Raw genomic sequence first — 50,272 nt, 5'->3', positions numbered from 1 at the left:
CTGATCGATGATCTCTCCCGTCACAGGATCGATCATCGTCTCTGTTGCTTCGGTCGTGAAGTCGTTCACGGCCATCTCCTCTCGGATCAGGCCGGACCCTCACACACCGTTTTTCTTACAGTCCCGGTGGCCCCTGCTGATCGGGCACGATGCGTCCTGGGCACTGATGGAGGGGGTGGTGGTGTGCATGCTCGTCGCGCAGTCCCTGCTGTTCTTCCTCGGTGTCCGCTACCCAGTGAAGATGATCCCGATCCTGCTGTTCGAAATGACTTGGAAGCTCATCTGGCTGAGCACTGTGGCGCTGCCACTCTGGCTCGCCGGTGAACTCGACGACGCTACCACCCGTGTCGCGATCAGCTGCTCGCTTGTCGTGATCGTCCTCGTCATCCTTCCCTGGCCCTACCTGGTCCGCCAGTACGTGATTAAGCGCGGCGACCGCTGGCTGCCCACCGCCCGCTGACACCCGCATAGGCACCCGCGCCCGCCCCTCGCCTCAGGAGACAGATCATCATGATTTCCTCAGAACCCGGACCCACGAAGGTCCGCCTGGTTTCCCACCGGAAGACCGCGCTGGCAGCCGGCGTGCTTTACCTCCTCACGTTCGCGTCGATCCCGACCCTCTTCCTGTATGGCCGCGTAAGAACCGACCCTGAATACATCACCGGTCCCGGCCCCGACACCCCTGTCATCATCGGTGGGCTCCTGGAAGTCATCGTCGCCTTGGCCTGCATCGGAACCAGCGTCGCACTGTATCCAGTGGTGAAGCGACAGAACGAAGGCGTCGCGCTCGGATTCGTCGGAGCGCGGATCTTGGAGGCAGGTGCCATCTTCGCCGGGGTCGTCGCTCTCATGTCGATCGTCACCCTCCGCCAGGCCGGTGCCGGCGACGAAGCGCTTCTTACCGGGCAGGCACTGCTGGCCCAGCACGCCTGGACCACACTGCTCGGACAAGGACTGATGCCCGCGTTCAACGCCCTGCTGCTCGGCTCGCTCATGTACAAGTCCCGTCTGCTGCCCCGGGTGCTGCCGGTGTTCGGATTCATCGGGGCACCGCTGCTCATCGCCGGGGCCGTCGGCATGCTCTTTGGCCTGTGGGGTCCGGTGTCGCCGCTGGCCGGAGTCGGCGCCCTTTTCCTGGCCATCTGGGAGTTCGGGATGGGCATCTGGCTGATCGTCAGAGGATTCAACCCCGACGCGGTAGCCGAGCTCACCGCGCCGGGTACCGGCACGAGCGGCGAGACCGGACGATGAGGGCCGCCGTATACCGCCGGTTCGGCGGCCCGGACGTAGTCCGTATCGAGGAACGACCCAAGCCCACCCCTCGACGCGGCGACGTGCTGGTCAAGGTAGAGGCAACCACTGTCAGCGCCGCTGACTACCGGGCCCGGACCAAACACATTCCGAAAGGACTGAAGCTTCTCAGCTCGGCCACCCTCGGGTTCACTGCCCCGCGCATCCCGGTTCTCGGCATGGACATCGCCGGTGTCATCGAATCCGTTGGCCCTGACGTCACACGCTTCAAGCCCGGTGACGAGGTGATCGCCATGCTGGGCGGAACGTTCGGCGGGCACGCCGAATACGTCACTGTCCCGCAGAATGGGGCCATCACCGAAAAGCCCGCGAACCTGACGTCCGAGGAAGCCGCGGCGCTGGTCTTCGGCGGAATCACCGCCCACGCGTTCCTCGGCAGGACAAATCTTGGTCCGGGAACATCGGTGCTCGTCAACGGGGCCTCGGGCGCCGTCGGAACCGCGGCCGTGCAGCTCGCCACCCTCGCAGGCGCCCGCGTCGCGGCAGTGTGCAGCGGCGCCAACGCCGACCTGGTTCGTACCCTCGGCGCCGAGACGGTCATCGACTACACCAGGGAAGACTTCACCCAGATGATCGCGGCCTACGACGTGGTCGTGGACTGTGTCGGCAACGTACCATTCCGGCGATTGCGGCCATTGATCAAGCCCGGGGGGAGCGCTCCTGTCGATCATTGCCGGCCTCACCGGAATCCTGGCCGCAGGTCTGCGCTCACGCCGGACCCACACGCACATCATCGCCGGCAACGTACCGTTCACCGCCGCTGATCTCGCCCACATCGCACGACTCGCAGAGACAAACCAATTCCGCCCCGTCATCGACCGCACCTTTACCCTCACCGACATCGCCCAGGCGCACCGCTACGTCGATGCCGGTCGGAAACGAGGCAACGTCGTCGTGCAGGTCGTCGCCCCGTCCAAGCCCGAAGCCCCGCCCGAAACCAACTAACACTCCTCCAGTAGCCACTCCTGTTCGAATACCCAAACCACCTCGACGGGGCGAACCAACAAGCCCTTCCATCATGGAGGGTGTCCTCCCGACGCTTCCGCAACTGCCGCGACCTGCCAGGACTGCGCCCGTACGCGCTCACCTGGTTCCCGTCATACCCGCCGTCTCGTGCGCGGTACGACCAGCTGACAAACCTCCATCTGAGTATTGAAGGATCTGACCACTATGAAGCGTTCTCTTTCCCTTGCGTCCCTGTCCCTTGCCGCCCTTATCACCCTGTCCGCCTGCGGCTCGTCCTCCGGCGGAGACATAGAGGGCATGGAGGGCATGGAAGGCATGAGCGAAAGCTCAGCAACGGCGGCCCCCAGCGCCACTGCAGAAGCCACCACCGGAACCACCACTGATGCGACGTCGGGTGCGTCCGACGAGGCTATGGCCGAGCACAACGACGCGGACGTGATGTTCGCGCAGATGATGATTCCCCACCACAAGCAGGCCGTGGAAATGAGCGACATGATGCTCGCCAAGGAAGGCATCAGCCCGGAGATCACAGCCCTCGCGACGAAGATCAAGGACGCCCAGGGCCCCGAGATCGAGACCATGACCGGCTGGCTGGAGGCCTGGGGTGAGCCCATGGAGCCCGAAGGCGGCATGGAAAGCCACTCCATGAGCACTATGGGATCTGACATGGGCGGCTCTGGCTCGATGGAAGGCATAATGAGCGAGGACCAGATGGCCGAGCTCGAGTCCGCCGAGATGGAAGAGCTCCTCGCGGGCCTCTAATCCGCGCGAGCAACACCTCGCAATCCATCCCAGCCTCGGACGTCGCACGTTTGATCCACTGCGATGTGACCTGATCTGACGCGCTGTAGGGATGTGATTGCCCGATGACAGGTGCCGATGTGGGTGCCCCGTTCCATCCACATCGGCGCCGCCTTCATCACCAGCTCTTCATCACTAGTTCTGTCCGACTCTCGACTCCTCAAGGACGCCCATTGCTTTCGACCATGTCCCGCATCACACGCCTGGGCACGACCGCGGCTCTCGCCGTGCTGCTCAGCGCCTGCACCACCCCGACCTCCACGATCCAGAACTCACCGATGGAACCGGCGGCCTCGGCGGGTACCCATCCGGGCATATCCATGGAATGAGCGTGGACCCAGGAACCAACCGCATCTTGCTTGCCACCCACGACGGATTGTTCGACGTCACCCAGACCCCCGCCCAGCAGATCGGCCCGACGATCGACCTCATGGGCTTTACCAGCACCAGCGACGGAACCCTCTATGCATCCGGGCACCCTGGTGCCGGCACGGACCTGCCGGACCCGGTCGGGTTGATCACCAGCACCGACGGCGGGCACACGTGGGCGCCCGTCTCACGCCAGGGTGAAACGGACCTCCACGCCCTCGCTGCAACCAGTACCGGGCTGATAGGCCATGAAGGGCGAATCGTCACCAGTACTGATGGGCATCACTGGACCGTCACCGCCGACGACATCCCCGCGTACAACCTAGCCGGAGCCACCAACGGAACCGTCTTAGCCACCACGGAAGACGGCTTGTACCGGTCCGAGGACAGCGGATCCACCTGGACCACCGTCCCGAACGCCCCGCTTTTGGTGTTCACGACGTTCGCCGGCGACACCGCCATTGGCGTGACCCCCAACGGAACCGTGTATACCAGCGCTGACTCCGGACTCACCTGGCTCGAACGGGGCACCGTTCAGGGAGTACCTGCAGCCATCGCCGCAACATACGCAGCTGATAGCGCGCTCCGTATCTGGGTAGCCACCAACGAAGGTATCGAAGAGCTGGGGAAAGCGTGAGCGGCACAACTTCGGGCATGGTGAATTGCTCTGTTCTGCGTTGCCTGCGGGCCGCGTCGGGCTGGTTCGCGCTGATGCCGTACTCACCGCGTGAAGTGCCCGTATGCGTAGGACAAGACGAGCCTGGACAGCGGCGCCCTATGGATGGTCCACCCGAGCACAGACCTGGGAGTGCTCCGGGATGTTGTCACTGCCGCTGACATCACGATCATCATGGAAGAGGACATTCCTTCCCCGCCGCGCCTGATGAGCTTTGATCTCAGCCGAACGGTAGGTAACGAGATTGGCATCGCCGTGGACCTGACCATCGAAACCAGTGACGGCCCGCAGGAGGTCACGTTCTGGATGTCGCAGGAGGACGGTCAGCTGATCGGGTCCTGGCTCGCCACATCACCACCCCGGTAAGCGCACAGCCGGAAACGGTTTGACGGGTAACGAGCGTTGATCAGTTGTTCGCACCTCCGAGAAGCATTCAGCGATCATCTCTGCTAAGTGCTTGACGTCGCGCCAAACAGACGGATCCACTGAGACAGCACAGCACTCCCTATGTGGCGAATACGAACGTTTCCGCTACACACCGGGCCGACCCTCGTCGAAAGCTCCTCAAGACCCGTTTTCGCCCCACTACACGACGAAGTGGTCGGAGTTGCCCGTCGTCAGGGCCCGCTAGATGCTCGCGACGAGCGGCAGCGCCGTCCTCGTGCTACGCGGCGTCGAGGACGGGGAGGACGTCGTCGAGGTAGGCGCGGAGCGCGCGCGGGCTGAAGGGCTTCGCCATGAACTGGTCGGAACCCGCCGTCAGGCACTGCTCCTCGGTGAGCTGCGGGGGCCGCGCGGAGATCGTGAGGATGTGCGCGTCCGAATGGGCCCGAAGCCGAGGGCAGAGGTCGAGACCGTCCACGTCCGGCAGATTGAGGTCGAGCGTGATGAGATCGGGCTGGACCGCGTCGACGAGGCGTTGCCCCTCCGCTCCGGTGCCGGCCTCGTGAACCTCGAACTTCCGCCCGGACAGCACGATGACGAGCAACCGGCGGATGTCGGCGTCGTCCTCGATGACGACCGCGCTGCGCTGCAACATCCTGCCGGACCTCCCTCCCATGCCGTTCCCGAGTAATCATCAGCCACCTTACCGTTCCCTGGACCAGAGGGAGGCCCCGACGGACGGTCTCCCGGCGGCTTGACAAGCGATGCCACGTCCCGCGGCCGGGATCCGGCCCGGGGCCATCCCTCAGCCGCGACTCGGTGGGATGTTGTGGTTGCGGCGGAAGAGGTTGAGCGGATCGTACCGGTCCTTCAGCTCCACCAATCGGTCGAAGGCGCCCGGGCCGTAGGTCTGCAGTGCGGCCTCCCGCGCGTCGATCCCGGCCTCGGCGCCCATGAAATTGACGTACTGTCCGTGCTCGGCGAAGGGCTGCATCAGCGAATAGGCCCTGCGCGTGAAGGCTGTCAGCCTCGCGTCCTCGCCCGGATCCTGCCAGAAGCCGTAGATGTTGAACCAGTACCGGGCCGAGCGATTGGGGAAGGCCGTCGCGTCCTCGGGAACCCGGCCGAACGCCCCCTCCATCAGGTGGAGATCGATGCCGGTTCCCGTCCAGGCGATCTCGGAGAGGAAACCCACGAGGACGTCGATCACGTCGTCGTCCAGCCGGGAGAAGGACAGATTCTTGAAGTAGCCGCGGGAACCCCGAGGGAACACCCCGTCCATGGCCGCCTGCCACTCCAGCCACGTGGTGGCGCCCACCTCCTCCTCGTCCGGGGGCGCAGCGCCCCTCAGCTGCTCGACGAGGTCCAGGCCGGGCCGATGGTCCTCGCCGGCCCACGCGAACCCGACGACCATCCACGCCTCGTCCCCCAGGCCGAACTCCGGCGGGAACACCAGGAAGGAGATGATGGGAGTCATCTCCTCCGGCAGGCCCGTCGCCCACCCGTCGAAGGCGCCCAGCGCCTCCTTCCAGCGCGGACGCCGGTAGAAGAAGTTGCCGCCCAGGATGGCCGACGGCAGCCGCCGGGCGCGGAAGGTGAAAGCGGAGACCACGCCGAAGTTCCCGCCCCCACCGCGAAGCCCCCAGAACAGCTCCGGGTTCTCCTGCTCACTGGCGCGCACGTGCTCCCCTTCCGCTGTGACGATCTCGGCGGAGACGAGGGCGTCGAGGGACAGGCCACAGGAGCGGGTCAACCAGCCCACACCCCCGCCCAGCGTCAGCCCGGCCACCCCGGTGCCACTGATCACCCCGAGGGGGACGGCGAGACCGTGGCCCACAGTGGCCCGATCCACGTCCGCCAGGGTCGCCCCGGGCTCGACCGTCACCAGGAGCCGCCGGGCATCGACCGTGATGCCCCGGAGGCCGCCCAGGTCCAGCACGAGTCCGCCGTCCACGGTGCTGTGGCCCGCGATGTTGTGGCCGCCTCCTCGCAGGGCCAGGGGCAGCCCGGTGTCCCTGGCCGTGGCGAGGACGGCGTCGATGTCCGCCACCGAGCCCGCCCGGACGACGGCCCGGGGGTACAGATCGATCATTCCGTTCCAGATCTTCCGGGCGTCCTCGTAGAGCGGATCTTCCGGCTCGATGAGGGACCCGAGCAACTGGGCGCGCAGGGCGTTCAGGGCGTGGATGGTCCGCCGGCCCGCCTCGCTGTCATGGATCGTCGTCATCTCCGCACTACCTCCTTCGTGGGACTGCCCACAGGGTTCGGCGACACGTCGATGCGCTACCGGATCGGGCGCAGGGACGCGGGGCGTCCATGGTATTCCTCCACGGCGCGGACAGCATCAGCCTGGAGGGAATTCACCCGAGTATGACCCCGGCCTGGCCGGTCAGGCCGTGCCGCCCCCGGCCTCCCGGCGTGTGGCCTCGGTGCGGTCCGGTCCCGCGGGGTCACCCTCGGCGGCTCGCGCCACGACGTCGTCGAGCTCGTCGAGGGTGAGCAGGTCCCGCCGCAGGTGCCGCGTGCGGTAGCCGGCCCGGCCCACCATGTGCGCCGACACGGGGCTGGTGAGCAGCTGGAAGATCCAGCACAGCACCAGCACCGGCACGAGCGGCCAGCTCTCGAACTCGACGGCGAGGGCGAGGAGGAACAGCAGCAGTCCGAGGACCTGCGGCTTGGTCGCGGCGTGCATGCGGGAGAGCAGATCCGGGAAGCGCACGAGGCCGATCCCCGCTGCCAGGGACATGAGCGCCCCGCCGATCAGGAGGACCGACACGATCACATCGTTGACCATGGCGTCACTTCCTGTCGGTGACGAAGCGGGCGACGGTGACGGAGCCGATGAACCCGATGAGCGAGATGGTGACGAGCAGCACGAGGTTGTCGAGGTGGCCGCCCACCACCATGTTCAGGACCAGGCCCGCGCCCACGACCGCCAGGACGACGTCGAGCGCGAGGACGCGGTCGAGGATCGACGGCCCGCGGACGGCCCGGTACAGGGCCAGCAGGACGGCGATCGTTAGTATTCCACCGGCGACATAGACGACGGTCGTCATCGGCGTGCCTCCTCTGCTGTGAGGGCGTCGAGGTCCGTCCGGCTCCCCATGAGCCGGATGAGCCAGACCTCCGTGGCCCGGACGTCCCGGCGGATGGCCTCGGCGTCCTCGTCGGACCGGATGTGGAGGCAGTGGAGGTAGAGGGTCGAGGTGGAGCGGTCGACCTCCAGGACGAGGGACCCGGGGATCAGTGAGATCGCGTGGCCCGTGGCCGTGACGAGGAAGTCCGAGCGGCTGCGGAGCTGCACGGCCACCACGGCACTCCTGAGGGAAGGCCCCCGCGTGACGGCCAGCCAGAACACCTCGGCACTCGCCACCACCAGCCGGTACAGGAACCGTCCGAGGAACGGGACGACCCACAGCACGTTGAACCGACCCGTCAGCTCGACCGGCGGCAGGTAGAAGAAGTTCACGACGGCGTACGCGATGATCGCCCCGAACACGAGGTTGCCCGGGCTGAAGTCCTGCCACAGCGCCCCCCAGACGAGGACGAGCCAGATGACGAGCGGCAGCTCCGTGATGAGGGGGATGCGCTGGCGGCTCATCCGTCCGCCCCCGGCCCGAGGACGGCCTCGATGTAGGGGGTCCGGTCGAGCATCTCCTGGGCGGCGTCGTCGCTCAGGGCGAAGAGCGGCCCGGCGAGGACCATCAGGCCGAGCCCGAGGGCGACGAGGCCGATCGTCGGGCCCGTCATGGTGCGCGGCAGGAGCGTCACGGGATCCTTGCCCGCGAAGCGACCGGTGTCCTCGCCCGTGACATGGCGTGAGGTGCCCACGCTGGAGCCGTCGGCCTTGCTCGCGAGCAGGATGGGATCCGGGTCCTCGGCGTCGTCCGGGCTGCGCCAGAACGCCCGGTTCCAGACCCGGGCCATGACCAGGAGGGTCAGCAGGCTCGTCAGCACTCCCCCGGCGACCAGCGCGTAGGCGAGCGGTGTCCCGAGCTCCACGCCGGCCTGGATGAGCCCGAGCTTGCCGAGGAAGCCCGAGAACGGAGGGATGCCGGCGAGGTTCATGGCCGGCAGGAAGAACAGGATGCCGAGGAGGGGTGAGAGCTTCGCCAGTCCCCCGAGGCGGTCGACGTTCGCCGTCCCGCCCCGACGCTCGATCAGTCCGGTGACGAGGAAGAGGCTCGTCTGCACGGTGATGTGGTGGGCCACGTAGTAGACCGCGGCCCCGAGGCCGATCCGTGAGGAGATCGCCAGCCCGAAGACCATGTAGCCGATATGGCTGACGAGGGTGAAGGACAGGAGCCGCTTGATGTCGGACTGGGCGAGCGCCCCGAGGATGCCCACCACCATCGTGAGCAGCGCGACGATCATCAGGAGCGAATTGATGCGGTCCCCGGGGAAGAGGAGCGTCTCGACCCGGACCATCGCGTAGACGCCCACCTTGGTCAGCAGGCCGGCGAACACGGCGGTCACCGGGGCGGGCGCGGTCGGATACGAGTCCGGCAGCCAGAAGGAGAGCGGGAAGACCGCAGCCTTGATGCCGAAGGCGACGAGCAGCATGAGGTGGAGCACCAGCTGCGTCGCCGGGTCCACCGTCTCCAGCTTCACCGCGAGATCCGCCATGTTGACCGTTCCGGTCGCCCCGTAGATCATCGCGATACTGATCAGGAACAGCATGGAGGACACCACGCTGACGACGACGTAGGTCACCCCGGCCCGGATGCGCGGCGCGGTGCCGCCCAGGGTCATGAGGACGTAGCTCGCGGTCAGCAGGATCTCGAAGCCGACGTACAGGTTGAAGAGATCGCCCGTCAGGAAGGCGTTGGACACCCCGGCCACGAGGATCAGGTAGGTGGGGTGGAAGATCGAGACCGGCCCGTCCTCGTCGCCGTCGGCCATGCCCTGGCCTGCTGCGTAGATCAGCACCGCGAGGCTGATGGCGGAGGACACCACGAGCATCAGGGCGGAGAACTGGTCCACCACGAGCACGATGCCGAACGGCGGCTCCCACCCGCCGAGCCTCACTGCGTGGGTCCCCGTGGAGGGGGCGGCGAGCAGCATCAGCACCTCGATGATCAGGGTCACGGTGAGGGTCGAGATGCTGACGGCGCGCTGCGCCCGGGAGTGGCGGATGAGCAGGAAGGTGACCGCCGCTCCGAGGAACGGCAGGACGATCGCGAGGGGGGCCAGATCGGCGGCGATCACCGGGGATCCCCCGGTCGGCGCGTCCGGGGCGCGGGATCATGCTCGCCCCGAGCGGCGCCCACGTCGAGCGTCGCCGCGCCGTCGCGGGCGGTGGAGCCGCGACGGACGGTGGGGTCCGCATCGTCGTCGTCGAAGAACTCCGAGGTCTCCGCGACGACGTCGGCGTCGTCCTCCCAGTCGTAGCTGCTCTGGTCCGCGACGCGGCGATCCTCGGGATCGTCCTGGACGTCGTCCTCGCGGCCGAGGACCCACGAACGGTAGATGATGCCGAGCATGAAGGCGGTGACCGCGAACGTGATGACGATCGCCGTCAGGATCAGGGCCTGCGGCAGACTGTCCGTGTAGTCCTCCGCGGGGGTCCCCGCGACGTAGAGCGGCGACGTCCCGCCGCCCCCGCTCATGGCGAGCATCAGGATGTTCGCACCGTTGCCGAGGAGGATCAGGCCGAGCAGCACGCGGGTCAGGCTGCGTTCGAGCAGCAGGTAGATCCCGGCGGCGAAGAACGCCGCCATGAGCACGATCAGCGTGAGGTTGACGGTCACGGCTGGACTCCTTCGACGGCGGGCGGGACGGGCGCATCGGACCCGGAGGCCTCCCGGACGGGTTCCTCCGCCTCGCTGCGCTCGTCGATCTCCGAGCCGAGGCTGCGCAGGACGTCCAGGACCAGACCGACGACGATGATGTAGACCCCGATGTCGAAGATGGTGGACGTCACGAACTTCACGTCACCGAAGACCGGCAGCCAGAACTCGAGGATGTAGCTCTCCAGCACCGCGCCGCCGACCAGCAGGGGCGCGGCCGCCGTGAGGGAGACGATCGCGAGCCCGATCCCCAGCAGCGCACCGGCGCTGATCGGGCTGGCTTCGGCCAGCTCGAACCGGCCGCCCGCCAGGTAGCGGATGGCGAGGGCGAGCCCTGCGGTGAGCCCGCCGGCGAAGCCACCGCCCGGGAGGTTGTGGCCGGCGAGGAGCAGGTAGACGGACAGCACGATGATGGTGTGGAAGAGCAGCCGGGTGATGACCTCGAAGATGATGGACCGGCGCTCGGGCGCGAGGGTGCGGCCCGCCACGAGCCAGGGGTCGCGGGCGACGTCGGTGAACCGCGCCGCGAGCTCCCGGGCGGCGCCGGCCCGGCCGCCCGCGTCCAGCGGTTCCTGGCGCCGGTCCACCGAGCCGTCCTCGACGTCGTGGGCCCTGCGCCGGGTGTCGCCGCGCCCGCGGACGAAGATGAGGCTCGCGATCCCGGTCGCGGCGATCGCGAGGACGGTGATCTCGCCGAAGGTGTCCCACGCGCGGATGTCGACGAGCAGGACGTTGACCGCGTTGGCGCCACCGCCGTCGTCGTAGGCCATCTCCGGGTAGGCGAGGGAGATGGGCGCCGCGTTGCGCGACGCCATGGCGGACATCGCGATCACGGCCATGATGCCGCCGAAGGCCAGACCGAGCCCGGCCCGCAGCACGCGGTGCCGGCTCCCGGCGCGGTTCCAGAGCCGGGCCGGCAGGGAGCGCAGGGCGAGGACGAAGGCGACGAGCACGATCGTCTCGACGAGCATCTGGGTGAGGGCGAGATCGGGAGCGCCGTGCAGCGCGAAGATCGCCGCCATGCCGTACCCGGTGATCCCGACCATCAGGACGGCCATGAACCGCTTCGTGGACCGGAGCGCGGCGATGATGCCCACGATGATGACCGCCGCCACGACGACCTGCGCCGGCGACTCCGCGATCCTGACGTCCGAGGGCAGCGGGGCGTCGAACAGGATGAGGGCGGCGAGCGGGGTGACGACGGCGGTCGTCAGGATGACGAAGAGGTAGAAGGACAGCGAGCCGCGCTGCGTGCGCCCCGTGATCCACACGGCGACGTCGTCGAGGACACCGATCAGCCCGCGGTAGACCACCTCGGCCTCCCTGACCTCCGGGAGACGCCCCTGCAGCCGTTCGAACGGCGCGCGCAGCAGGTACAGCGCGGTGCCAGCCGCGATCGTGACGGCCGAGAGCAGCAGGGGCAGGTTGAAGCCGTGCCACAGGGCCAGATAGGGGGCCTCGCCGCCGGCCGGGAACAGGGTGGCATACGGCTGGATGACGGCGTCGAGCGGCGCGGGCCAGAGCCCGAACAGCACGGAGGCGACGGCGAGCACGGCGGGCGCCAGCAGGAAGGACGTGCGGACCCGCTTGAACGGGGTCCGCGGCTGGCCGTGCTTCAGCGCGAAGGCGCCCCACACGAAGCGCGCGCTGTAGGCGAAGGTGAGGATGGACCCGAGGACGATGCCGCCGAGCAGGAGGATGCCGGCGGTCCCGTCCCCGGCCCGGTGGACGAACGCCTCCAGGACCGACTCCTTGGCCACGAAGCCCAGCAGCGGCGGCACCCCGGCCATCGATCCGGCGGCAACGAGGGCGACGGCGAACAGGGCCGGCGAGGTGGCGCCCACCCCGGACAGGACCCGCAGGTCCCGCGTGCCGGACTGGTGGTCGATGATGCCGACCACCAGGAAGAGCGTGGCCTTGAAGAACCCGTGCGCCAGGAGCAGCGCGAGGCCGGCGACGGCGCCGTCGCGCCCTCCGAGGCCGACCACCATGGTCAGGAAGCCGAGCTGGCTCACCGTCCCGTAGGCCAGCACGAGCTTGAGGTCGAACTGCCGCAGTGCCCGCCAGCCCCCGAGCAGCATGGTGGCGATCCCGAGCCCGAAGATGACGGGGTACCAGAAGGCGGTCTCGGCGAACCCGGGCGCGAAGCGCGCCACGAGGAACACGCCGGCCTTGACCATGGCCGCCGCGTGCAGGTAGGCGCTGACGGGCGTGGGTGCGGCCATGGCCCCGGGCAGCCAGAAGTGGAAGGGGACGAGCGCCGACTTCGTGATGGCACCGACCAGCACGAGGCCGACCGCCACGTCGATGAGCAGGCCGCCGGCCGCGAGGGTCCCGGCATCGGCCAGGATCTCCGAGATGCGGTACGTCCCGGCCTCCTGTCCCAGGACGACCAGGCCCACCAGCATCGCCAGGCCGCCGAACGTCGTCACGATCAGCGCCTGCAGGGCGGAGCGCCGGGCGGAGAGCCGCTGCCGTGAGTACCCGATGAGCAGGTAGGACAGGATGGTGGTCAGTTCCCAGAAGATGAACATGAGGATCAGGTCATCGGCGGTGACCAGCCCGAACATCGCCGCGGCGAAGGCGAGGAGCTGGGCGCCGAACGCGCCGACGTCCGGATCGTCGTTCTTGAAGTAGCGCGCGCAGTAGAACAGGACGAGGGCCCCGACGCCCAGGATCAGGATGCACAGGACCGCCGCGAGGGCATCGAGGCGGAAGGACAGCTCGATCTGGAGGCTGGGGATCCAGGGGATGGTGAGCGACGGCGGCGCACCGGGAGTGCCGTTGGGCGCTTCCTGGTCGGAGGCCAGGACCTGCGGGAGCTCGGTCAGGAGCCAGGCGAAACCGGCGGCGGGCGCAGCCGCGAGGACGAAGAAGGCCGATCGTCCGAACCGGGAGAAGATCAGGGGCGCCACGAGTGCCAGCGCGAACATCGCGATCAGCACGGTGAGCATGGGGTCTCGATCTTCCGCTGGGGGCAGGTCGGGTTCCCAGCAGTCTATCGGGGGAAATGCTGCACCATTCCCGTATTACTCGGCTTGCGCCGTCCCCCGCAGGGCCAGAGCGCCTCGGCGTGACGGGGATCATACGGCGTTAGCATTTCCCGTATGAGTACCCATGAGCCGCTTCCGCTCCCGGCGGAGGCCCCTGCTGCCGCTCCCGCCCCCGCCCGCGGCTCCGGCCACATCTTCAGCCGGCCCGTCGTGGCGTGGGCGTCGTGGGACTGGGGGTCGGCCGCCTTCAACGCCGTGATGACCACTTTCGTGTTCACGGTGTATCTCACGTCGGACGCGTTCGGCGGGGAGGCGCGCGCGTCGCAGGTGCTCGGGTGGGGTCTGGCGGCGGCGGGCCTGCTCATCGCCCTGCTCGCCCCCGTCATCGGGCAGCGCTCCGACAGCGGTGGTCGCCGGAAGCTCTGGCTCGGGGTGAACAGCGCGATCGTCGCCGTCCTGACGGCCCTGTGCTACTTCGTCTTCCCCAGCCCGGAAATGCTCGTCCTCGGCGTCGCCCTCATCGCCGCGGCGAACATCTTCTTCGAGTTCGCGGGTGTCAACTACAACGCAATGCTGACGCAGGTCTCCACGCCGGCGACGATCGGGCGCGTCAGCGGGTTCGGCTGGGCCATGGGCTACGTGGGCGGCATCGTCGCGCTCGTGGTGGTCCTCGTGGTCTTCATCGAGCCCGTCGTCGACTGGCCGGGGGCCTCCGGCGAGGACGGACTGAACATCCGCCTCGTCGCCGTCTTCTCGGCGCTGTGGTTCGCGGCATTCGCCCTGCCCGTGATGTTCGCTGTGCCGGAGGTCCCCCGGAAGGCCGCGGCGGCCCAGGTGGCATTCTTCGCCTCCTACGGTCTGCTGGTGCGCCGCGTGAAGGCCATCTACCGCCAGAGCCCGCACACCATCTTCTTCCTGCTGGCCAGCGCCGTCTTCCGGGACGGGCTCGCGGCGGTCTTCACCTTCGGCGGCATCCTGGCGGCGGGGACCTTCGGCTTCTCGACGAGCATGGTGATCGTCTTCGCCATCGCAGCGAACGTGATCGCCGCGATCGGGGCGGTCGTCGGCGGGATCCTCGACGACCGCGTCGGGCCCAAGCGGGTCATCGTCGGCGCCCTGATCGGTCTGCTGGTGGCGGGGACGGCGATCCTCGTGCTCGGCACCGGATCGTATTCCTTCTTCGGCATGGAGTGGACCGCGGACACCACGTTCTGGGTCTTCGGCCTGCTGCTGACGCTCTTCGTCGGCCCGGCGCAGTCGTCCTCCCGCGGCTATCTCGCGCGCCTCGCCCCCGTCGGCGACGAAGGGGAGCTGTTCGGCCTCTATGCGACGACGGGCCGGGCCGTCAGCTTTCTGGCACCGGCGCTGTTCGCGCTGTGCATCGGGATCTTCGGTTCACAGCTCTACGGCGTGGTCGGGATCCTCGTGGTCCTCCTCGCGGGGCTCCTGCTCCTGCTCCCCGTCAGGCCCCCGGCGCAGGTGACGCGCGCCGTCGTGCCGGAGACCTGAGCCTCCGGGTCAGATGCGGGTCCGGTGGAAGTTCAGGTGGCTGCGCGACGCCGTCGGGCCCCGCTGGCCCTGGTAGCGGTTCCCGTACTCGCCCGAGCCGTAGGGGTGCTCGGCGGGGGACGTGAGCCTGAAGAAGCACAGCTGGCCGATCTTGGAGCCCGGCCACAGCTTGATCGGCAGGGTGGCCATGTTGGACAGCTCGAGGGTCACGTGGCCGGAGAAGCCGGGGTCGATGAACCCGGCGGTGGAGTGGGTGAGCAGCCCGAGACGGCCGAGCGAGGACTTGCCCTCCAGGCGTGCGGCGATGTCGTCGGGCAGCGTGACCGTCTCGTAGGTGGAGCCGAGGACGAATTCGCCCGGGTGCAGGATGAACGGTTCGTCGGGGGCCACCTCGACCAGCCGCGTGAGCTCCGGCTGGTCCTCGGCGGGGTCGATGTGCGCGTACTTGTGGTTGTCGAAGAGCCGGAAGTAGCGGTCGATGCGGACGTCCACGCTGGAGGGCTGCACCATCGCGGGATCGAGCGGTTCGAGGACGATCCGCTGGGCTGCCAGTTCTGCTCGGATGTCGCGGTCGGAGATCAGCACCGTCCAAAGTTACCAGTCCGGCGTGCGTCGTCCTCCGCTGCGGATCAGCGTCCGATCTCCGTTCGGACGGCGAAGAGTTCGGGGAAGAACGTGAGTTCGAGCGCGCGCTGCAGGAAGCCGACACGCGAGGAGCCACCCGTCCCCGCCTTGAACCCGATGGTCCGCGCGACGGTCTTGAGGTGCCGGAAGCGCCACAGCTGGAAGTTGTCCTCGAGGTCGACGAGTTCCTCGCACGCCTCGTAGACGTCCCAGTGGCCCGCGGCATCCTCGTAGACCTGCTTGTAGACCGCGACGAGCGCGGGCGTGAACTCGTGGGCGAGACTGACGTCGCGGGCGAGCAGGTCCGCCGGGACGGCGTAGCCCCGCCGGGCCAGGAGGGCGATGAACTCGTCGTACACGCTGCTCGTTACCAGGAGTTCCGAGAGCAGGGCACGCGCCACCGGATCGGCGTCGAACACCCCGATCATCGCGGCGTTCTTGTTGCCGAGCAGGAACTCGACGGCGCGGTACTGGTAGGACTGGAACCCGCTCGAGGACCCCAGGTCGCCGCGGAACTCGGCGTACTCGGACGGCGTGAGGGTCGCCAGGACGGACCACTGCTCGGTCAGCGACCGCTGGATGTGCTTGATGCGGGCGATGCCCTTCATCGCGGCCCGCAGGTCGTCGGCCCGCAGGTGCAGGCGGACGGCGCGCAGTTCGTGGAGCACGAGCTTCAGCCACAGCTCGGAGGTCTGGTGCTGGATGATGAACAGCATCTCGTCGTGGTGCTCCGGCGAGCTGACCGGGTGCTGCGCATCGAGCAGCCGGTCCAGCTCGAGGTACGAGCCGTAGCTCATCTTGTCCGAGAAGTCCCGCTCGATGCCCTGCTCCAGGTCCCGGGTGTTCCGCTCCACGCTCATGCGGCCCAGCCTACGTGCCGCGCGGTGCGGAATGTCGGCCCCCCGGTCTACTTTGGGGACCAGTCGAAGGAGGCTCCATGCCGAGAAGCCTGCAGCGCATCCCCTGCAGCATCGTCCCACCGCACCTTCTCACGCGCCTCGCCGCCCTGCGGGACGCACGGCATGCCGTCGCGGCCGAGGCAGCACGCCACGCCCTGCAGGAACTGGATCCGCTGAGGCACGCCCGCGCCGAGGCACTGCGGGCGCCGGTGCGCCGCCGGCCCGCCGTCGTCGGGACGCTGATACGCCGCATCCGTGACGCCGGCGGCCGGGAGGAGCTCCCCGGCTCCCTCGTCCGGGGCGAGGGAGCCCCGGCGACGGGCGATCCCGCCGCCGACGAGGCCTACGACGGACTGGGGTCCACCTACCGGCTGTTCAGCGAGGTGTACGGGCGCTCCTCGATCGACGGCGCCGGTATGGCCCTCGATGCCACGGTGCATTACGGGACCGGGTACGACAACGCCTTCTGGGACGGCGAGCGCATGGTCTTCGGTGACGGCGACGGCGAGATCTTCGGCCGCTTCACGGCGTCCCTCACGGTCATCAGCCATGAGCTCGCCCACGGGTTCACCCAGTACTCCACGAACCTCGAGTACCAGGGCCAGTCCGGCGCGCTGAACGAATCACTCTCGGACGTCTTCGGGGTGCTCGTGGAACAGCGGACGCTCGGCCAGGATGCGGCCTCGGCGTCCTGGCTCGTGGGCGCCGGCCTCTTCACCGCGGAGGTGCAGGGCGTCGCCCTGCGGTCGCTCAGGGCGCCGGGAACGGCGTACGACGACGACGTGCTGGGTGAGGACCCCCAGCCCGCGACGATGGCGGACTACGTCGAGACGGCGTCGGACAACGGCGGGGTGCACATCAACTCCGGGATCCCCAATCATGCCTTCTACCTCGCCGCCACCGCCGTGGGCGGCCCGGCCTGGGAGGGCGCCGGGCGGATCTGGTACGACGCCGTCCTCGGCGGGCACATCCCGCCGGACTGCGATTTCCGGACGTTCGCGGCCGCCACGACGGACGCCGCGAGCGCGCGGTTCGGGGCCGCCGGCCACGAGGCCGGTGCTGTCGCCGACGCGTGGTCCGCGGTGGGCGTCCTGCCGTGAGGATCCGGATCACCCGCTCGGGAGGCGTCGGCGGGCTCACGCGGACGTGGAGCCTGGAGGTCAGCCGGGCGGAGGCCGAGCAGCGCTGGCTCCCGCTCGCCGAGGCGGAAGCGGAAGCATCACCCGGGGAGGGCGTGCGGCAGCCGGACGCCGCACGGGACCGTTTCACCTACCGCATCACGGTCGGCTACACCGAGGTGTCGGTGCCCGAGAGCCGGCTGGCGGAGCCGTGGCGTGAACTGATCGACCGGGCCCGCGCGGCTGCGCGGACCCCGCCCGCACCGGGCCGGGACGAGGGAGGCCCACCGGTCCCCGACGGCCCCGGCGGGGCCGAGCACGGCAAGCCGGAAGAACTGTTGTAAGGTGATGGAGCGGTTTCAACTGCCGTGCGGGCGTAGCTCAATGGTAGAGCGCTAGCTTCCCAAGCTCGATACGCGGGTTCGATTCCCGTCGCCCGCTCCGTTCTCCCCCGGTGGGGCCTCCGAGGCCCACAGGGTGTGCCCAAGGACACCCGGTGGCCTGCTCGTGCCCGGCCGGATCGGCAGTATCCTTGAGGCGATGAATCGCACAATGTTCGCGTCCAAGATCCACCGCGCCACGGTCACGCATGCCGATCTGCACTACGTCGGTTCGGTCACCGTGGATCTCGACCTGCTCGAAGCCGCGGACATCCTGCCCGGTGAACTCGTGTCGATCGTCGACATCACGAACGGCGCCCGTCTCGAGACCTACACCATCGCGGGCGCTCGGGGATCCGGGGTGGTCGGCATCAACGGCGCCGCGGCGCACCTCGTGCAGCGCGGCGATCTGGTCATCCTGATCGCCTACGCGCAGATGACCACCGAGGAAGCCCGCGCGTTCACCCCCACCATCGTCCATGTGGATGCGGACAACCGCATCGTCGACCTGGGGTCCGATCCGGCCGAGGCCGTCACCGAGGGTCTCGAGCGGCCCCCGTTCGCCCTGGACAACACCACCGTCTCCCCCGTCTCCAGCTGAGCGGCTCTCCCGGGGCGCCGCCGCGGACACGGACCTGTAACACCAAGCAGGCTGCCTAGCGCATCCCGCCCGCAGGGCATAGGGTCGAAAAGCAAGCTTGCTTAGGCTGTCGATTCGCTTGAACCGTCAGCCGGGTTGTCTACGAGGATGTGGAGGCTCGGTACGAATGCCGACTAGTCGAAGAACGCGCAATGCCGTGAAGAGCCGACCGAGGGCCGCCGTCCTGGCGGGCCTGGTGATCGGAACGATGGTCATGAGCGGGTGCGGCCCCGCGGAGGCCGACAACAGCCTGACCTGGTACATCAACCCCGATGCCGGCGGTCAGGCCGCCATCGCCGAGAAATGCAGCGACGAGTCCGAGGGCCGCTACCGCATCGAGACCTCGCTCCTCCCGAACGATGCCGCGTCGCAGCGCGAACAGCTCGCCCGCCGCCTCGCTGCGGGAGACACGTCGCTGGACATCATGAGCCTCGATCCACCGTTCGTTCCCGAACTGGCCGAACCGGGATTCCTCGCGCCGGTGCCCGACGACGTCGCCGAGGCCACCACGGACAACGTCGTGGAGGGTGCCATCGCCGGGGCGACCTGGAAGGACGAGCTCGTCACGGTGCCCTTCTGGGCCAACACGCAGATCCTGTGGTACCGGAAGTCGGTCGCCGAGGCCGCGGGCCTCGACATGAGCGGACCCGTCACCTGGGAGCAGGTCATGGAGGCCGCCCGGAGCCAGGACAAGACCCTCGGAGTGCAGGGCCAGCAGGGGGAATCCATGACGGTGTGGGTCAACGCGCTCATCGAATCCGCCGGCGGATCGATCCTCGTCGACCCGGAGGCCACGGCGCAGACCATCGAACTGGGGCTGGACACCGACGCAGGCGTCGCAGCGGCCGACGTGATCTCCACCATCGGCGAGGACGGCCTGGGCGGTCCCGGCCTTCCCACGGCGGACGAGAACGCCTCCCTCATCGGTTTCCAGGGTGATTCGGGCTCCTTCATGGTCAATTGGCCCTTCGTCTGGCCCGCCACGGTCGCCGCGGTCGAGGCCGGCACGCTGGACCAGGCGGTCCTCGACGACATCGCGTGGGGCATCTACCCGCGCATGACGGAGGACGAGGAGGCCGCACCCCCGCTCGGCGGCATCAACCTCGGCGTCGGAGCGAAGAGCGACAACCCCGAGCTGGCCTTCGAGGCCATCGAATGCATCGTCTCGGTCGAGAACCAGGCCGAGTACTTCGTGACCAACGGCAACCCGCCGGCGAACACGGAGGCCTACGAGGATCCGCGCATCGCGGAGTCCTTCCCGATGTCGGAGACCATCAGGGACTCCCTGCGCGCAGCGGCGCCCCGTCCGCAGACCCCGTTCTACAACGAGGTCTCCACCGGCATCCAGCAGACCTGGGCGCCGCCCGCAGGCGTCGATCCCGAGACCACTCCGGAGACGTCGAGCGACTTCATCATCTCGGTCCTCAGAGGGGAGCAACTCCTGTGACCTCCGCCATTCCAGCGAAGACAGCGACGGCGTCGTCCACAGAGCCCGGCCCGCGGCTGGACGTCGGTAGCGGCAACCGCAACGGCAAGAAGCCGCGAATGCAGTACAGCGACCGGGCGCGGGCGGAACGGCGACTCGGCTGGATACTTGCCGGGCCGGCGTTCCTCGTGATGCTGGCCGTCACGCTGTACCCGATCCTTCAAGCGGTCTACGACTCCCTCTTCCAGTTCCGTCTCACGGCACCGGACGAGCGGGCGTTCATCGGCGTCGAGAACTACGCCGTGATCCTCACGGACCCGGTCTGGTGGATCGCACTCCGGACCACCGTGTTCATCACCGTGGTCACCGTGGTCGTCGAACTCGTGCTCGGCTTCGCGCTCGCACTCGTGATGCACAAGGCCCTGAAGTCCATCCGCGGACCGCTTCGCACGGCGATCCTCGTGCCGTACGGCATCATCACCGTCGTGTCGGCGTTCGCCTGGTTCTACGCGTTCGACATCAACTCCGGCTACGTGAACAACTGGTTCAGCTGGGTGCCCGGTATCGACGAGAACCTCAACTGGTTCGCCCAGGGCGGTACGGCCCTGTTCGTCATCATGGCGTCCGAGATCTGGAAGACCACGCCGTTCATCTCGCTGCTGCTCCTCGCCGGCCTCGCCCAGGTTCCGGACGAGCTCACCGAGGCGGCGAAGGTCGACGGCGCCACCTGGTGGGAGCAGATGCGCAAGGTCATCATCCCCAACATGAAGGCCGCGATCATGGTCGCGGTGCTCTTCCGGGCCCTGGATGCCTTCCGCATCTTCGACAACGTGTTCATCATGACCAACGGCGCCTACGGCACGGAAGTGCTGTCGCTGCTCGCCTACCGGCAATCGATCAGCAGGCTCGAGATCGGGCTGGGCTCCGCCGTGTCCGTGCTCCTGTTCGTGTGCGTCCTGCTGATCTGCTTCGTGGCGATCAAGCTGTTCAAGGTCGATCTCGCCGGATCGCAGGGAGGAAAGTAATGACGAACACCAGCACCAAGGGAAAAGTCCTGTGGGCGATCGTCTCGGTCCTCGTCCTCGTGTACGCGCTCTTCCCCGTCTTCTCGATCCTCGCCACGTCCTTCAAGACGCCCAGTGATCTGACGAGCGGTAAGTTCCTCCCGTCGTCGGGCACGGCGACGACGAGCAACTACGAGCAGATCCTCGTCGGTGACGCCCAGGGCCTGTTCCTCTCGGCGCTGCGCAACTCGGTCGGCATCGCCCTGATCGCGACGTTCATCGCCGTCGTCCTGGCGACGCTGTGCGCCTACGCGATCGCCCGCCTGGACTTCCCCGGGAAGAAGGTCATCCTGACGACGGCGCTGGCCGTCTCGATCTTCCCGGTGATCTCGATCGTGACGCCGCTGTTCAACCTGTGGCGCACCATCGGTCTCTACGACACCTGGCTCGGCCTGATCATCCCGTACCTCTCGCTCACCCTCCCCATCTCCATCTGGACCCTCGCCGCGTTCTTCCGGCAGATCCCGTGGGAGCTGGAGCAGGCGGCCCAGGTGGACGGGGCGACGACCTGGCAGGCGTTCCGCAAGGCGATCGTGCCGCTGGCCGCCCCGGGTGTCTTCACGACGGCGATCATCGCGTTCTTCATCGCGTGGAACGACTTCGTGTACGGCATCTCGCTCACCTCCACCGAAGCGGCTCGCACGGTTCCGGCGGCGCTCGCCTTCTTCACCGGAGCCTCGCAGTTCGAGTCACCCACGGGAGCCATCTCGGCGGCCGCGATCATCGTCACGATCCCGGTCGTCCTGCTGGTCCTGCTGTTCCAACGCCAGATCGTCTCAGGCCTGACCTCGGGCGCCGTCAAGGGCTAACGCCCGCGGTTCAAGTAAAGGATTCGCACCATGGCTTCAATCACCCTCAACCATCTGGTCAAGAAATACGGCGACGGGTTCCCCGCCGTCAACGACATCAGCATCGACATCGCGGACGGCGAGTTCATCATCCTCGTGGGTCCGTCCGGCTGTGGGAAGTCCACGCTGCTGCGCATGATCGTGGGCCTCGAGGACATCACGGAGGGCGACCTCCTGATCGACGGGCAGCGCGTGAACGACAAGGCGCCCCGCGACCGCAACCTGGCGATGGTGTTCCAGAACTACGCCCTGTACCCGCACCTCACCGTGTACGAGAACATCGCGTTCCCCCTGCGCCTGGCCAAGGGCAAGCACTCGGAGGAGCAGGTCGACAAGCTCGTCACCGAGGCCGCGGCGACCCTGGAACTCACCGACCACCTGCAGCGCAAGCCCGCGAACCTCTCCGGCGGCCAGCGGCAGCGCGTCGCGATGGGCCGCGCGATCGTGCGGCAGGCGGACGCGTTCCTCTTCGACGAGCCGCTGTCCAACCTCGACGCCAAGCTCCGCGGCCAGATGCGGTCCGAGATCTCCCAGATGCAGCGGCGCCTCGGCGTCACCTCCGTCTACGTCACCCACGACCAGACCGAGGCGATGACCCTGGGCGACCGCGTGGCCGTCCTGAAGAAGGGCGAGCTGCAGCAGATCGCCTCGCCGCGCGAGCTGTACGAGCAGCCGCGGAACCTCTTCGTCGCCGGCTTCATCGGCTCGCCGTCGATGAACTTCCTGCCGGCGACCCTGGAGGGCACCACCCTCAAGACCGCCATCGGGGACCTCGAGATCCCCCAGGAGAAGGCCCAGAAGGCGGCCGGCAAGAAGGTGGTCCTCGTCGGCGTCCGGCCCGAGTTCTTCGAGGACGCGAAGCTGGTGGAGGACAGCAAGAGGCCCCACGGCTCCACCTTCGCGGCCACCCTGACGCACACCGAATGGCTCGGCAACGAGCAGTACGGGTACATCAACTTCGATCCGGCCCCCGAGATGCGGGACCTGCTCAACGGTCTCGCGCGGGACATGGACGCCGACGAGCTCCGCCCGCAGGTCGTCGTCACCCTCGACGCCTCGAGCCGCATCAGGGGCGGGCGCGAGTCGGAGCTCTGGGTGGACACCCGGAAGCTCCATCTCTTCGATGCCGAGTCCGGGGAGAACCTGACGCGTGATGCCGAGGCCGGCGCCGCGCTGACGCGTGAGGCCGCCGAGGAGCGCGCCGAGGAGATCGCGACCGCCCAGCAGGCCGACCGCCGGGCGGACTCCGGTGGTTTCGGGAGCGGCAACGGCGCGACCGGCGGGAACACCACCGTCGACGCCGGCCGGACCGGTGGAGCGACGGCGGCCGGCGGCAAGCACGCCGCAGGCTGACAGGACCCGCATCCGCGCCCGGAGAGGCGCACCTGCTGATAGGACCGGCGCCCGGAAGGGTGCCGGTCCTGCTGTGTAGTCTGGCCCTATGGTCGAACACGACGGCGCCGCCCAGGTCACCGATATCAGCGCCGGCTACGTCTTCGAGGGGCCCACGCTGCACCTCGGCGCCGCCCTCGTGGACGGCACCCTCCACACCGACGCGCAGGTCCGCCTCCCCCTCGCGATGATGAACCGGCACGGCCTGATCGCGGGCGCCACGGGGACCGGCAAGACGGTGACCCTGCAGGTGCTCGCCGAGCAGCTGTCCGCCCAGGGCGTCCCCGTCTTCCTGTCCGACATCAAGGGGGACCTCACCGGCCTGTCCGCTCCCGGGACGGCGTCGGACCGGCTCGCGAAGCGCACGGCGAGCGTGGGCCAGGACTGGATGCCGAGGGCCTTCCCCGTCGAGTTCCTGTCCCTCGGCGGCGACGGCGACGGCGTCCCCGTCCGGGCCACCATCTCCGCCTTCGGGCCCCTGCTCCTCGGCCGGGTCATGGACCTGAACGAGACGCAGGAATCGAGCCTCCAGCTCGTGTTCCACTACGCCGACAGGAACGGCCTGGAACTGTACGACCTCGCGGATCTGCGCGCCGTCATCGGCTTCCTCACCTCGGAGGACGGCAAGGACGGCCTGGAGTCGCTCGGCGGGCTGTCGAAGGCGACGGCCGGCGTGATCCTCCGCGAGCTGGTCACCCTCGAGGCCCAGGGCCTGGGGTCCTTCTTCGGAGAGCCCGCGTTCGACACCGCCGATCTCCTCAGGACCGCTCCGGACGGCCGGGGCATCATCACGGCGCTGGAGCTCGTCACCGTCCAGCAGCAGCCGCGACTCTTCTCCACCTTCCTCATGTGGCTGCTCGCGGACCTGTTCGCCGAACTCCCCGAGGTGGGCGACGTCGACAAGCCCCGCCTCGTGTTCTTCCTCGACGAGGCGCACCTGCTCTTCGCCGGGTCGTCGAAGGCCTTCCGGGAAGCCATCCAGACGACGGTGCGGCTCATCCGGTCGAAGGGCGTGGGCATCTTCTTCGTCACCCAGACGCCGAAGGACATCCCGGGGGACGTCCTCGGCCAGCTGGCCAACCGGATCCAGCACGCCCAGCGCGCCTTCACGCCCGACGACGCCAAAGCACTCCGCGCCACCGTCTCGACGTTCCCCGTGAGTCCCTACGACCTCGAGGAGGTGCTCACCTCGGCGGGCATCGGGGAGGCCGTCGTCACGGTCATGGACGAGGAGGGCTCCCCGACCCCTGTCGCCTGGACGCGCCTGCGCTCCCCCGAATCGGTGATGGGCCGGGCACCGGAGGGCACCGTTGCCGCCGTCGTCGCCGCCTCCCCGCTCCTGCCCCGCTACCGGGAGGCGGTCGACAGCCACTCCGCGTCCGAGGAACTGGCCGCGCGCCGCCCATCCGGGACCGCGGCACCCCTGCCCGGCCGTCAGGCCCCGAGCGCCCCGCGCGAGGAGCGGGACGCGGAGGCGCGCCGCATCGAGGAGGACATCCTCGGTGTCCCGTCCCGTCCGAGGGAGGCACGCGGAGGGCGTGCGCAGGGTGACGTGCCGGGCGACGCGCAGGGCACCGGCCGGCCGGCCGGTGGCCGCAGCCCCGACCGGAGCGAGATGACCGACCTGGCGCTGAAGGCCGCCGGGGTCATCGGCAAGGAACTGGCGCGCGGGCTCTTCGGTACCAAGCACCGCACGCGGCGGTGGTACTGACCCGATGCGCCGCCGTCCGGACGGACCCCGATCATGCTGATCGAGATCGTCAGTTCCACCCTGACCGTGCTGGGGCTCGTGCTGCTCAGCGCCGCGCTCGTCATGCGGCTCGTGGACGGCTCGTGGAGCAGGACGCAGGCCATCACGTTCGAGCACGAAGGGCACCCCTACCTGCGCTGGCACGACCACCGGTTCCGCATCGTCGAGGCCCTGTGGTCCAGTGGCTCACGACGACGGCGGGACCGGACACCGGCACCTCCCCCGCTGCCGCCGGGGAAGGACGTCATCATCTTCTATCAGGCCCGGCACCCCGCGCACTGGTCGCTCGAGGAGCCCCATCGCGGCTCGCGCCGGATCGCGATCACCGGGCTCGTGTGCGCCGTCGTCGGGACCGTCCTGGGCTTCCTGCCCGGCTGATCCGGGCCAGCCGGTAACGTGGGATCGTGCACATCACCCCGGTCATGAAGGTCCTCGCAGCGTGGCTGCTCGGGCTCATGCTCCTGGGCGCGGCCTTCGTCGCCACGGTGTCCTTCATGAACGGACGGCTCTACAGCCCTGAACACCAGGTGGACCTGTACCTCGAGGCGCTGCGGGACGGCGACGGCGGGGCGGCCCTGGGGCTGCTCAACGCGTCGGTCCCGGAGGGGTCGAACCCAGCCCTGCTGGACGGCGACGCCCTCCGCCGGGCGAGTGCGGCCGTGGAGGACGTCGAGGTCGGCGATGCACGGGAGACGGATGACGACCGCGTCGAGGTACCTGTGACGTACACCCTCGACGGCGTGGAGACGACGACGGTCTTCCCGCTCCAGCGCATCGGCACCGAATGGGGCTTCTTCAACGTCTGGCGCTTCGAGCAGTCCGTCCTGCCCACCGTGCAGGTCACGGCCCTGAACAGCGTGGAGGCCGCGGTGAACGGCGTGGACGTCGGGCTCCCCGACGGCACGGCCGGTCTGGCCTCCTTCTACCCGGCCGCCATCACCGCGCAGTACGACGGGCAGTACGTCGCCGCCCCCGAGCAGCACGCCGTCGTCACGAGCCGGGAGGCGCCGCCTCCCCTGGCCCTGGCCACCGAGGCGACGCCGGAACTCGCCCGGGCGGTCGACGAGGACCTGCGGGCCTTCCTCGACGGGTGCGCGGAGCAGACCGTCTTCCAGCCCACGAACTGCCCCTTCAACTACGTGACGAACGAGCGCCTGGCCGGGGACATCGCCTGGTCCATCGAGGAGTACCCCGCCGTCAGCGTCACCCTGGACGGCGAGGAGTGGCTCCTCGGGCCGCTGCGCGGGTCCGCGCGGATCGACACGCAGCTGCGCGACTTCTTCTCCGGAGCGGTCCGGGACGTGTCCGAGACCGTCCCGTTCGAGTTCGAGGCCGATCTCACGGTGACCGAGGACGAGGTCACCGTGACGCCCGTCGTCCGCTACTAGGCCGTCCCGCGCCGTCGCACCGGGCAGGGCGTCAGGGGATGAGCTTCTCCGCGCGGTAGCGCTCGAACAGGGCCGTGAACGCGTCGAGGGTCCGCCGGTACCCGGTGAAGCCGGCGACCCGGCTCTTGCCCATGTCGGTGACCACCTCGATGCCCCGCCCGAGGTCGCTGTCCGTGTGCCACCAGGACGCCATGCGGTCCAGTCGGGGTTCCACCAGGCCATGGCGCCCTGCGAGGTCCGCCCAGTGGTCCTGCCGCCCGGCCATCGCCTGCTCCAGCGGCCGCGGCACGCCGTCGTAACCCTCCCAGTCCACCCCGAACCAGGCGGCGAGCTGCGGCCACATCCACCGCCACCGGAACACGTCGCCGTTCACGATGTTGAACGCCTCGTCGGCGGCTGCCGGGGTCGTCGACGCCCACACCATGTGTTCGGCGAGCAGGCCGGCGTCCGTCATGTCGGTCAGCCCGTTCCACTGCGTCTCCGACCCGGGGAACACGAACGGCTCGCCCGCATCCCTGCACAGTGCCGCCCGCGTGGCGAGCGTGAGCCCCATGTTCATGGCATTGCCGACGGCGTGGCCGATCACGGTGTGCGCGCGGTGCACCGACCAGGTGAAGCCCTGCTCCGCCGCCGCGGCGAACAGCTCGTCCTCCTGCGCGTAGTAGAAGTTGCGGACCGGCAGGCGCGGCTCCTCCTCGTGGAACGGCGTATCCGCCATCTCCCCCGCCGCATAGGCCTCGAACGGCCCGAGGTAGTGCTTGAGCCCGGTCATGAGGGCCACGTGGGCCACCTCCTTGCCGCGCAGGGCGGCGAGCAGGTCGCGCAGCATGGCGGCGTTGACCTCGATGTTCTCCTCTTCGGTGTCCCTGCGGGACCAGGCGGTGAAGAAGACGTGCGTCGGGTGCTCCGGTGCCAGGACGGCCGCGAGCTCCTCGGCCGAGGTCAGGTCCGCGGACAGCCAGCGCACCCCCTCACGTTCGGCCCCGGGCCGGCGGGACAGGGCCAGCACGGGCCACCCGTCGGCGGTGAGCCTCTCGACGAGGGCCGATCCGGCGATGCCGGTCGCCCCCACCACGAGGGCTGTCCCCGAGTCGGTGCCTGCGGGTCGGTGGTCGTTCGTCATGGTGCGCTCCTCGTCATGATGCTGCCGGCGCGGTGCCGGCACAGTGGGGGGCGGTCACCTCCTGCCGGAGGGTCAGTCGAGGCCCCTCAGGTCCAGGGTCAGGCTCGTCTCGCCGTCGGCCGAGAGCGTGACGGGGATGCCCCAGTCCTGCTGGTACAGGTGGCAGGCGGCATGGTCGGGGATCTCGCCGCCCGGCTCGCCGTCGCAGGACGCCGCGCGGGCGGTGATGTGCAGGACCCCGCCGCCCGCCTCAGGGGCGAGCACGAGCTCGCGGGTCAGGCCGGTGGACGTGCCGCCGCCCGAGACGAGGAGCGATTCCGGCGACGCACTGATCTTCAGCTGGGTGGGATCACCCCAGCGGTCGTCGAGCTTCTGGCCCTTCGGCGCCGTGAAGCGCACGGTGAGTCCCACGGGGCCCGCGGACATCGCAGTGGTGGGCCGCTGGGTCCGGGATGCTCCCTCGTCGACGGCGAGGGCCTCCTTGGGCAGCGGCACACGGACCAGCTGGTGCCGGTTGGCCTCGACGACGATCAGCAGCGGGTCCCCGCCGTCGGCCACGGGGGTCAGGTCCACGAGGACGTCGGAGGGCTCGGACAGGCCGCGGAGCAGCGTGGACACCTGGCGGGTGGCGGGATCGTACCGGCGGACGGCGCCGTTGTAGGTGTCCGCGATGGCGATGGACCCGTCAGGGAGCGCGGCGACCCCGAGCGGGTGCTGCAGCCGTGCCTGTCCGGCGTCGCCGTCCCGGAAACCGAAGTCGAACAGGCCGGTCCCGACGGCGGTCTGCACCTGCACGCGGCGGCGGCCGCCGACCTCGAGGAAGGACAGGATGCGCACGGAGGAGGTCTCCGAATCGGCGATCCAGATGCTGCCGTTCGCATCCTCCGCGAGGCCCGAGGACTGGGCGAACCACGCGGTCGACGCATCGCCGTCGAGCAGTCCCTCCAGTCCCGTGCCGGCGAGGATGTCGACGGCGTGGGAGCGGGGGTCGTAGGTGAAGATCTGGTGCGTGCCGGCCATGGCGATGACCACGCGGTCCAGCACCGTCGAATGGAGCACGTCCCACGGCGAGGACAGCGACACGTTCAGCGCATCGGTGCCGAGCTCCGTCTCCGTGAGGCGGGGCGCCTCGCTCTCCGCGTCCACCTCGAAGGCGTTCTCCTGCAGCCCGGTCTTCGTGTGGTTCCCGGCGTCGAGCAGTCGCTGCGTGCCGTTGCCCGCGAGGGTGCGCACCTCCCCCGTGGCGAGGTCCACGCCACGCAGGCGGTGGTTCACGGAGTCCGCGACGACGACGTCGTACCCGACCTCCGCGGCCAGCGCGGCGGGCAGCAGGGCGAGCCCCTGCGGCTCGTTGAACTCCGCCTCGCCGGCGCCGCCGTCGCGGAAGCCCTTCGCACCGGAACCGATGGTGCGGCGGACCGTGACGAGGTCAGCTTCGAGCTCCACGAGCCGGTGGTGGCCCGTGTCGCCGGCGAGGAAGGTACCGGTGGCGGGGAGCGCGAGCAGCTTGCCGGGGAACTTCAGGTCCCCTGCGGTGCTCTCCGCCGGGACGTACGGGCCGTCGCCGCGGTGCAGCGTGCCCTTCGCCTCGTGCTCGGCGACGAGCTCCTCGACGAGCGAGGTGAGGCCGGCGGCGTGGCCCTCGCCGGAGAGGTGCGCCACGATGTAGCCCTCCGGATCGATCACCACGAGCGTTGGCCACGCGCGGGCCGTGTAGGCCTGCCACGTGGTCAACTCCGGGTCGTCGAGGACGGGGTGGTGGATGTCGTAGCGCTCGACGGCGGCGGCCAGCGCGTCCGGATCGGCCTCGTGCTCGAACTTCGGCGAGTGCACGCCGACCGTCACCAGGACGTCCGAGTGCTGCTCCTCGAGCGGCCGGAGCTCGTCGAGGACGTGCAGGCAGTTGATGCAGCAGAAGGTCCAGAAATCGAGGATCACGATTTTTCCGCGGAGGTCCTCGAGCTGCAGCTGCCTGCCGCCGGTGTTGAGCCAGTTACGGCCGGTCAGGGCTGAGCCGCGCACCCGGTAGCCAGTGCGCACGGTGGTCTCGGTCATTCATCGTCTCCTGCGGTGGTGGTCGCCCGCGCCGCGGGCTGCTGCCCTGCGCGGGCGGGTCCGGCGTCGCGCGCGGCGAGGTCGGCGAACATGCTGTTGTAAGCCGCGAGGTCGGCGTCGTTATTCCTGTCCGCCGCGCGGTCCTTGCGCTTCGTCTCCCGCGCATCCGAGCGCGACCACACGATCGCGACGCCGATCGCGAGCAGCAGCGTGGGGATCTCGCCCACGCCCCAGGTCACGGCGCCGCCCACCTGCTGGTCGGCGAGGGCGGAGGCGCCCCACTCACGGCCCATGTTGCCGAACCAGGAGGCCTCGAGCAGCGACGTCGAGCCCATGAGGGTGACGCCGAAGAAGGCGTGGAAGGCCATCGTCGCGAACAGGAGCAGCAGCCGCATGGGGTACGGGGCACGGAACGGCACGGGATCGGAGCCGATCATGGACAGCACGAAGATGTACCCGGTGATCAGGAAGTGGGTGATCATGAGCTCGTGGCCCACGTGCTCGCGCAGCGCGAACCCGAACAGCGGCGAGTAGTAGAACACGACGATCGACGCGACGAAGTTGCCGGCTGCGACGAGCGGGTGCGTGATGATCCGCGACGGCAGCGAATGCACGATCACGAGGATCCATTCCCGGATGCCGCGCGTGCCGTCCCGCCGGGCGCTGAGCGCCTTGAGCGCGAGGGTGACGGGTGCGCCGAGGACGAGGAACAGCGGCACCACCATCGTCAGGGCCATGTGGTCCACCATGTGCGCGCTGAACAGCACCATGCCGTAGATGGCGGGCGCGCCGGAGGTGAAGTAGGTGAGGCATGCCAGGCCGACCAGCCAGCTCATGAGTTTCAGCGGCGACCAGGAGTCGCCGCGGCGGTGCAGCTTCAGCATGCCCAGGACGTATGCGACGGCGAAGATCACCGCGACCGCGATCCACAGCCAGTCGGGCCGCCACTCGGTGACCCAGCGCGCCGCGGTGGGCTCGGGCGGGAGGTCGTAGCCGGTCAGGATCCGCGCCGGTCCCGCCTCGGTGGGCAGTTCCTCGGAGCGGGGCGGGGCCGTGCGTCCGAGGGCCCCGGCGACCCCCAGCACCGCGCTCATGATGAGGAGTTCGACGAGGATGAGCTGCCACAGGACGCGGCGTGCGGACATCTTCGACGCGGCGGTCCCGGCGGGAGCCCCGAGCTGCGGGATGATCCACTGCCGGTGCATCCAGCCGATCCCGCCGAGCAGGATCGTGGCGATGGTCTTGAAGGTGACGAGCAGTCCCCACGGGGAGCTGAGCTGCCCGAGGTCCGAGATCCGGAGGCTGGCGTTCACCACGCCGGAGGCGACCACGAGGACGAACGCGAAGCCGGCCAGCGCGGAGAAGCGCTGGAGGACCGGCAGGGTCTGCCCGCCGAGCGCGCCGCCCACCACGGCGAGGGCGATGATCCCGCCGACCCACAGGCAGACGCCCACCAGGTGCAGGGCGATCGAGTTCACCGCGGCGTTGTGGTCGTCACCGCTGGCGGAATGGCCGATCAGGGCCATGGGCAGCAGGTTCAGGAGCGCGAGCACCAGGGTGAGGGCCAGGCCGGTCTGCGACCGCACCCCGAACAGGAGGGTGGCCAGGATGGCCGCGACGATGGTCGTCACGAGCCAGGCGCGCCCGGTGGAGAAGTCGGTGAGGAAGGCGGCGAGCCCCTGCGTGTAGGCGGGGTCGGTGCTGAGCGGCAGTCCTGCCGCGTCCGAGTAGGTGAAGATCATGACGCCGAGCGCGCCGAGCGTCCAGGCGACGGCGGAGACGGAGGCCAGCAGCATCACGCGCGAGAAGGCAGGATGCTCGGCGGCGGTCTCCGCGGGCTTCCGGCCGCGGGGTCCGACCCTCCGTGGGAGCATGAAGACGGCGAGGACGAGGGCGCCGATGGTCGCTGCGGCCGCCGTGTTGTTGAGCACCTTGGCGACGGGCAGGCCCCACCGGGTGAGGGCGCCGGGGTCTCCGAGCTGACGCGCGGCGGCCGCCCCCGTGTAGAGCAGGGCGACGACGAGGGCGCCGAGGACGACGGCCCCGGCCAGGACGAGCCAGCCGGTCGCGAGGGCTCGCTCGGGGGAGGAAGCGGCGGCGGTCTCCCGGGGTTCCTTCACAGTGGTCGGCACATACACCATTCTCTACCCCGAGTAGAAATAGGGCCAATCTCCTCCGGGCCTTCGCCGAACGGGAGGGCCCCTTAACGCCGAGGGACCGCTGCCTCATGGCAGCGGTCCCCTGGTGTCGGTCCTGGGACTACTTGGCGGAAGCCTTCAGCTTCGAGCCGGCGGTCAGCTTGACGCTGTGGCCGGCGGCGATCTGGATGGTCTCACCGGTCTGGGGGTTGCGGCCCGTGCGCGCTGCGCGGCTGGTGCGCTCGACGGCGAGCCATCCGGGGATGGTGATCTTCTCGTCCTTGGCGATGGACTCGGAGAAGACGTCGAACAGCGCATCGAGGACGCTGTTGACGGCGGCCTGGCTGGTGTCGGCCTTCGCCGCTACCTCTGCAACAAGTTCACTACGGTTCTTAGCCAATTTTGTCCTCCTGGACGTCACTCTTCGGAAAGAGCTCTTCGCGGTATTCGAAAAGCCTCTGTCCGAAAACTTACCAGCTTGGACGCCCCGACCCGCGTGTTCACGCGGCTTTTCGGCGGAAAGACGGCCGTTTCGAGGCTGTTTTCCGGCCGTGGCCGGGGCATGATCGCGAAGAAGCCGCCACCCGGGGGGTGACGGCTTCTTCGGTTACCGCGCGGGGCGGCGGGTGATGCGGTGGGGCTCGGCGCCCCGGGGGCTGTCTACCAGCTCGACTTGGTCACGCCGGGCAGTTCGCCACGGTGTGCCATGTCACGGAAGCGGACACGGGAGATACCGAACTTCTGGAGCGTGCCGCGGGGGCGGCCGTCGATCTGGTCGCGGTTGCGCAGGCGCACCGGCGAGGCGTTGCGGGGAAGCTTCTGCAGGCCGAGGCGTGCGGCTTCGCGTGCTTCGTCGGTGGCGTTCTCGTCGACGAGGGTCTTCTTGAGCTCGAGGCGCTTGGCCGCGTAGCGCTCGACGATGACCTTGCGCTGCTCGTTACGAGCAATCTTTGACTTCTTGGCCATGGTTAGCGCTCCTCTCGGAATTCGACGTGCTTGCGGATCTTGGGGTCGTACTTCATCAGGACCATGCGGTCCGGATCGTTACGACGGTTCTTGCGCGTCACGTAGGTGTAGCCCGTCCCGGCGGTGGACTTCAGCTTGATGATCGGACGTACGTCCTTGTCCTTGGCCATTAGAGCTTCACTCCCCTCGCGAGGATGGACGCGACGACCGCGTCGATGCCACGCACGTCGATGGTCTTGATACCGCGGGCCGAGACCTGCAGCGTCACGTTGCGGCGCAGGGAAGGCACGTAGTAGCGCTTCTTCTGAATGTTGGGGTCGAACCGGCGCTTGTTACGGCGGTGCGAGTGCGAAATGCTGTGTCCAAAGCCGGGCTCGGCTCCGGTCACTTGGCAGTGGGCTGCCATAACTCTCCTCCAGATTAGATGAACGTGACGGAATCACTTGTTGGGCGTCCCGCCACCAGTAATGACACCGTTATTACTGCAGCTTTCCGGAGGTTGACCTGGCAGGGTGAGAACCTGCCGAAGCGCCTCGCCGCGGGGAAGACGGTGAAGTTCAGGCGGGGCACGGCCTTGCGGCCGGCACAGCCTTGAATTCTAGGTAGTCGCGGGTTGCTGGGCAAATTCCTCCCGTCCGTGGACGGGCGTCATCAGCCACAGCCAAACGCCCTACCATCCTACCGGCCGGATGAGGCGTGACCAAAACGGGTCAGTCGTCGATCAGCCCGTCCCGCCCGACGACGGCGGGCTCGTCCGGACTGGCACCGAGGCGGTCGCCGTCGACGACGGCGTCCGAGTCCACGATGGCGTGCCGCACCACCGCCCCGGCCTCCACCCGCACCCGGTTCAGCAGGACGGCATCCTCCACGACCGCCCCGGCCTCCACCGTGGCACCCGAGCCGATGACGCTCCGGCGGACCGTGCCGTGCACGCGCGCGCCGGGGGCGATCAGCGAGCTGCCGACAACGGCCCCGTCGCCGATGAACGCCGGTACCAGTTCCGGCGGCTCGGTGAGGATGGGCCAGTCGGGGTCCGAGAGGTCGAGACCCTCACCGTCCACGAGGTCCAGGTGGGCGCGGAGGTAGTTCGCCGGCGTCCCGAGATCGCGCCAGTACCCCTGGAGCCGGTGTTCGACCACGGAACCCTGCTCCACCAGGTGCGGCACCAGGTGGTGCCCGTAGTCACCCAGGCCGCCCTCGGTGCCGTCCAGGCGCTCGAGGGCGTCGAGGAGGGTCGCCGCGGTGTACAGGAAGATCTCCGTGGTGACGATGCGCGTCCGCGGCTCCTCCGGCTTGTAGGCGAAGTCGGTCACGCGGCCGTCGTCGTCCACGGCCACGACGCCGTGGGCGGAGGCGTCGCCGTCGAAGTCCGCGGTGACCATCGTGAGCGCGGCCCCGCTGTCGAGGTGCGTGGCGACGACGTCGCGGTAGTCGAGGCGGTAGAGGTGGTCCGAGCTGAGGACGAGGACCAGGTCCGGTGCGAAGTCGCGGATGGAGTCGGCCTGCCGGAGCAGTCCGTCGGCGTTGCCCTCGGCGAACCCCTCGCCGTCGCCCCCGCTGAAGGGAGGCAGCACCAGGAGCCCGCCGCGGGTGCGGTCGAGGTCCCAGGGCCTGCCGTTGCGGAGGTGGTCGTTGATGGTCTTCGGCTGGTACTGCTCCATGACCCACACGTCGGAGATGCCGCTGTGGTGCAGGTTGGACAGGGGGATGTCGATCAGCCGGAAGCTGCCGCCGACGGGCATGACGGGCTTCGCCCGGTGATCGGTGAGCGCACCGAGGCGCCCTCCCGCACCGCCGGCGAGCACGATCGCGAGGATGCGCGGCTGGTGCCGGGCCTTCGCCTGCTGGTCCATGGGCAGTCCTGTCCTGTCTGTGTCCGGTCGGGATGATGGCCCCGCCCCGGTCGGGTGGTCCTAGAGGTCCTGCTGGGAGCTTCCCTGCGCTGCCGCCCGGCCGGCCAGGGCCGCCGCCGGGGCGGCGTCGGCCAGGATCCAGTGCGCGCTGTCCATCCCGCGGAGGATCTTGCGGCCCACGCGCTCGAGGTCGGCGACGTCCTGGTCATCGAGGGCGTCGAAGACGGTGGAGCGGACCTGTGCGACGTGCGACACCGCGAGTTCGGTCAGCATCTCGAGCCCGTCGGCGGTGAGGGAGGCCGTGGTCACGCGCCCGTCGAGGGAGGACGGCAATCGTGTGACCCACCCTCGGCCCTCGAGCTTCTTGACCACATGGCTGAGCCGGGAGAGGGACGCGGTGGACCGGGCGGCGAGCTCGCTCATGGGCAGGCTCGTGCCCTCCGCCTCCGAGAGCATCGCGAGGACGTGGTAGTCGAACAGGGTGATCCGCGCCTCACGGAAGAGGTGGGTGTCGAGGTTCGCGGGAAGCAGGGAGGTCAGCGCGTAGAGGGCCAGCCATGCCCGCCGCTCGTCGGGTGTGAGCCAGTGCGCCGCCATGCGCTCATTCTGGCACACGGGTCCTCCGGACGAGGGCCCGTGCCGCGGCCCCGGCGTGCTTGCGGGCACGGCCGGATCCGTGCTCGCTGCGGGCCTCAGGCGCTGACCGAGGCCCAGTGCGGGCGGGTCAGCGACGGGTACTTCGGCGCCAGGTCGTCCCCGGACGAGACGCCCCGCAGTCGCCTGCCCACCCAGGGCGTCAGGTACTCCCGCGCCCACTGCGCATCGGCCCGCAGCTGGTCCGCCCGGTTCAGGGCGGGACGGGCGTCGAGCTCGGGCAGGTCGATCCGGTGGGACGCCTTCATGGCCTCGAGCACGCGCGCGGCCATGAGCGTGTGCCCCGCGACGGACATGTGCATGCGGTCGACGTCCCAGTAGCTCCAGTCCTGGAACTCCCGCAGGCGCCAGTAGTCGACGATCGTGGCGGCATGCCGGTCGGCGATCTCACGCACCCACTCGTTGTAGACGGCGGTGCGCCCGCGGGTCTTCCCGAAGACCGCCGATCCCGCCGTGTCGAAGCCCGTGAAGAGCACGACGGCGGCTCCCGCCGCGCGGAGCCGGGCCACGCCGTCGTCGTACCGGGACATCAGGAGGTCGATGTCGACGCGCGGCCGCAGGATGTCGTTCGCTCCGGCATAGACGGTCACGAGCGTCGGCTCGAGGGCCAGGGCGGCGTCGACCTGCTGGTCGAGGATCTGCCGCATCTTCTTCCCGCGGATGGCGAGGTTCGCGTAGCCCCAGGACGCGTCGGCGAGGACCAGCTGCTCCGCGACGCGGTCCGCCCACCCCCGGACGCCGTTGGGCGACGCCGGATCCCAGTCACCCACCCCTTCGGTGAAGGAATCGCCAAGGGCCACGTATCGCTGGATGTAGGTCACGACCAAAGATTACCCCCGCCGGCCGCACCCGCCGGGATAAGCTCGTCGGAGCCATCCCTCCAGCCTGCCCGAAGGACATCATGCCCACCGAAGCCACACTCGAAGCGACCCCCGAGACGCTCGCGGACACCGGATCGGGCCGCCGTCGCGCCGCGCTCATCGTCAACCCGATCAAGATCACCACGGTGGACGTCGAGGCGGCCGTGAAGCGCATCTCGTCCGAGGACGGGTGGGACGAGCCCCTGGTCATCGAGACGACCGCGGATGATCCGGGTCACGGCCAGGCCCAGCAGGCCCTCGAGGCGGGTGTGGACCTGGTCATCGCCGCGGGCGGGGACGGCACCGTGCGGTGCATCGCCGAGGAACTCTCCGGCACCGACACCATGATGGCCCTCGTGCCGCTGGGTACGGGCAACCTCCTGGCGCGCAACCTCGACATCGCGGTCGACGATCCGGACGCCGCCGTCGAGGCCGCGTTCCGCGGGACCGAACGCACCATCGACGTCGTGCACGTGACCGTGGACCGGGCACAGGACGCCCACGTCTTCCTGGTGATGGCCGGCATCGGCTACGACGCCGCCATCATGTCCGACACCCGGGACGACCTGAAGGACAAGGTGGGCTGGCTCGCCTACGTGGACGCCGGCATCAGGAACCTCCCCGGCAAACCGACCCGGACCACCATCTCGGTGGACGGCGGCAAGCCCTTCGACCGCCGCCTGCGCAGCGTCATGGGCGGCAACTGCGGCAAGATCATGGGCGGCCTGGAGATCTTCCCCGGCGCGAAGATCGACGACGGCCTGATGGACCTGATGACGGTCGCCCCGAAGGGGAAGCTCGGCTGGCTCGCCGTCGTCGGCAAGCTCTTCGCCCGCGGCAAGGGCAAGGACTCCTCACTCGAGTACTTCCAGTGCCGCACCGCGGAGGTCACCCTGCACGCGCCGCTGGAGGTGCAGCTCGACGGCGATCCCCTCGGCGAGGCGACCCACATGGCGTTCGAGGTCAAGCCGAATTCGCTGCGCCTGAGGATGCCGCTGGGCTACAAGGACCCCGCCGTGGTGAGCGAGCCCCTGCCCTGACGGGTGGGCCCTGGGCGGCGCCGGGCGGGCCGCGGAGTGCGCCGGCCCGGTCGGCGCTGCTGCGGCTCCGGGTCAGACCTGTTCCGCGCGCCCCTTGCGCCAGTACCCCATGAACGCCACCTGCTTCCGGTCCACGCCGACGTCGCGCACGAGGTAGCGGCGCAGGCTGCGCACCACGGCCGCCTCGCCCGCGATCCAGGCGTAGAAGGGCTGTGTGCCCGGAGGCCGCTCCGGGTTGACCGTGGACCGCACGATCGCCGTCTCGAGCAGCTGCGGCGTCTCCCAGAGGATGGTCCTGTCGATGTCGACGTCCTCCGGCTCGCCTCCGCCGTTCGCGCTCTCCCGGCCGGACAGGGAGACCCAGCCCGGGACGCGCACCGCGTCCCGGACCGCCGCCTCCAGGTGCTCGCCGTGCGGGCGATCCCCGCGGGGCAGCCAGGTGACCTGCACGGACGAGCGTGACCGGATGGGCCGGATGTCCTGCCCGTCCGGCACCTCCAGGAACGCGTGGCCGCCGATGTCCTCGGGGAGTGCCTCGAGGATGGCGCTGATGGCGGGCACGGCGGTCTCGTCCCCCGCGAGGAGGACATGCTGCGCGAGGCCCGGGCTCCATTCGATCCCCCCGTACGCACCCGCCGTCCGGCACTGGGCGGCGGAGGCGTTCGGCCCGATGACGCAGACCCTGTCCCCCGGCCGCGCCGCCGCTGCCCATTCCGCGGCGGGACCGCCCCGGCCGTGGGCGTCCAGGTGCATCACGAAGTCGACGTCGATCTCGGGGCGGGGACCGCTGCAGCGTGATTCCCGCACCGTGTAGGTGCGCATGGAACCGCGGTCCGCGGCATCCAAACCGAGCCACCGCTGGTACCAGCCCGAGGCGTCGCCGCTGCTCATCATCGCCGCGATGTCCGGGGCGTCGCGGCCCTCGGAGGGGATGACGATCTTGATCCGCAGGTCGAGGGTGTCCCCCACCACGCCGAACCCCGTGAGGCACGCGCCGCCGAAGGTGATGCGGCGGAAGGTGGGGGTGAGGTCCCGGACGGCGGTGACGACGACGTCGAACGCCCGCACCATCGGCTCGGTGTCCGCGGCGGTCCGTCGCACGCTGCGCTGGGTCACGTCGGTCATGATGCTGCCTCCAGGGGGGTCGGAACGGTGTCCTGCGGGCCGGGTCCTTCGCCGGCTTCGCCCGGACCGTGGTGCCGGCCGTGGTGGCGGCCGTGGTGCCGGCCGATCGGGACCACCATCGGGGTCCCCGAGACCGGGTCGGTGATGACGCGGCACTCGAGGTCGAACACCCCGGACACGGTCTCCTCGGTCACCACGTCCGACGGCGCGCCGTCGGCCACGATCCTGCCGTCCCGCATGGCGATCAGGTGGTCCGCGTAGCGTGCGGCGAGGTTGAGGTCGTGCAGCACCATGACCACCGTGGTCCCGGACCGCCGGTTGAGATCCGTGATGAGGTCCAGGACCTCGATCTGGTGGGTGACGTCGAGGAACGTGGTGGGTTCGTCGAGGAGCAGGATGTCCGTCTGCTGGGCGAGGGCCATCGCGATCCAGACGCGCTGGCGCTGCCCGCCGCTGAGCTCGTCCACGGAGCGGTCGGCGAGCGGGAGGGTGTCGGTGGCCTCGAGTGCACCCGCGACGGCGGCGTCGTCCTCCGGCGTCCACTGGCGGAACCACCCCTGGTGCGGGTACCGGCCGCGGCCCACGAGGTCGGCGACGCTGATGCCGTCGGGCGCGACAGGGGTCTGCGGGAGGAGGCCGAGGACGCGGGCGACTGCCTTGGTGGACTGCGTGGAGATGTCGGAGCCGTTGAGCAGCACGGTGCCGCCGGCGGGCTTGAGGAGGCGTGCCAGTCCCCGCAGCAGCGTCGACTTGCCGCACGCGTTCGCACCGACGATCACCGTCACCTTCCCGGCGGGCAGGGCCACGTCGAGTCCGTCGACCACGGTGCGGTCGTCGTAGGCGAGGGTGAGCGCCTCGGCGGTCAGCGTGGCCGCCGTCGTACGTCCGGATCCTGCCATCATCAGCCTCCCTGGCCCGAGCGGTTCGCCGTGGCGAGCAGCCACAGCAGGAACGGGGCGCCGAGCGCGCCGGTCACGACGCCGACGGGCAGCGACGCACCGGGGACGAGGTTGGCCGCCACGAAATCCGCACCGAGCACGATCACCGCACCCACGAGGGCCGCCATGGCCAGCGACGGACGGTTGCCGAGGAGGCGGCGGGCGATCGGCCCCGACAGGAAGGCGACGGCGGTCACGGGTCCGGCAGCGGCGGTCGCCACCGCGGCAAGGGCGACGCCGGTGGACATGAGCCCCAGGCGCGAGGCCTCGACGCGGAGGCCGAGGCCCGCGGCGGCGTCGTCGCCCAGTTCGAGGCCCTGCAGGCTGCGGGAGAGGACCGCAGCGGCCGGCAGCAGCACGGCGAGGCACGCGACGAGGACCGTCACGCGGTCCCACGTGCTGGAGTTCAGCGAGCCGTTCAGCCAGAGCACCGCGGCCGACGCCGTGCGGAGGTCGGTGCGGGTGATGAGGAAGCTCACGAGCGCGTGCATGACCGCCGCGAAGCCGATCCCGACGAGGATCAGGCGGTAGCCCGCCACGCCGCCGCGACGGGAGATCAGGTAGATGGCCGCCGCGACCACCATCGCGCCCACGAGGGCCGAGAGGGACACCGCGGCACCGGCCGCCCCGAAGAGGACGATCGCGGTCACGGCCGACGCACTGGCGCCGTAGCTGATGCCGATGATGTCGGGGCTCGCGAGCGGGTTCCTCAGCATGGTCTGGAACACGGCACCCGCGATCCCGAAGGCGATCCCGACGAGGAGCCCGATGACCGCCCGGGGCAGCTTGTTCTCCAGCACGATGAAGCTCGCGCCGGGGATGTCGGCGCCGCCGAGGATGCGGAAGAAGTCCGGGACGGTGACGGTGTAGGAGCCGAGCAGGACGTTCACGGCGAACAGCACCGCGACGACGCCGGCCACGACGGCCAGCCGCGTGCCCGTGCTCCGGCGGCGGCGCGCCCGGACGGCGGCGGGACCGCCCGGATGCCCGGGGCGGTCCGCCCGGAGCATCCGGGCGGGCGCGTGGTCCACGGACGCGCTCACAGCTGCGCCACCCTGCGCCGCCGGACGAGCCAGATGAAGACGGGGGCGCCGAGCACGGCGGTCATGATGCCCACCTGCACCTCGCCCGGCGGCAGGATGACCCGGCCCACGATGTCCGCCCACAGGAGCAGCACGGGACCCGACAGGGCGGAGAAGGGCAGGATCCACCGGTAGTCGGAGCCGACGACGAGCCGCACCAGGTGCGGGATGACGAGTCCCACGAAGGCGATCGGCCCTGCCGCGGCCACGGCCGCACCGCACAGCAGCACGACGCCGACGGCGGTGACGGCACGGGCGAGGGGGACGTTCTGGCCGAGGCCGCGTGCCACGTCGTCGCCCAGCGCCAGGGAGTTGAGGACCCGGCCCGTGGCCAGGGTCAGGACGAGGCCCGCCCCGACGAACGGCGCCACCGCACCGATGACCTCCCAGCCCCGGCCGGCGAGCGTGCCGACCTGCCAGAACCGGAAGGCGTCGAGGGTCTCCTGGCTGGAGACGAGGACGGCGTTCGTGAGGCTCGCGAGTCCGGCGGCCAGGGCCGCCCCGGCGAGTGCCAGCTTGACCGGCGTCGCGCCGTCCCTCCCGAGGCTCGCCACGGCGTAGACGGCGACGGCCGCGGCGCCCGCGCCGGCGAAGGCCAACCAGAGATAGCTGGAGGCGCTGCTGAGGCCGAACAGGTAGATCCCGACGACGACGGCGAGGGACGCACCGGCGTTGATGCCGAGGATGCCGGGGTCCGCCAGCGGATTGCGGGCGATGCCCTGCAGCGCGGCTCCCGCGGTGGCGAGCGCCGCCCCGACGAGCAGCCCGACCACGGTGCGCGGGACACGGGAGAGGACCACGGCGTGGTCGCCGTTCGCCGGGTCGAAGGACGCCACGGCGTCGAGCACGGTCGGGATGCTGACGGAACGGGCGCCGATGGTGAGCGAGGCGACGCAGGACAGTCCGAGGATCATGACCGCGAGCAGCAGCTTCGCGAGGCTCCTCGCGCCGGAGGACCGGTGGCGGGAGGCCGGGCCGGCAGGGGCCCGGCGCAGGGTGGAGGCCTGGACTGCCATGTGCCTCCCTCAGCCGGACGATCGGTCTGAGTAAGGCTAGCCTAGGCTTGGAAGGATTAGGAAACGAACTTGTTTCCTAATCCTTCCAAGCTTGCGACGGAGGGACCGCGGTAGGCCCGCTCAGGTCACGCGGCGGCCGGCGGGGTGCCGTCGCCGAACGGCCTGCCGCCGAGTGCCTCACGTCCATGGGCGGTGGTCCATCCGGCCAGGTCCGGGCCCTTCGGGACGATCCCCGTGGGATTGATGTCCTCGTGGACGATGTAGTAGTGCTGCTTGATCTGCTCGAAGTCGACGGTGTCGCCGAAGCCGGGCGTCTGGAAGAGATCGCGCGCGTAGGCCCACAGCGCGGGCATCTCGGTCAGCGTGTTCCGGTTGCACTTGAAATGGCCGTGGTACACGGGGTCGAAGCGGACCAGCGTGGTGAACAGGCGGACATCGGCTTCGGTGATGGTGTCGCCGACGAGGAAACGCCGGTCGGTCAGCCGCTCCTCGAGCCAGTCAAGGGCCGTGAAGAGGCGGTCGTACGCAGCCTCGTAGGCCTCCTGCGACCCCGCGAACCCGCAACGGTAGACGCCGTTGTTGACCTCCGTGAAGACCCGCCTGTTCACGGTGTCGATCTCCTCGCGGAGGTGCTCCGGGTAGAGGTCCGGCGCTCCCTCGCGGTGGAACTCCTTCCACTCACCGGAGAAGTCGAGGGTGATCTGCGGGAAGTTGTTCGTCACGACCGCGCCGGTGGTGGTGTCCACGATGGCAGGGACGGTGATGCCGCGCGAGTAGTCCGGGTCCCGCTTGAAGAAGGCCTCCTGCAGCCGCTCGATGCCGAGCACCGGGTCGCGGCCGTCGGGGTCGAGGTCGAAGGTCCAGGACCGGCTGTCATGCGTGGGCCCGGGGGTGCCCAGCGAGATGGCGTCCTCCAGCCCGAGGAGCCTCCGCACGATGATGGTCCGGTTCGCCCAGGGGCAGGCGCGGGCCGCGACGAGGCGGTACCGGCCCGCCTCGACGGGGTAGCCGTCGGCGCCGTCGCGCGTGATCCGCGTCTCGATGTACTGGGTGTCGCGGGTGAACTCCTCGCCGGAGGTCACGTAGGCCCCTTTGGTGCTGTGCCCGGACGATTCGGCCTGCTGTGTGTCGGTCATGCTGCCAGTCTAGGACGGCGGACATGCCGGAGGCCCGGCCGTGTGCACGACCGGGCCTCCCGGAAGGTGGGTCCGGAGGATGGGTCCGGACCGTCCGTCAGTTCTTCGCGGACTCGCGTCCGTACTTCTCGCGGAGCTCGCGCCCCTCGCGGACGAGCTTGAGGTGCTTCTCGCTCTTCTTCTCGGCGGCCTTGGTGTCGCGCGGGGGAAGTTGGATGGTCTCCTCCGCCTCGATCCCGCCCTGCAGCTGGCGGCCGCGCTCCATCTCGGCGTCGAACTCGACGCCGAACAGCAGCGAGATGTTGGCGAGCCAGATCCACAGCAGCAGCACGATGACGCCGGCGATGGCACCGTACGTCGCGTCGTAGTTGCCGAAGTTGGCGACGTAGAGGGAGAACGCGGCCGTGGTGATCGCGAGGACGAGCAGGGCGATGAACCCGCCGAGGCTCATCCAGCGGAACTTGGGCTGCTTGATGTTGGGGGCGCCGTAGTACAGCACGGCGATCATGAGGACGGCGAAGAGGACCATGACGGGCCACTTGACGATGTTCCAGATGGTCACGGCGGTGCTGCCCAGGCCGATGGTGTTGCCGACGGCCTCCGCGACCGGTCCCGAGAGCACGAGCATGAGGCCCATGGCGACGATCAGGAGGAGGACGATGATGGTGATGAGCAGCATCTGCGGGCGCAGCTTGAGGAAGCCGCGGCCTTCCTCGACCTCGTAGACGCGGTTCATGGCCCGCGAGAACGCGTTGACGTAACCGGAGGCCGACCAGATGGCGCCGAGGAGGCCGATGACGAACGTCAGGCCGGCGGCCTGGTTGGACGCCAGGTTCTGGATGATGGGCTCGATGGTGGCGATCGCCTCTGCGGGTGCGAACTGCCCGATGACCCCCATGACCTGGTCGGTGGTGGCCTGAGCCTGACCGAAGAGTCCGAGGAGGGACATCAGGGCGAGGATTCCGGGGAAGATGGCGAGCACGGCGTAGTAGGTCAGCGCCGCGGCGAGGTCGGTGCACTGGTCCTTGCCGAACTCGTTGACGGAGCGCTTGAACACGTACTTCCAGGCCGGCTTCTTGACGTCCTTCGGATCGTCCGGCTTGCGGGGATCATTGGGATCGGGTGCGTTCTGGGCCTTCTGCCCGGCCGCACTGCGGGGCTCGTTCCCCACCCTGCTGTTGCTGCTCACGGATACCTCCCGGTCTGGCCCCGCAGACGGTGTGGGGCGCTCTTTCGGCTATGCGTCTGGTCCAACTGCACCATAAGCTTACTTAGTAGTCCAGTTCCGACCGGCACCTGCCCGTGCCGCCCGCGACCCAAGGCCAGGAGCAGCAATGCGTATCGCAATCATCGGTGCCACCGGGAACGTCGGCACCGCGGTCCTCACCCGCCTCCACCGCGCCGCCGAGGAGCGCACGACTCCCCCGCCGGCGGGCGCCCACCCGGCCGATGACCCGGTGGGCCTCTCGATCACCGCGGTCGCCCGCACCCTCCCGGACACGGGCCGGTTCCCCTACGCGGGCGTCGCCTGGCACGCCATCGACATCGGGACCGACGAGGGCCGGGACGCCCTGACGGCGGCCCTCTCCGGCGTGGACGCCGTCGTGCATCTCGCCTGGGCCATCCAGCCCAACCGGGACGAGGACGCCATGCACCGGACCAACGTCACCGGCACCGCGAATGTCCTGCGCGCGGCCGCGGCGGCCGGCGTGCGCCAGGTCGTCTGCGCATCGTCCGTCGGTGCCTACTCCCCCTCGGACAAGGACACCCGCAGGGACGAGTCCTGGCCGACCGGGGGCATCGAGTCCTCCCACTACAGCCGGCACAAGGCCGAGCAGGAGCGGCTGCTGGACGGGTTCGAGCGGGACCACCCGGAGATCGCGGTGGCGCGGCTGCGGCCCGGGCTGATCTTCCAGGGCCAGGCCGGCAGCGAGATCGGCCGGTACTTCCTGGGGCCCCTCGTGCCCAAGATCGTGCTGGGTGCCCTGCCGCTCCTGCCGATCCCCGGCTCCTTCATCTTCCAGGCCGTGCACGCGGAGGACGTGGCCGACGCCTACTGGCGCGTGGTGGCGCAGCGTGCCGCCGGCGCCTTCAACATCGCGGCCGAACCGGAGCTCACCCCCGAGCGCGTCGCCGACCTGCTGGGCGCCCGGCGGATCATCGGCCTGCCCGTGCGCGTGCTCCGGGGGATCGTCGGTGCGAGTTGGGCCCTCGGCGTCCAGCGGACGGACCCGGGCTGGATCGACATGGCCGCCGGGAGTCCCGTCATGGACACCACGCGGGCGCGCACCGAGCTGGGCTGGGAACCGCACCACTCCTCGAAAGACGCCCTGGCCGAGGTCCTGGCCGGGCTCCGCCACGGCGCCGGCCGCCGCGGCTCCCCGAAGCTGTACCCCCGCTCGGGGTCCTGAGCAGCAGGGCCTCAGGGGGTGGAGACCCGCGGCCCCTCGGTGGCGGCGACGAGAGGGACGCCCTCCGGCAGCTGGTCCGGCACCCCGGGAAGGTCGACCGTGAATTCGGCGCCGCCCCCCTCGATGTTGCGGACCCTGATCGACCCGCCATGGCTCTCGGCGATCCTGCGGCAGATGGCCAGCCCCAGGCCGGTGCCCGTCGCCTGATTCAGCCCGTTCTCCGACCGGTGGAACTCCTCGAACACGCGCTCGAGGTCCCCACCCGGGATGCCGATGCCGTTGTCCCGCACGTGGACCTCGGTCCGGCCGGTCGAGGCGTCCATCGAGGTGTGGACAGCGACCTCGGCCGAACCGTCGGTCCGCCCGTACTTCATGGCGTTTCCGACGAGGTTCTCCATGAGCTGCAGGAAGAGCCGCTCGTCGGCATAGACCGGGTGCGACGCGTGGACGTCGAAGCGCACCTCGGGCAGGTGCGTCCCGGGCAGCGCGGTCCGCAGGTCGATGATGCCCTCGACGACGCGGCCGACGTCGATCCTGGAGGCAGTCAGCTTCTCCTCCTTCGCCAGGCTGTAGGCGAGGAGGTTGCGGATGAGGTTCCGCATGCGGAGGCTCGCCTGCTGCAGCCGCTCGATGCTCGCCTGCCGTTCCGAGAGCGGCAGCTCCGGGTCCTCGAGCATCTCGAGCCAGCCGTCGAAGACCGTCAGGGGTGTCAGGAGGTCGTGGGCGACGACGGACGCGAACCGGCCGAGGTCCCGCTGGTACGCCCGCTCGTCGGTGACGTTCCTCATCACGACGAGCGCCCCCCGTTCGCCGGGCAGTGGCATCGCGTCGACGGAGAGGTGCACGAGCTCGCCGGACCGGTGCACGAGATCCAGGTCCATCCGCTCCGTCGCCGATCCCTGGAGGGCCAACGTCAGCGGGTTGTCGGCATCCTCCAGCCGCGCCCCATCTGGCCAGGTGACTTCGTAGTCGCGCCGCCACACCTCACCGGGGCGGGCCGTCCCCGATCCGAGCCACCGCTCGCTCATGGCGTTCTGGAAGATCAGGCGACGGTCCGGTCCCGCGACGAGCACGCCGTCGTTCATGCGGCCGATCACGAGGTCGCGCAGGTCCGCCGCCGCCTTCGCCTCGGCGGTGGCGCGATACAGGCGGTCGATCAGGCGGCGCCGCTCGTCCATGCTGAGCGCCAGGACCGCGGAGAGTGAGAAGGCGATGAACATGAAGGACTGGGCCACGTAGGCGCCCGCGACAGGCGCCAGGTCCTGGAACGGGCCCAGGCCGGCCAGGGTGAAGAACACGAGGAAAGCCCCGCTCACCAGCCCGTGCAGCATGGCCCACCCGGTGCGCAACCGGAGCCCGGCCCACATGTGGGCGGGGATGGTGGTGTAGGCGATGGGCAGGGCCGACCCCGCACCGAAGGTGGCGACGTACAGCAGCACGGAGGCGACGACGAGCAGGGCGTATTCGGTGCGCCGGGCGACGGTGAGCGGTGTCGGGTGCTCCCCGCGGGCGCGGGCGGTGATGCTCGCTGCGGCGACGATCCCGAGGGATCCGATCGCGGTGAGCGACACCGCATGGCGGACGAGCCACGGGATGAAGGACGCGAACGGATCGGGGCCGCCCTCGAGCGCGACGCCGACGACGATGAAGAGGGCGCCGACGGAACACGCGCCGAGCGCCACCAGACCGAGGCGGAGATACTCCCCCACGGTCCGCACGGACACGGACGGCACCAGGCGCCGGAAGGAGTAGACGGCCACCGCGGTCTGGGCCACGCTCCCGAACGCGACGGCGAAGGCCAGCTGGGCGCTCAGGCCGGTGGCCAGGTTCACGGCAGCCAGGAGCGGCACGGTGGCGAGGAGGGCGACGGCGAGATCGCGCCGCGTGCGCGAGGCCCACAGCCCCCAAAGGAAATTGATCCCTGCGGCGGGCCAGACCAGTGCGAGGCTGGAGGATTCGAAGGTCGTGAAGCGTCCGAAGAGGGCGGCCGCCACGAGCATCGCGGCGAAGGCCGCATGCACGGCGACGGGAGACATCCGTGTCAGCCCCCCAGCGACCGTCAGCATCCGCCCCTCGTCCATCCCATCTCGTGCCGGCATCCTGCCTCCCGCGGTCGAGACCGGATCCCGCGGAGGCGGCCGGAAAAGCACCGCTGACGGACAGTGTACTTGCTACTTCCCCCGTCCTGCCCGCTCCCGCGCCTGCGGACGGGCTCGGAGCAGGAGCACGGCGGTTCACGACCAGGCCCCGGTCGCCGCCGTCGCCGCCGCGTAGGAGCCGAAGGATGCTGCAGGCCGGCCCAGGATCTGCTCGACGCCGGCCTCGAGGGAGGCATTGCGGCCGTCGAGGATGTCGGTGAAGAGGTGGGCGAGGAACTCCGCCTCCTCCGCGGGGATCCCGTCGTCGGCGAGGTCGGTGACGAACGACGCGACGTCGACCGCCTCGAACGTCACCGGTCGTCCGGAGGCGTCGGCGAGGACCTGCGCGGCCTGGGCGAAGGTCAGCAGTTCCGGACCGGACAGCTCGTAGGTGGCGTCCTCCGGGACGGCCCGGGTGAGGACCTGGACCGCCGCGTCGGCGACATCGTCCAGGTCCACGAATGCCTCAGGCACGTCGGGTGCCGGAAGCCGCAGTCGTCCCCGGCGGACGGGCCCCTTGAGGAAGTTCTCGGAGAAGTTCTGCTGGAACCAGGAACAGCGGAGGACGGTGGTGGGCACACCCGCTCCGCGCAGGGCCGTTTCGCTCGCGCGGGCTCCTTCCTCACCCCTGCCCGAGAGCAGGACGAGCCGTTCCAGGCCCTCCGCCGCGGCAAGTCGACCGAGCGCCGCCATCTTCTCCGGCACTCCGGGGAAGGCCAGGTCAGGGGCGAAGCAGACGTAGGCGGAGGTGGCGCCGGACAGGGCCTGCGGCCAGGTGTCGGATCTGTCCCAGTCGAAGCCCGTGTGACGGGAGGCGAGCCGCGTGGGCTCTCCGAGGGCAGTGAGGCGGTCATTGATGCGTGCGCCGGAGCGTCCTGCGCCGCCGAGGAGAAGAGTTGTCATGCATCCAGTGAACGGCCACGGCATCGGACGAAGAATGGGTGGGACTCCACAGATCCTTGGTGATCGTCTACCGTCGTGGCCATGGATCCGCTGACCCATTTCCTGGACGGCCCGCGCGCCGTGCGCGCGTTCGCGCTCGCCATGCACATGAGCGCACCCTGGGGGGTGGAGGTCCGCGACAACGCGGTGCTCACCGTCCTGGCCGTCACGTCGGGCGAGGCACGCGTGACGGGCGTGCTCCTCGAGGAAGGGGATGTCGCGCTCGTCCGCGGCCCCGAACCCTATGACGTGACCGACGCCGCCGGCAGCCCGCCCTCCATCGAGATCGGCCCCGGGCAGCAGTGCACCACCGTCGACGGACGGGATCTTCAGGAGGAGTTCCGTCGCGGGATCCGCCGCTGGGGCAATGCCACGGACGGGGGGACGGCACTCCTGGTCGGGACGTACGACCGACCGGATCAGGCCGGCGGGCTCGTGGCCCGCGCCCTGCCCCGACTCGCCGTCGTACGGCGTGACCGCGCCGATGCAGACATCGTCCGGCTGCTGGCCGGCGAGATCTCCCGGGAGGACCCCGCCGCCCAGGTCGTCGTCGACCGCCTCCTCGACGTCCTCGTCGTCAGCACCATGCGCCGCTGGTTCGACGGCGCGGACCGTCCGCCGAATCCCACCTGGTTCGCGGCCGACGACCCCGTGGTCAGGGCCGCCCTCGATCACCTGCATGCCGCGCCTGCGGCACCCTGGACCGTGGAGACCCTCGCTCGGCGGGTCAACACCTCGCGGGCCTCCCTCGCCGCCCGCTTCCGCACGAGCGTCGGGGAGCCCCCCATGGGCTATCTGACCCGCTGGCGCCTCACGCTTGCCGGCGATCTCCTGCAGACCCCGGGCGTCACCATCGCGCACGTCGCCCGCTCGGTCGGGTACACCGACGCCTACTCGTTCAGCACCGCGTTCAAGCGACACGTGGGAGTCACACCGTCCGAGTTCCGACGCCACCGTCCGGTCCTGGCGGGTGTCGAATGGTCCTGACGGAGCCTGCCGCCGAAGGTGCCGCCTAGCCCAGGGTGGCCGTGTCGATCACGAAGCGGTAGCGGACGTCGGAGGACAGGACGCGCTCGTAGGCCTCGTTGACGGCGTCGGCCGCGATGACCTCGACCTCGGGTGCGATGCCGTGGTCGGCGCAGAAGTCGAGCATCTCCTGGGTCTCGCGGATGCCGCCGATCCCCGATCCCGCGAAGGAGCGACGCTGGTTGAACAGCGTGAACACGTGCAGGGGAAGGGCATCGGCGGGAGCGCCCACGTTGACCATGGTCCCGTTCAGGCCGAGCAGCCCGAGGTGCGCGTCCAGGTCGATCTTGGCGCTGACGGTGTTGATGATCAGGTCGAAGGTGTTGGCCAGCTGCTTGAACGTGTCCGGGTCGCTCGTGGCGTAGTAGTGCTCGGCGCCGAACCGCTTGCCGTCCTCCTGCTTGCTGAGGCTCTGCGAGAGCACCGTCACCTCGGCGCCCATCGCGGAGGCGATCTTGACGGCCATGTGCCCGAGTCCGCCCATGCCGACGACCGCGACCTTCTTGCCCGGGCCCGCGTTCCAGTGGGAGAGCGGCGAGTAGGTCGTGATGCCCGCGCAGAGCAGGGGTGCGGCCGCTTCGAAGGGGATGCTCTCGGGCACCGTGAGGACGAAGTCCTCGTCGACGACGATGTGCGTCGAGTAGCCGCCCTGCGTGATCGAGCCGTCGCGGTCCACGGACGCGTAGGTCCCGATGTTGCCGTTGAGGCAGTACTGCTCCTCGCCCTGCAGGCAGTTCGCGCACTCACGGCAGGAATTCACCATGCAGCCGACACCCACGCGGTCGCCGACCTTGTGGCGGGTCGCCTCGCTGCCGGCCTCCTCGACGACGCCGACGATCTCGTGGCCGACCGTCAACGGGTACTGCTGGGGACCCCACTCGCCGCGCACCGTGTGGATGTCGGAGTGGCAGATCCCGGCATAGGCGATCTTGATCAGAACGTCCTTCGAGCCGACGTCGCGGCGCTCGATGGTCGTGGGGATGAGCGGGTCCGTGGCGGATGGCGCTGCGTAGGCCTTGACGGTCCTCATGGGGTTCCTCCTGGGAATCGGGGACACGGCCCGCAGGGTTGCGGGCCGGGAGTCTGGTGGCTGCCGCCCTGGCGGCAGGTGCGGGCCCTGCCTGCTTCGACACTGATGCGGGGGCGCCCGGAGGTGGGACAGTCATGGACGTCCTGACCGCTGCCCACTGTTCCAACGGTAAGGCGGATTGCCGACGAGTGGTGCATTGTGGCGCGGGTGACATCCGGTGGAGGATGGGACGAGCCACGGCGGACGACCTCAAGGAGCATTCCATGGACTACACGTTCGATGTCCTCGTCATCGGCGGTGGGCCCGCCGGAATGGCGGCCGCCACGCGCGCAGCCGAACTCGGGGCACGCACCGCCGTCGTCGAACGCTCCGCGCTCGGTGGGACCTGCGTGAACTCGGGGTGCGTCCCCAC

At 69.7% G+C, this 50,272-nt stretch carries 53 protein-coding genes and 1 tRNA gene (1 of these 54 running past the window's edge); 25 read left to right on the top strand and 29 right to left on the bottom strand.

The window, feature by feature from the left end; translation table 11 throughout:
* Positions 1 to 187 precede the first annotated feature (187 nt).
* The 9 genes from AC4D2E_RS15190 to AC4D2E_RS15150 all read left to right on the top strand — a co-directional run bounded on the left by AC4D2E_RS15190 (position 188) and on the right by AC4D2E_RS15150 (position 4,754).
* On the top strand, positions 188 to 460 hold the full coding sequence (locus tag AC4D2E_RS15190; RefSeq protein ID WP_490953145.1) for a hypothetical protein: 273 nt from the start codon (positions 188 to 190) through the stop codon (positions 458 to 460).
* Between the two features lie 50 nt (positions 461 to 510).
* The gene (locus tag AC4D2E_RS15185) at positions 511 to 1,251 is read left to right on the top strand and encodes a DUF4386 domain-containing protein (protein ID WP_490953144.1); all 741 of its coding nucleotides are present in this window, start codon (positions 511 to 513) and stop codon (positions 1,249 to 1,251) included.
* 83 nt (positions 1,252 to 1,334) lie between these two features.
* Positions 1,335 to 2,075, top strand: coding sequence for an NAD(P)-dependent alcohol dehydrogenase (locus tag AC4D2E_RS15180; RefSeq protein WP_490953143.1), 741 nt, complete (start codon positions 1,335 to 1,337; stop codon positions 2,073 to 2,075).
* Complete coding sequence (locus AC4D2E_RS15175; protein ID WP_490953151.1) at positions 1,972 to 2,256, top strand: zinc-binding dehydrogenase; 285 nt, start codon at positions 1,972 to 1,974, stop codon at positions 2,254 to 2,256. The genes AC4D2E_RS15180 and AC4D2E_RS15175 overlap by 104 nt, the downstream gene beginning before the upstream one ends.
* A gap of 207 nt (positions 2,257 to 2,463) precedes the next feature.
* Positions 2,464 to 3,039: a DUF305 domain-containing protein gene (locus tag AC4D2E_RS15170; RefSeq protein ID WP_490953142.1), complete on the top strand. Its 576-nt coding sequence runs from the start codon at positions 2,464 to 2,466 to the stop codon at positions 3,037 to 3,039.
* 224 nt (positions 3,040 to 3,263) lie between these two features.
* Positions 3,264 to 3,407: a hypothetical protein gene (locus AC4D2E_RS15165; protein WP_490953141.1), complete on the top strand. Its 144-nt coding sequence runs from the start codon at positions 3,264 to 3,266 to the stop codon at positions 3,405 to 3,407.
* Positions 3,408 to 3,409: 2 nt separating this feature from the next.
* Positions 3,410 to 4,084: a F510_1955 family glycosylhydrolase gene (locus AC4D2E_RS15160; RefSeq protein ID WP_490953140.1), complete on the top strand. Its 675-nt coding sequence runs from the start codon at positions 3,410 to 3,412 to the stop codon at positions 4,082 to 4,084.
* A 213-nt stretch (positions 4,085 to 4,297) separates the two neighbouring features.
* Positions 4,298 to 4,489 (top strand): hypothetical protein, encoded by a 192-nt coding sequence (locus AC4D2E_RS15155; protein ID WP_490953139.1) that lies wholly within the window; start codon positions 4,298 to 4,300, stop codon positions 4,487 to 4,489.
* A 91-nt stretch (positions 4,490 to 4,580) separates the two neighbouring features.
* Positions 4,581 to 4,754 carry a DUF4113 domain-containing protein gene (locus AC4D2E_RS15150; RefSeq protein ID WP_490953138.1) on the top strand — a complete coding sequence of 58 codons (174 nt, stop codon included), beginning with the start codon at positions 4,581 to 4,583 and terminating at the stop codon, positions 4,752 to 4,754.
* A 33-nt stretch (positions 4,755 to 4,787) separates the two neighbouring features.
* On the opposite strand, the gene AC4D2E_RS15145 is transcribed toward AC4D2E_RS15150, so the two are convergent.
* The 8 genes from AC4D2E_RS15145 to AC4D2E_RS15110 form a co-directional block, all read right to left on the bottom strand.
* A complete protein-coding gene (locus tag AC4D2E_RS15145; protein WP_181033642.1) occupies positions 4,788 to 5,162 on the bottom strand; it encodes a response regulator transcription factor in 375 nt (124 codons plus the stop codon).
* A 150-nt stretch (positions 5,163 to 5,312) separates the two neighbouring features.
* Complete coding sequence (locus tag AC4D2E_RS15140; RefSeq protein ID WP_490953137.1) at positions 5,313 to 6,734, bottom strand: FAD-binding oxidoreductase; 1,422 nt, start codon at positions 6,732 to 6,734, stop codon at positions 5,313 to 5,315.
* A 162-nt stretch (positions 6,735 to 6,896) separates the two neighbouring features.
* Positions 6,897 to 7,301 (bottom strand): monovalent cation/H(+) antiporter subunit G, encoded by a 405-nt coding sequence (gene mnhG, locus AC4D2E_RS15135; RefSeq protein ID WP_490953136.1) that lies wholly within the window; start codon positions 7,299 to 7,301, stop codon positions 6,897 to 6,899.
* Between the two features lie 4 nt (positions 7,302 to 7,305).
* The gene (locus AC4D2E_RS15130; RefSeq protein WP_490953135.1) at positions 7,306 to 7,563 is read right to left on the bottom strand and encodes an MrpF/PhaF family protein; all 258 of its coding nucleotides are present in this window, start codon (positions 7,561 to 7,563) and stop codon (positions 7,306 to 7,308) included.
* Entirely contained in the window at positions 7,560 to 8,108 is a 549-nt protein-coding gene (locus AC4D2E_RS15125) for a Na+/H+ antiporter subunit E (RefSeq protein ID WP_490953134.1), read from the bottom strand. The genes AC4D2E_RS15130 and AC4D2E_RS15125 overlap by 4 nt, the downstream gene beginning before the upstream one ends.
* Positions 8,105 to 9,715: a Na+/H+ antiporter subunit D gene (locus tag AC4D2E_RS15120; protein WP_104167919.1), complete on the bottom strand. Its 1,611-nt coding sequence runs from the start codon at positions 9,713 to 9,715 to the stop codon at positions 8,105 to 8,107. Before AC4D2E_RS15120 ends, AC4D2E_RS15125 begins: the two co-directional genes overlap by 4 nt.
* Positions 9,712 to 10,257, bottom strand: coding sequence for a Na(+)/H(+) antiporter subunit C (locus AC4D2E_RS15115; RefSeq protein ID WP_490910168.1), 546 nt, complete (start codon positions 10,255 to 10,257; stop codon positions 9,712 to 9,714). The genes AC4D2E_RS15120 and AC4D2E_RS15115 overlap by 4 nt, the downstream gene beginning before the upstream one ends.
* Positions 10,254 to 13,250: a Na+/H+ antiporter subunit A gene (locus AC4D2E_RS15110; RefSeq protein ID WP_490953133.1), complete on the bottom strand. Its 2,997-nt coding sequence runs from the start codon at positions 13,248 to 13,250 to the stop codon at positions 10,254 to 10,256. Before AC4D2E_RS15110 ends, AC4D2E_RS15115 begins: the two co-directional genes overlap by 4 nt.
* A gap of 153 nt (positions 13,251 to 13,403) precedes the next feature.
* Between AC4D2E_RS15110 and AC4D2E_RS15105 the strand changes: the two genes are divergently transcribed.
* Positions 13,404 to 14,798, top strand: coding sequence for an MFS transporter (locus AC4D2E_RS15105; RefSeq protein WP_490953132.1), 1,395 nt, complete (start codon positions 13,404 to 13,406; stop codon positions 14,796 to 14,798).
* A gap of 9 nt (positions 14,799 to 14,807) precedes the next feature.
* On the opposite strand, the gene dcd is transcribed toward AC4D2E_RS15105, so the two are convergent.
* Both dcd and AC4D2E_RS15095 read right to left on the bottom strand, forming a co-directional pair.
* Positions 14,808 to 15,383, bottom strand: coding sequence for a dCTP deaminase (gene dcd, locus AC4D2E_RS15100; protein WP_104167915.1), 576 nt, complete (start codon positions 15,381 to 15,383; stop codon positions 14,808 to 14,810).
* A 44-nt stretch (positions 15,384 to 15,427) separates the two neighbouring features.
* The gene (locus AC4D2E_RS15095) at positions 15,428 to 16,282 is read right to left on the bottom strand and encodes a tryptophan 2,3-dioxygenase (RefSeq protein WP_490953131.1); all 855 of its coding nucleotides are present in this window, start codon (positions 16,280 to 16,282) and stop codon (positions 15,428 to 15,430) included.
* Between the two features lie 77 nt (positions 16,283 to 16,359).
* Here AC4D2E_RS15095 and AC4D2E_RS15090 point away from each other — a divergent pair, with 77 nt between their 5' ends.
* The 11 genes from AC4D2E_RS15090 (at position 16,360) to AC4D2E_RS15040 (ending at position 26,327) form a co-directional block, all read left to right on the top strand.
* Positions 16,360 to 17,421: a M4 family metallopeptidase gene (locus tag AC4D2E_RS15090; RefSeq protein ID WP_490953130.1), complete on the top strand. Its 1,062-nt coding sequence runs from the start codon at positions 16,360 to 16,362 to the stop codon at positions 17,419 to 17,421.
* The gene (locus AC4D2E_RS15085; protein ID WP_490953129.1) at positions 17,418 to 17,783 is read left to right on the top strand and encodes a protealysin inhibitor emfourin; all 366 of its coding nucleotides are present in this window, start codon (positions 17,418 to 17,420) and stop codon (positions 17,781 to 17,783) included. The genes AC4D2E_RS15090 and AC4D2E_RS15085 overlap by 4 nt, the downstream gene beginning before the upstream one ends.
* Positions 17,784 to 17,809: 26 nt before the next feature.
* Positions 17,810 to 17,880 (top strand) — tRNA-Gly (locus AC4D2E_RS15080).
* Positions 17,881 to 17,979: 99 nt separating this feature from the next.
* Entirely contained in the window at positions 17,980 to 18,420 is a 441-nt protein-coding gene (panD, locus tag AC4D2E_RS15075) for an aspartate 1-decarboxylase (RefSeq protein ID WP_490910173.1), read from the top strand.
* Positions 18,421 to 18,586: 166 nt separating this feature from the next.
* Positions 18,587 to 19,906 carry an extracellular solute-binding protein gene (locus tag AC4D2E_RS15070; RefSeq protein ID WP_490953128.1) on the top strand — a complete coding sequence of 440 codons (1,320 nt, stop codon included), beginning with the start codon at positions 18,587 to 18,589 and terminating at the stop codon, positions 19,904 to 19,906.
* A gap of 98 nt (positions 19,907 to 20,004) precedes the next feature.
* Positions 20,005 to 20,910, top strand: coding sequence for a carbohydrate ABC transporter permease (locus AC4D2E_RS15065; RefSeq protein WP_490910536.1), 906 nt, complete (start codon positions 20,005 to 20,007; stop codon positions 20,908 to 20,910).
* A complete protein-coding gene (locus AC4D2E_RS15060) occupies positions 20,910 to 21,758 on the top strand; it encodes a carbohydrate ABC transporter permease (RefSeq protein WP_247827223.1) in 849 nt (282 codons plus the stop codon). The genes AC4D2E_RS15065 and AC4D2E_RS15060 overlap by 1 nt, the downstream gene beginning before the upstream one ends.
* A 30-nt stretch (positions 21,759 to 21,788) precedes the next feature.
* Positions 21,789 to 23,150 carry an ABC transporter ATP-binding protein gene (locus tag AC4D2E_RS15055; protein WP_490953127.1) on the top strand — a complete coding sequence of 454 codons (1,362 nt, stop codon included), beginning with the start codon at positions 21,789 to 21,791 and terminating at the stop codon, positions 23,148 to 23,150.
* 88 nt (positions 23,151 to 23,238) lie between these two features.
* Entirely contained in the window at positions 23,239 to 24,900 is a 1,662-nt protein-coding gene (locus AC4D2E_RS15050; protein ID WP_490953126.1) for a helicase HerA-like domain-containing protein, read from the top strand.
* A gap of 33 nt (positions 24,901 to 24,933) precedes the next feature.
* The gene (locus AC4D2E_RS15045; RefSeq protein WP_104167908.1) at positions 24,934 to 25,317 is read left to right on the top strand and encodes a hypothetical protein; all 384 of its coding nucleotides are present in this window, start codon (positions 24,934 to 24,936) and stop codon (positions 25,315 to 25,317) included.
* 26 nt (positions 25,318 to 25,343) lie between these two features.
* Positions 25,344 to 26,327 (top strand): hypothetical protein, encoded by a 984-nt coding sequence (locus tag AC4D2E_RS15040; protein WP_490910178.1) that lies wholly within the window; start codon positions 25,344 to 25,346, stop codon positions 26,325 to 26,327.
* A gap of 31 nt (positions 26,328 to 26,358) precedes the next feature.
* Here the strand turns inward: AC4D2E_RS15040 and AC4D2E_RS15035 are convergent, their stop codons facing one another.
* The 10 genes from AC4D2E_RS15035 to AC4D2E_RS14990 form a co-directional block, all read right to left on the bottom strand.
* The gene (locus AC4D2E_RS15035) at positions 26,359 to 27,450 is read right to left on the bottom strand and encodes an SDR family oxidoreductase (protein WP_490953125.1); all 1,092 of its coding nucleotides are present in this window, start codon (positions 27,448 to 27,450) and stop codon (positions 26,359 to 26,361) included.
* 72 nt (positions 27,451 to 27,522) lie between these two features.
* Positions 27,523 to 29,505 (bottom strand): NHL domain-containing thioredoxin family protein, encoded by a 1,983-nt coding sequence (locus AC4D2E_RS15030; RefSeq protein ID WP_490910179.1) that lies wholly within the window; start codon positions 29,503 to 29,505, stop codon positions 27,523 to 27,525.
* Positions 29,502 to 31,637: a bifunctional copper resistance protein CopD/cytochrome c oxidase assembly protein gene (locus tag AC4D2E_RS15025; RefSeq protein ID WP_490953124.1), complete on the bottom strand. Its 2,136-nt coding sequence runs from the start codon at positions 31,635 to 31,637 to the stop codon at positions 29,502 to 29,504. The genes AC4D2E_RS15030 and AC4D2E_RS15025 overlap by 4 nt, the downstream gene beginning before the upstream one ends.
* A gap of 127 nt (positions 31,638 to 31,764) precedes the next feature.
* Positions 31,765 to 32,043 (bottom strand): HU family DNA-binding protein, encoded by a 279-nt coding sequence (locus AC4D2E_RS15020; protein ID WP_043441577.1) that lies wholly within the window; start codon positions 32,041 to 32,043, stop codon positions 31,765 to 31,767.
* Between the two features lie 260 nt (positions 32,044 to 32,303).
* Positions 32,304 to 32,609: a 30S ribosomal protein S14 gene (gene rpsN / locus AC4D2E_RS15015; RefSeq protein WP_026545363.1), complete on the bottom strand. Its 306-nt coding sequence runs from the start codon at positions 32,607 to 32,609 to the stop codon at positions 32,304 to 32,306.
* Between the two features lie 2 nt (positions 32,610 to 32,611).
* The gene (gene rpmG, locus AC4D2E_RS15010) at positions 32,612 to 32,779 is read right to left on the bottom strand and encodes a 50S ribosomal protein L33 (protein ID WP_019481734.1); all 168 of its coding nucleotides are present in this window, start codon (positions 32,777 to 32,779) and stop codon (positions 32,612 to 32,614) included.
* A complete protein-coding gene (gene rpmB, locus AC4D2E_RS15005; RefSeq protein ID WP_043441573.1) occupies positions 32,779 to 33,015 on the bottom strand; it encodes a 50S ribosomal protein L28 in 237 nt (78 codons plus the stop codon). Before rpmB ends, rpmG begins: the two co-directional genes overlap by 1 nt.
* A 304-nt stretch (positions 33,016 to 33,319) precedes the next feature.
* Positions 33,320 to 34,462: a glucose-1-phosphate adenylyltransferase family protein gene (locus AC4D2E_RS15000; protein ID WP_490953123.1), complete on the bottom strand. Its 1,143-nt coding sequence runs from the start codon at positions 34,460 to 34,462 to the stop codon at positions 33,320 to 33,322.
* A gap of 60 nt (positions 34,463 to 34,522) precedes the next feature.
* Positions 34,523 to 35,059: a MarR family winged helix-turn-helix transcriptional regulator gene (locus AC4D2E_RS14995; protein ID WP_490910182.1), complete on the bottom strand. Its 537-nt coding sequence runs from the start codon at positions 35,057 to 35,059 to the stop codon at positions 34,523 to 34,525.
* Between the two features lie 95 nt (positions 35,060 to 35,154).
* Entirely contained in the window at positions 35,155 to 35,937 is a 783-nt protein-coding gene (locus tag AC4D2E_RS14990) for an SGNH/GDSL hydrolase family protein (RefSeq protein ID WP_490953122.1), read from the bottom strand.
* An 80-nt stretch (positions 35,938 to 36,017) separates the two neighbouring features.
* Between AC4D2E_RS14990 and AC4D2E_RS14985 the strand changes: the two genes are divergently transcribed.
* The gene (locus AC4D2E_RS14985) at positions 36,018 to 37,016 is read left to right on the top strand and encodes a diacylglycerol/lipid kinase family protein (protein ID WP_490953121.1); all 999 of its coding nucleotides are present in this window, start codon (positions 36,018 to 36,020) and stop codon (positions 37,014 to 37,016) included.
* Positions 37,017 to 37,088: 72 nt separating this feature from the next.
* Here AC4D2E_RS14985 and AC4D2E_RS14980 read toward each other — a convergent pair whose 3' ends face one another.
* The 6 genes from AC4D2E_RS14980 to AC4D2E_RS14955 all read right to left on the bottom strand — a co-directional run bounded on the left by AC4D2E_RS14980 (position 37,089) and on the right by AC4D2E_RS14955 (position 43,502).
* Positions 37,089 to 38,141 (bottom strand): siderophore-interacting protein, encoded by a 1,053-nt coding sequence (locus AC4D2E_RS14980; RefSeq protein WP_490953120.1) that lies wholly within the window; start codon positions 38,139 to 38,141, stop codon positions 37,089 to 37,091.
* Positions 38,138 to 39,043 carry an ABC transporter ATP-binding protein gene (locus AC4D2E_RS14975; RefSeq protein WP_490953119.1) on the bottom strand — a complete coding sequence of 302 codons (906 nt, stop codon included), beginning with the start codon at positions 39,041 to 39,043 and terminating at the stop codon, positions 38,138 to 38,140. The genes AC4D2E_RS14980 and AC4D2E_RS14975 overlap by 4 nt, the downstream gene beginning before the upstream one ends.
* Positions 39,043 to 40,089 carry a FecCD family ABC transporter permease gene (locus AC4D2E_RS14970; RefSeq protein ID WP_490953150.1) on the bottom strand — a complete coding sequence of 349 codons (1,047 nt, stop codon included), beginning with the start codon at positions 40,087 to 40,089 and terminating at the stop codon, positions 39,043 to 39,045. The genes AC4D2E_RS14975 and AC4D2E_RS14970 overlap by 1 nt, the downstream gene beginning before the upstream one ends.
* Before the next feature lie 29 nt (positions 40,090 to 40,118).
* The gene (locus tag AC4D2E_RS14965; RefSeq protein ID WP_490953118.1) at positions 40,119 to 41,177 is read right to left on the bottom strand and encodes a FecCD family ABC transporter permease; all 1,059 of its coding nucleotides are present in this window, start codon (positions 41,175 to 41,177) and stop codon (positions 40,119 to 40,121) included.
* A gap of 125 nt (positions 41,178 to 41,302) precedes the next feature.
* Positions 41,303 to 42,313, bottom strand: coding sequence for a glutathione S-transferase family protein (locus AC4D2E_RS14960; RefSeq protein ID WP_490953117.1), 1,011 nt, complete (start codon positions 42,311 to 42,313; stop codon positions 41,303 to 41,305).
* 97 nt (positions 42,314 to 42,410) lie between these two features.
* The gene (locus AC4D2E_RS14955) at positions 42,411 to 43,502 is read right to left on the bottom strand and encodes a YihY/virulence factor BrkB family protein (RefSeq protein ID WP_490953116.1); all 1,092 of its coding nucleotides are present in this window, start codon (positions 43,500 to 43,502) and stop codon (positions 42,411 to 42,413) included.
* A 145-nt stretch (positions 43,503 to 43,647) separates the two neighbouring features.
* On the opposite strand from AC4D2E_RS14955, the gene AC4D2E_RS14950 reads away from it, so the two are divergent.
* Positions 43,648 to 44,724 (top strand): NAD-dependent epimerase/dehydratase family protein, encoded by a 1,077-nt coding sequence (locus tag AC4D2E_RS14950; protein WP_490953115.1) that lies wholly within the window; start codon positions 43,648 to 43,650, stop codon positions 44,722 to 44,724.
* Between the two features lie 11 nt (positions 44,725 to 44,735).
* Here the strand turns inward: AC4D2E_RS14950 and AC4D2E_RS14945 are convergent, their stop codons facing one another.
* Both AC4D2E_RS14945 and AC4D2E_RS14940 read right to left on the bottom strand, forming a co-directional pair.
* Entirely contained in the window at positions 44,736 to 46,823 is a 2,088-nt protein-coding gene (locus tag AC4D2E_RS14945; protein ID WP_490953114.1) for a sensor histidine kinase, read from the bottom strand.
* 135 nt (positions 46,824 to 46,958) lie between these two features.
* Positions 46,959 to 47,765: a Rossmann-fold NAD(P)-binding domain-containing protein gene (locus tag AC4D2E_RS14940; protein ID WP_490953113.1), complete on the bottom strand. Its 807-nt coding sequence runs from the start codon at positions 47,763 to 47,765 to the stop codon at positions 46,959 to 46,961.
* A gap of 81 nt (positions 47,766 to 47,846) precedes the next feature.
* Between AC4D2E_RS14940 and AC4D2E_RS14935 the strand changes: the two genes are divergently transcribed.
* Positions 47,847 to 48,791, top strand: a complete 945-nt coding sequence (locus tag AC4D2E_RS14935; protein ID WP_490953112.1) for an AraC family transcriptional regulator — start codon at positions 47,847 to 47,849, stop codon at positions 48,789 to 48,791.
* A 25-nt stretch (positions 48,792 to 48,816) separates the two neighbouring features.
* Here the strand turns inward: AC4D2E_RS14935 and AC4D2E_RS14930 are convergent, their stop codons facing one another.
* A complete protein-coding gene (locus AC4D2E_RS14930; protein WP_490953111.1) occupies positions 48,817 to 49,860 on the bottom strand; it encodes an NAD(P)-dependent alcohol dehydrogenase in 1,044 nt (347 codons plus the stop codon).
* Between the two features lie 263 nt (positions 49,861 to 50,123).
* Between AC4D2E_RS14930 and AC4D2E_RS14925 the strand changes: the two genes are divergently transcribed.
* Positions 50,124 to 50,272 carry the start of a dihydrolipoyl dehydrogenase family protein gene (locus AC4D2E_RS14925; protein ID WP_490953110.1) on the top strand. 1,222 nt of this gene lie beyond the right edge of the window, so 149 of the gene's 1,371 nt are visible here — the first part of the coding sequence; it begins with the start codon at positions 50,124 to 50,126; its stop codon lies beyond the right edge, outside the window.

Source organism: Arthrobacter sp. TJ-265 (assembly GCF_058269135.1).
Note: the sequence above shows the minus strand (reverse complement) of the source record. Positions and strands in the feature narration are given on the sequence as shown.

Excerpts from the sequence above, each read along its gene's own strand:
- AC4D2E_RS14970 (WP_490953150.1), bottom strand. The coding sequence starts at position 40,089 with ATGCTCCGGGCGGACCGCCCCGGGCATCCGGGCGGTCCCGCCGCCGTC.
- AC4D2E_RS15065 (WP_490910536.1), top strand. The coding sequence starts at position 20,005 with ATGCAGTACAGCGACCGGGCGCGGGCGGAACGGCGACTCGGCTGGATA.
- AC4D2E_RS15045 (WP_104167908.1), top strand. The coding sequence starts at position 24,934 with ATGCTGATCGAGATCGTCAGTTCCACCCTGACCGTGCTGGGGCTCGTG.
- AC4D2E_RS15110 (WP_490953133.1), bottom strand. The coding sequence starts at position 13,250 with ATGCTCACCGTGCTGATCGCGATGTTCGCGCTGGCACTCGTGGCGCCC.
- AC4D2E_RS15095 (WP_490953131.1), bottom strand. The coding sequence starts at position 16,282 with ATGAGCGTGGAGCGGAACACCCGGGACCTGGAGCAGGGCATCGAGCGG.
- panD (WP_490910173.1), top strand. The coding sequence starts at position 17,980 with ATGAATCGCACAATGTTCGCGTCCAAGATCCACCGCGCCACGGTCACG.
- AC4D2E_RS14940 (WP_490953113.1), bottom strand. The coding sequence starts at position 47,765 with ATGACAACTCTTCTCCTCGGCGGCGCAGGACGCTCCGGCGCACGCATC.
- AC4D2E_RS15185 (WP_490953144.1), top strand. The coding sequence starts at position 511 with ATGATTTCCTCAGAACCCGGACCCACGAAGGTCCGCCTGGTTTCCCAC.
- AC4D2E_RS15030 (WP_490910179.1), bottom strand. The coding sequence starts at position 29,505 with ATGACCGAGACCACCGTGCGCACTGGCTACCGGGTGCGCGGCTCAGCC.
- AC4D2E_RS14950 (WP_490953115.1), top strand. The coding sequence starts at position 43,648 with ATGCGTATCGCAATCATCGGTGCCACCGGGAACGTCGGCACCGCGGTC.
- rpsN (WP_026545363.1), bottom strand. The coding sequence starts at position 32,609 with ATGGCCAAGAAGTCAAAGATTGCTCGTAACGAGCAGCGCAAGGTCATC.
- AC4D2E_RS15105 (WP_490953132.1), top strand. The coding sequence starts at position 13,404 with ATGAGTACCCATGAGCCGCTTCCGCTCCCGGCGGAGGCCCCTGCTGCC.
- mnhG (WP_490953136.1), bottom strand. The coding sequence starts at position 7,301 with ATGGTCAACGATGTGATCGTGTCGGTCCTCCTGATCGGCGGGGCGCTC.
- AC4D2E_RS14985 (WP_490953121.1), top strand. The coding sequence starts at position 36,018 with ATGCCCACCGAAGCCACACTCGAAGCGACCCCCGAGACGCTCGCGGAC.
- AC4D2E_RS14995 (WP_490910182.1), bottom strand. The coding sequence starts at position 35,059 with ATGGCGGCGCACTGGCTCACACCCGACGAGCGGCGGGCATGGCTGGCC.
- AC4D2E_RS14965 (WP_490953118.1), bottom strand. The coding sequence starts at position 41,177 with ATGGCAGTCCAGGCCTCCACCCTGCGCCGGGCCCCTGCCGGCCCGGCC.
- AC4D2E_RS14930 (WP_490953111.1), bottom strand. The coding sequence starts at position 49,860 with ATGAGGACCGTCAAGGCCTACGCAGCGCCATCCGCCACGGACCCGCTC.
- rpmB (WP_043441573.1), bottom strand. The coding sequence starts at position 33,015 with ATGGCAGCCCACTGCCAAGTGACCGGAGCCGAGCCCGGCTTTGGACAC.
- AC4D2E_RS14975 (WP_490953119.1), bottom strand. The coding sequence starts at position 39,043 with ATGATGGCAGGATCCGGACGTACGACGGCGGCCACGCTGACCGCCGAG.
- AC4D2E_RS15070 (WP_490953128.1), top strand. The coding sequence starts at position 18,587 with ATGCCGACTAGTCGAAGAACGCGCAATGCCGTGAAGAGCCGACCGAGG.
- AC4D2E_RS15000 (WP_490953123.1), bottom strand. The coding sequence starts at position 34,462 with ATGGACCAGCAGGCGAAGGCCCGGCACCAGCCGCGCATCCTCGCGATC.
- AC4D2E_RS15125 (WP_490953134.1), bottom strand. The coding sequence starts at position 8,108 with ATGAGCCGCCAGCGCATCCCCCTCATCACGGAGCTGCCGCTCGTCATC.
- AC4D2E_RS15050 (WP_490953126.1), top strand. The coding sequence starts at position 23,239 with ATGGTCGAACACGACGGCGCCGCCCAGGTCACCGATATCAGCGCCGGC.
- AC4D2E_RS15055 (WP_490953127.1), top strand. The coding sequence starts at position 21,789 with ATGGCTTCAATCACCCTCAACCATCTGGTCAAGAAATACGGCGACGGG.
- rpmG (WP_019481734.1), bottom strand. The coding sequence starts at position 32,779 with ATGGCCAAGGACAAGGACGTACGTCCGATCATCAAGCTGAAGTCCACC.
- AC4D2E_RS14935 (WP_490953112.1), top strand. The coding sequence starts at position 47,847 with ATGGATCCGCTGACCCATTTCCTGGACGGCCCGCGCGCCGTGCGCGCG.
- AC4D2E_RS15190 (WP_490953145.1), top strand. The coding sequence starts at position 188 with ATGCTCGTCGCGCAGTCCCTGCTGTTCTTCCTCGGTGTCCGCTACCCA.
- AC4D2E_RS15090 (WP_490953130.1), top strand. The coding sequence starts at position 16,360 with ATGCCGAGAAGCCTGCAGCGCATCCCCTGCAGCATCGTCCCACCGCAC.
- AC4D2E_RS14960 (WP_490953117.1), bottom strand. The coding sequence starts at position 42,313 with ATGACCGACACACAGCAGGCCGAATCGTCCGGGCACAGCACCAAAGGG.
- AC4D2E_RS15035 (WP_490953125.1), bottom strand. The coding sequence starts at position 27,450 with ATGACGAACGACCACCGACCCGCAGGCACCGACTCGGGGACAGCCCTC.
- AC4D2E_RS14945 (WP_490953114.1), bottom strand. The coding sequence starts at position 46,823 with ATGCCGGCACGAGATGGGATGGACGAGGGGCGGATGCTGACGGTCGCT.
- AC4D2E_RS15140 (WP_490953137.1), bottom strand. The coding sequence starts at position 6,734 with ATGACGACGATCCATGACAGCGAGGCGGGCCGGCGGACCATCCACGCC.
- AC4D2E_RS15145 (WP_181033642.1), bottom strand. The coding sequence starts at position 5,162 with ATGTTGCAGCGCAGCGCGGTCGTCATCGAGGACGACGCCGACATCCGC.
- AC4D2E_RS15060 (WP_247827223.1), top strand. The coding sequence starts at position 20,910 with ATGACGAACACCAGCACCAAGGGAAAAGTCCTGTGGGCGATCGTCTCG.
- AC4D2E_RS14980 (WP_490953120.1), bottom strand. The coding sequence starts at position 38,141 with ATGACCGACGTGACCCAGCGCAGCGTGCGACGGACCGCCGCGGACACC.
- AC4D2E_RS15130 (WP_490953135.1), bottom strand. The coding sequence starts at position 7,563 with ATGACGACCGTCGTCTATGTCGCCGGTGGAATACTAACGATCGCCGTC.
- AC4D2E_RS15165 (WP_490953141.1), top strand. The coding sequence starts at position 3,264 with ATGTCCCGCATCACACGCCTGGGCACGACCGCGGCTCTCGCCGTGCTG.
- AC4D2E_RS15155 (WP_490953139.1), top strand. The coding sequence starts at position 4,298 with ATGGAAGAGGACATTCCTTCCCCGCCGCGCCTGATGAGCTTTGATCTC.